39 protein-coding genes and 1 tRNA gene are annotated in these 46745 nt (G+C 56.4%); 21 read left to right on the plus strand and 19 right to left on the minus strand.

Annotated elements, in window-relative coordinates; all coding sequences use genetic code 11:
* Nucleotides 1-213 precede the first annotated feature (213 nt).
* Nucleotides 214-537 (minus strand): DUF167 domain-containing protein, encoded by a 324-nt coding sequence (locus QZN75_RS00590; protein WP_292423376.1) that lies wholly within the window; start codon nt 535-537, stop codon nt 214-216.
* A gap of 304 nt (nt 538-841) precedes the next feature.
* Nucleotides 842-2107: a dihydroorotase gene (gene pyrC, locus QZN75_RS00595; protein ID WP_292423379.1), complete on the minus strand. Its 1266-nt coding sequence runs from the start codon at nt 2105-2107 to the stop codon at nt 842-844.
* A 182-nt stretch (nt 2108-2289) separates the two neighbouring features.
* Here pyrC and QZN75_RS00600 point away from each other — a divergent pair, with 182 nt between their 5' ends.
* Together QZN75_RS00600 and QZN75_RS00605 are read left to right on the plus strand one after the other, a co-directional pair.
* The gene (locus QZN75_RS00600; RefSeq protein WP_292423382.1) at nt 2290-3036 is read left to right on the plus strand and encodes a hypothetical protein; all 747 of its coding nucleotides are present in this window, start codon (nt 2290-2292) and stop codon (nt 3034-3036) included.
* An 80-nt stretch (nt 3037-3116) separates the two neighbouring features.
* Nucleotides 3117-3362 carry a YwbE family protein gene (locus QZN75_RS00605; protein ID WP_292423385.1) on the plus strand — a complete coding sequence of 82 codons (246 nt, stop codon included), beginning with the start codon at nt 3117-3119 and terminating at the stop codon, nt 3360-3362.
* A 32-nt stretch (nt 3363-3394) separates the two neighbouring features.
* On the opposite strand, the gene QZN75_RS00610 is transcribed toward QZN75_RS00605, so the two are convergent.
* Both QZN75_RS00610 and QZN75_RS00615 read right to left on the minus strand, forming a co-directional pair.
* Nucleotides 3395-3649: a hypothetical protein gene (locus QZN75_RS00610; RefSeq protein WP_292423390.1), complete on the minus strand. Its 255-nt coding sequence runs from the start codon at nt 3647-3649 to the stop codon at nt 3395-3397.
* A gap of 97 nt (nt 3650-3746) precedes the next feature.
* Nucleotides 3747-3829, minus strand: a tRNA-Leu gene (locus tag QZN75_RS00615).
* 274 nt (nt 3830-4103) lie between these two features.
* On the opposite strand from QZN75_RS00615, the gene QZN75_RS00620 reads away from it, so the two are divergent.
* The 7 genes from QZN75_RS00620 (at nt 4104) to QZN75_RS00650 (ending at nt 12469) form a co-directional block, all read left to right on the plus strand.
* Nucleotides 4104-5054, plus strand: coding sequence for an asparagine synthase C-terminal domain-containing protein (locus QZN75_RS00620; protein ID WP_292423393.1), 951 nt, complete (start codon nt 4104-4106; stop codon nt 5052-5054).
* Nucleotides 5044-5313, plus strand: coding sequence for an Asp-tRNA(Asn)/Glu-tRNA(Gln) amidotransferase subunit GatC (gatC, locus tag QZN75_RS00625; RefSeq protein WP_292423396.1), 270 nt, complete (start codon nt 5044-5046; stop codon nt 5311-5313). The genes QZN75_RS00620 and gatC overlap by 11 nt, the downstream gene beginning before the upstream one ends.
* The gene (gatA, locus tag QZN75_RS00630) at nt 5313-6617 is read left to right on the plus strand and encodes an Asp-tRNA(Asn)/Glu-tRNA(Gln) amidotransferase subunit GatA (RefSeq protein ID WP_292423399.1); all 1305 of its coding nucleotides are present in this window, start codon (nt 5313-5315) and stop codon (nt 6615-6617) included. Before gatC ends, gatA begins: the two co-directional genes overlap by 1 nt.
* Complete coding sequence (gene gatB / locus QZN75_RS00635) at nt 6614-8062, plus strand: Asp-tRNA(Asn)/Glu-tRNA(Gln) amidotransferase subunit GatB (protein ID WP_292423402.1); 1449 nt, start codon at nt 6614-6616, stop codon at nt 8060-8062. Before gatA ends, gatB begins: the two co-directional genes overlap by 4 nt.
* Before the next feature lie 6 nt (nt 8063-8068).
* Nucleotides 8069-10897 (plus strand): DNA topoisomerase I, encoded by a 2829-nt coding sequence (locus tag QZN75_RS00640; protein ID WP_292423405.1) that lies wholly within the window; start codon nt 8069-8071, stop codon nt 10895-10897.
* Between the two features lie 90 nt (nt 10898-10987).
* Entirely contained in the window at nt 10988-11674 is a 687-nt protein-coding gene (locus tag QZN75_RS00645; protein ID WP_292423406.1) for a phosphoglycerol geranylgeranyltransferase, read from the plus strand.
* Between the two features lie 9 nt (nt 11675-11683).
* Entirely contained in the window at nt 11684-12469 is a 786-nt protein-coding gene (locus QZN75_RS00650) for an RNA methyltransferase (protein ID WP_292423409.1), read from the plus strand.
* Between the two features lie 117 nt (nt 12470-12586).
* On the opposite strand, the gene QZN75_RS00655 is transcribed toward QZN75_RS00650, so the two are convergent.
* Nucleotides 12587-12898, minus strand: coding sequence for a M13-type metalloendopeptidase (locus QZN75_RS00655; RefSeq protein ID WP_292423412.1), 312 nt, complete (start codon nt 12896-12898; stop codon nt 12587-12589).
* Between the two features lie 125 nt (nt 12899-13023).
* Here QZN75_RS00655 and QZN75_RS00660 point away from each other — a divergent pair, with 125 nt between their 5' ends.
* Nucleotides 13024-14871 (plus strand): threonine--tRNA ligase, encoded by a 1848-nt coding sequence (locus tag QZN75_RS00660; protein ID WP_292423415.1) that lies wholly within the window; start codon nt 13024-13026, stop codon nt 14869-14871.
* Nucleotides 14872-15072: 201 nt separating this feature from the next.
* Here QZN75_RS00660 and QZN75_RS00665 read toward each other — a convergent pair whose 3' ends face one another.
* The 4 genes from QZN75_RS00665 to purB form a co-directional block, all read right to left on the minus strand.
* Nucleotides 15073-15408 (minus strand): HAMP domain-containing sensor histidine kinase, encoded by a 336-nt coding sequence (locus QZN75_RS00665; RefSeq protein WP_292423419.1) that lies wholly within the window; start codon nt 15406-15408, stop codon nt 15073-15075.
* Nucleotides 15409-15535: 127 nt separating this feature from the next.
* Nucleotides 15536-15901 carry a response regulator gene (locus QZN75_RS00670; RefSeq protein WP_292423423.1) on the minus strand — a complete coding sequence of 122 codons (366 nt, stop codon included), beginning with the start codon at nt 15899-15901 and terminating at the stop codon, nt 15536-15538.
* The gene (locus tag QZN75_RS00675) at nt 15891-17693 is read right to left on the minus strand and encodes a PAS domain-containing sensor histidine kinase (protein ID WP_292423426.1); all 1803 of its coding nucleotides are present in this window, start codon (nt 17691-17693) and stop codon (nt 15891-15893) included. The genes QZN75_RS00670 and QZN75_RS00675 overlap by 11 nt, the downstream gene beginning before the upstream one ends.
* A gap of 80 nt (nt 17694-17773) precedes the next feature.
* Nucleotides 17774-19114, minus strand: a complete 1341-nt coding sequence (gene purB, locus QZN75_RS00680; RefSeq protein ID WP_292423431.1) for an adenylosuccinate lyase — start codon at nt 19112-19114, stop codon at nt 17774-17776.
* A 111-nt stretch (nt 19115-19225) separates the two neighbouring features.
* Between purB and QZN75_RS00685 the strand changes: the two genes are divergently transcribed.
* The 5 genes from QZN75_RS00685 (at nt 19226) to QZN75_RS00705 (ending at nt 24859) form a co-directional block, all read left to right on the plus strand.
* On the plus strand, nt 19226-21232 hold the full coding sequence (locus QZN75_RS00685; RefSeq protein WP_292423434.1) for an ATP-dependent DNA helicase: 2007 nt from the start codon (nt 19226-19228) through the stop codon (nt 21230-21232).
* Complete coding sequence (locus tag QZN75_RS00690; RefSeq protein WP_292423436.1) at nt 21223-21672, plus strand: MGMT family protein; 450 nt, start codon at nt 21223-21225, stop codon at nt 21670-21672. The genes QZN75_RS00685 and QZN75_RS00690 overlap by 10 nt, the downstream gene beginning before the upstream one ends.
* 85 nt (nt 21673-21757) lie before the next feature.
* A complete protein-coding gene (locus tag QZN75_RS00695; RefSeq protein ID WP_292423440.1) occupies nt 21758-22375 on the plus strand; it encodes a molybdenum cofactor guanylyltransferase in 618 nt (205 codons plus the stop codon).
* Nucleotides 22376-22529: 154 nt separating this feature from the next.
* A complete protein-coding gene (locus QZN75_RS00700) occupies nt 22530-23381 on the plus strand; it encodes a PAS domain-containing protein (protein WP_292423442.1) in 852 nt (283 codons plus the stop codon).
* A 2-nt stretch (nt 23382-23383) separates the two neighbouring features.
* Nucleotides 23384-24859 carry a PAS domain S-box protein gene (locus QZN75_RS00705; RefSeq protein WP_292423445.1) on the plus strand — a complete coding sequence of 492 codons (1476 nt, stop codon included), beginning with the start codon at nt 23384-23386 and terminating at the stop codon, nt 24857-24859.
* Nucleotides 24860-24960: 101 nt separating this feature from the next.
* Here the strand turns inward: QZN75_RS00705 and QZN75_RS00710 are convergent, their stop codons facing one another.
* On the minus strand, nt 24961-25725 hold the full coding sequence (locus QZN75_RS00710) for a dihydroorotate dehydrogenase electron transfer subunit (protein WP_292423447.1): 765 nt from the start codon (nt 25723-25725) through the stop codon (nt 24961-24963).
* Complete coding sequence (locus QZN75_RS00715) at nt 25718-26605, minus strand: dihydroorotate dehydrogenase (protein WP_292423449.1); 888 nt, start codon at nt 26603-26605, stop codon at nt 25718-25720. The genes QZN75_RS00710 and QZN75_RS00715 overlap by 8 nt, the downstream gene beginning before the upstream one ends.
* A 104-nt stretch (nt 26606-26709) precedes the next feature.
* Here QZN75_RS00715 and QZN75_RS00720 point away from each other — a divergent pair, with 104 nt between their 5' ends.
* The 3 genes from QZN75_RS00720 to QZN75_RS00730 all read left to right on the plus strand — a co-directional run bounded on the left by QZN75_RS00720 (nt 26710) and on the right by QZN75_RS00730 (nt 31701).
* Nucleotides 26710-27588, plus strand: a complete 879-nt coding sequence (locus QZN75_RS00720; protein ID WP_366652779.1) for a lactate dehydrogenase — start codon at nt 26710-26712, stop codon at nt 27586-27588.
* Nucleotides 27589-27591: 3 nt separating this feature from the next.
* Nucleotides 27592-30057 (plus strand): DNA-directed DNA polymerase, encoded by a 2466-nt coding sequence (locus QZN75_RS00725; protein ID WP_292423454.1) that lies wholly within the window; start codon nt 27592-27594, stop codon nt 30055-30057.
* 297 nt (nt 30058-30354) lie between these two features.
* Nucleotides 30355-31701: a PAS domain-containing protein gene (locus QZN75_RS00730; protein WP_292423457.1), complete on the plus strand. Its 1347-nt coding sequence runs from the start codon at nt 30355-30357 to the stop codon at nt 31699-31701.
* A gap of 227 nt (nt 31702-31928) precedes the next feature.
* On the opposite strand, the gene uvrB is transcribed toward QZN75_RS00730, so the two are convergent.
* Complete coding sequence (uvrB, locus tag QZN75_RS00735) at nt 31929-33875, minus strand: excinuclease ABC subunit UvrB (protein WP_292423460.1); 1947 nt, start codon at nt 33873-33875, stop codon at nt 31929-31931.
* A gap of 63 nt (nt 33876-33938) precedes the next feature.
* Complete coding sequence (gene rbcL, locus QZN75_RS00740) at nt 33939-35231, minus strand: type III ribulose-bisphosphate carboxylase (protein WP_292423462.1); 1293 nt, start codon at nt 35229-35231, stop codon at nt 33939-33941.
* A gap of 312 nt (nt 35232-35543) precedes the next feature.
* Between rbcL and QZN75_RS00745 the strand changes: the two genes are divergently transcribed.
* The gene (locus QZN75_RS00745) at nt 35544-36269 is read left to right on the plus strand and encodes a metal-dependent transcriptional regulator (protein ID WP_292423464.1); all 726 of its coding nucleotides are present in this window, start codon (nt 35544-35546) and stop codon (nt 36267-36269) included.
* The gene (feoB, locus tag QZN75_RS00750; RefSeq protein ID WP_292423467.1) at nt 36266-38257 is read left to right on the plus strand and encodes a ferrous iron transport protein B; all 1992 of its coding nucleotides are present in this window, start codon (nt 36266-36268) and stop codon (nt 38255-38257) included. Before QZN75_RS00745 ends, feoB begins: the two co-directional genes overlap by 4 nt.
* A gap of 169 nt (nt 38258-38426) precedes the next feature.
* On the opposite strand, the gene QZN75_RS00755 is transcribed toward feoB, so the two are convergent.
* Nucleotides 38427-40244: a hypothetical protein gene (locus QZN75_RS00755; protein ID WP_292423470.1), complete on the minus strand. Its 1818-nt coding sequence runs from the start codon at nt 40242-40244 to the stop codon at nt 38427-38429.
* Between the two features lie 266 nt (nt 40245-40510).
* Between QZN75_RS00755 and queC the strand changes: the two genes are divergently transcribed.
* Nucleotides 40511-41164, plus strand: coding sequence for a 7-cyano-7-deazaguanine synthase QueC (gene queC / locus QZN75_RS00760; protein WP_292423473.1), 654 nt, complete (start codon nt 40511-40513; stop codon nt 41162-41164).
* Between the two features lie 70 nt (nt 41165-41234).
* On the opposite strand, the gene QZN75_RS00765 is transcribed toward queC, so the two are convergent.
* The 5 genes from QZN75_RS00765 to recQ all read right to left on the minus strand — a co-directional run bounded on the left by QZN75_RS00765 (nt 41235) and on the right by recQ (nt 46454).
* On the minus strand, nt 41235-41624 hold the full coding sequence (locus QZN75_RS00765; protein ID WP_292423476.1) for an FxLYD domain-containing protein: 390 nt from the start codon (nt 41622-41624) through the stop codon (nt 41235-41237).
* A gap of 42 nt (nt 41625-41666) precedes the next feature.
* Complete coding sequence (locus tag QZN75_RS00770; protein ID WP_292423479.1) at nt 41667-42455, minus strand: family 1 encapsulin nanocompartment shell protein; 789 nt, start codon at nt 42453-42455, stop codon at nt 41667-41669.
* Between the two features lie 2 nt (nt 42456-42457).
* Entirely contained in the window at nt 42458-42832 is a 375-nt protein-coding gene (locus QZN75_RS00775) for a ferritin family protein (RefSeq protein WP_292423483.1), read from the minus strand.
* Between the two features lie 100 nt (nt 42833-42932).
* Nucleotides 42933-44489: an excinuclease ABC subunit UvrC gene (gene uvrC, locus QZN75_RS00780; protein ID WP_292423486.1), complete on the minus strand. Its 1557-nt coding sequence runs from the start codon at nt 44487-44489 to the stop codon at nt 42933-42935.
* Nucleotides 44490-44552: 63 nt separating this feature from the next.
* A complete protein-coding gene (gene recQ, locus QZN75_RS00785) occupies nt 44553-46454 on the minus strand; it encodes a DNA helicase RecQ (protein ID WP_292423489.1) in 1902 nt (633 codons plus the stop codon).
* Nucleotides 46455-46745 lie beyond the last annotated feature (291 nt).

Genomic DNA, 46745 nt, shown 5'->3' on the forward strand with positions numbered 1-46745 from the left:
TGAATAAGGTACTTGGTAGTATCCGGTGAATACACGTAAACGCACCCCCATGTATCATGCGATGGATGAATTGCCTGATCATAGGTATAAAATATATATAACGTGTGGAATTACTTAAAGTGTAGGTTCGTGCTCAGGCCTTTTTTCACACGGTTCAAAAAAACAGTGCCCGTTTAACCATGTACTGTTAATAATCTGACGGGATCTCCCGGATTATTCTTTTTCTCTACCCGCACAGATCTGCCCGGCAAGCTGCGCTCTGGTGACACCGGCGATCCGTACCTTCTTCTGAGACGAGGTGAGCCCGGACACAATAGAAACTGCGGAGGCCGGCACCCCGATCGTGGTGCTGATAAGCCCGATCACCGCTTTGTTTGCCTTCCCGTCAACCGCAGGAGCCGTGACCCGGCAGCCAATTGCCTTTCTCCATTCGTTGTAGCCCGCAGGAAAGAGTGCTGATTTTGCACCGGGAGAGACCTCGATGACAATCAGTGTACCGTTACGGTCATCGAAAAGTGCATCTGTCATCGTTGACATGGAGCATCCTCACGAGAAAGGAAATGTCGCCCGGCTTAAACACACACGGATCACCAGTGGCTGCTGCCGTCCTTCACCGGTGGATAAAACCCTCGGCCGGGCGATGCCTGTCGCGCACCCGGGTTGTCCCATGGATCACGTCCAGACACTTGTCAATCGATCACCCGGGGACCTATGGGTGCGCTATATCGGCACCCTCTTTCATCTGTTCTCCGGGTTCTTTATCGTTTCGTGGCCAAAACCCCATCCGAAGCCCACCGTGTCCTTTGCACAGTCAGGTACAACTTGCCCGGCAAAAATCCGCTCACGTATCCGTGGGAGTGTAGCCCCGGCCGGCAAACCAGACCGGCTCTCTGCGACAGAACTCTCCATGATCATATACCACGGTCCCGCCCCGGATCACGGTCCGGGGAAAGACCGCCCGGTGCCCTTCAAATGGTGTCCAGCCGCACCTGCTATGCAGAAGTTCCGGCTCCACAGTCACCGCAGCATGAGGGTACAGTGCAAAATCTGCCCGGTCACCGGGTGCAAAACCTGCCGGTGGAATGCCGATGAGCGCGGCAGGTGCGGTTGCGGTCTTCCGGATCAGGTCAGGCAGGGTGATCCGCCGGTCGAGCACCTCAGCCATGAGAAGGGGCACCATAGTTTCCACGCCCGGGACCCCGGAAGGTGCCTTTTCGAAGGGGTGCGATTTTTCAGCCTTCGTGTGGGGGGCGTGATCTGAGGCAATCATATCAATCCGGTTCCAGTGTGCCCAGAGGTCCTTTCGCTCCCTCTCGCTCCTGACCGGGGGGTTAACCTTGAACCGCGTGTCGGCGGCCCCGGTTTTTTCCCGGGAGAGGAAGAGGTGATGAGGTGTCACTTCTACAGTTCCCCGTGCGGCATCGATCGCTGTGGCCGTGCTCATGTGGCAGAAATGGATCCGGCAGCCGCCCGGATTACTGGCCTGCACCGCGATCACTGCCTCCCGCTCGCGTTCAGGTGAGCGCAGGGCATCGTGGGTGGCAAGATCAATATCCTGTCCCGGAGCAACGCCTTCTGCATGGATCGTGGCCAGTCCTCCGAGAGCCCGGATACGACCAAGCGCACGGGAGAGTTCCAGGGTGCCCAGTGCCTCGCCGTAGCTTGAAGGTGCAAAAAAGGTCTCGCCAAAAGCCATCGCCCCTGCCGCCCACATCGCCTCAAACGGGGTATCCGGGGTGACTCCGCTGTTTATTGCAAAACTGCAGAACGAGTGTGCCTGTGCCTCGCGGACCCGGGCCAAAAACGCTTCTGGTGTCGTCAGCGGCGGGACCGTGTTTGGCTGGTCGACGACAACGGTCACCCCCCCGGCAAGGGCGCTCATGCTTCCGGTTGTCCAGTCCTCCTTTGCCGACTGGCTCCCGCCCCGCATGTGGACATGGACATCGACAGCCGCCGGCAGGACAAAAAGGCCTGTGCAGTCGATCACCCGGTCGGCTGCTGTCCCGGCGCCGGTGTGAACGACCCGGCCATCCCGGATCGTAATATCCGCTCTGCGGCCTTTGGGAAGCTGGACGTTTGCGAGCACGAGAGCGGGACGGCGTTCCATGCAGATATGATCGGCACCGGACCATATAGTCGTGCTGTTTTTCACAGGAAACCGTCAGGACGCTCTCGGGGAATACAATGTTTTTTCTGTTGCGTCCCGGAATAGTATGATATCGTGCCGGAGAAGCCGGGCCTGTCTTATACCGGCACTCCTGCGGTGGATCCGGCACCACGGGGGAGATCATGGATAAGATCATTAAAATCACGCTGGGGCTCTTCATCCTTATTCTGGTACTTTTTGTTGCCGTTGTCTCGTATACGTCATATATCGATACAACATACAGGAACTCGCTCACCGGCACCTATGCATACAGCTGCACCATTACGACCGATACCGTCCTTTCAAACGTCACGCTTTTTTTGCCGGTGCCTGCAGACCTGAACGGGAACTCACCGGTGGTTGCACAGATCAGCGGCAAGCATGTCTCCGGGGTTCCCGGCGACTGGACGGTCACACTGTATGATACCGGCAAGGCAACGCTCCTGAAAGTCTCTGCCCCGACAATCGGGCAGCCTGCCGTCAACGGGAGCGCACGGACGACCGCCATCACACTTGTCGTGAACGCATCGTCGCATACGCTGATCGACACGCGCTCGCCCGTTGAGAATGCGGCCGTGTTCCGCCCGGTTCAGGGAATCCATACGGTGGCATGTCCTGCCAGCGATACAAAAACCGGAGGTAATCCGGAGTGCTTTGAGTATCTCACCAGTACCTATGCCAATTATACAGCCGCACCTTCGGCAAGTGTAAGCATCAGCGCCAGTCTGGAGGCGACAAATTCCTGGACGATCTTTACACCGGAGTCCAATGCATATGAAAACCGGATCACCGTGCTGACGATGCATGGGGAAAATCATGGGTGGTTGACCACTCTCGGCTGGATCGAGTCCGGTATCGGTGCGTACGATGCACCAACGACAAGCTCATAATTTTTTACCTGCATTTTAAAAACGACATCATTACCGGGATATTCCGGTCTCCCATATCTGAACATATTCTGCACATTCCCATGGAAAACCGACCTGACCCGATAACCAGTGGAAAATGCCGTGACGCAATCTATCCTGGCTGCACAGTCGATATAATCCTCAAGGCCGACCAGCGGAGCGGAAAACTCACACGGGGAATCGTGCAGGAGATCCTGACAAATTCCTCGTTTCACCCGCACGGCATCAAGGTCCGGCTCAGGGACGGGTGTGTGGGACGGGTTGCAGGGATTATCGGTCAGGATTCTCTTGGAACTCCCAAACGCTGAATACCACCATATCTAAAAAAGCATTACCGGTTTTATTTCCAGTCCCGGGTGATGATGGTACACCCCTCTTCTTTCCGTTGCGCGATCTGTTCTTTAAGGGTTGCGAGCATATCAGGGGTGATCAGATCTCCGGTCATCACATACAGCGACTTCTTTTTGGTTTCAGGATCGGTTTCATAGGTCACGATGAAATCTTCGTGATTGGCCAGAGCGGAAACTACCATCTCCGGAAGGGTGTCGGTCAGGGATTTCTTTGTTCGTAATCTGTGTTTTTTCACCAGAGTCATACAGGAGTGTATCCTGCTATGAGCCAATAAGGACTTTCCCGGTTGGGCGCCAACCCGGGGCCGGACACAGGATGTACATACAAGAAAACAGGACTTATGCGAGGGATGGGAGTCGAACCCATGAATCCCTGCGGAACTGGATCTTAAGTCCAGCCGAGTTGGCCACTTTCGTACCCTCGCGCTCTATAGTATTTCGTCTGTACGATAAAAAGAATCGTGACCGGGGGAGTGCCGGTCGGCAGAAGCCCATGGCACGATACTCCGTCCAGAATATGCATTTTTCCCGCGGATTCTCACCGGTTCCCCAGTACTCCTGAACCCTGCCTCCACCCGGATCTGGTGCTACCTCATTGCCACGCATTATATGCATATCCGGTACCATACACTATCCGGCGAGTGCATAACCTTGTTTCAGTCTACAGGCTGGGTCGAGCTTAACGGTAACAGGCTCTCCATGGCTGATGTTGAGAAGATCGTACAGGCAGATCCGGAAAAGATCCGCACCTTCGGTGGCGAGTTTGCACTCTCGTTTGATACCTGCCATGCACGCGACCATTTCGGCATTATCCCGGGCCCGGGTCCGAAAGGTACGCTTGTCTGCAACGGGCAGGTGCGGTTTTCGATCGATCCCGATCCTGCACCCTGCACACTGGACGAAGCGATTGTAACGGCAGTCCGCCTCAGGAGCGATGAGGGCGTGACTGCGTTCTCGGGAGGGGTGGATTCAAGCCTCGTTGCCGCACTCGCGCAGCGGGAATGCGTGGCAGTCGGCCGTGAAGGATCTCACGATCTTGCACAGGCCCGGCATGCAGCAGAGCTGCTTGGTCTTTCCTGCACCGAAGTGGAGATAACCACAGATGAGATTGCAGACGCGCTCCCCGAGGTTATTTCCGCGATCCCGAAAAAAGACCCGGTCAACACCAGCATCGCAGTCACCCAGTACTTCATCGCCCGGTGGGCGGGGACGCACGGGTACCGGCGCATCATCACCGGACAGGGAGCTGATGAACTCTTCGGCGGCTACGCCCGGTACCTCTCCTCTCCCACGCTCGAAGAGGATCTCGCCCGTGATGTTCTTGGGCTTGAGGCACAGGCAGAACGGGACCAGGCAGTTGCCGCCCTTCACGGCACGTACCTCTCCATGCCTTACCTTGATATCCGGGTTGTGCGCGCTGCACGCGCGATCCCGGCTCATGAGAAGGTGCACGACGGGCAGCGGAAGATCCCGCTCCGGGAGGTTGCAGAGCGCCATATCCCGCCAGAACTGGCAGGATATGGCAAAAAGGCCATGCAGTACGGGAGCGGGGTCTGGGGAGTATTGAAGAAGCTTGCCCGTAAAAATGGTTATAAAACGTCCGTGCAAGATTACATAGACCACATCGGACGGGTGGAACATGGTCACTGAAAAAGACGTGGAACATATCGGTGAACTTGCCGATATCGGCATCGATACCTCCGAACTGGCCATTTTTACCGGCCAGTTCAACGCCATTGTGGAATATTTTGACGTGCTTGACCGGGTGCATGGCGATGACGCGGTCGCCCGGGATCTCTATAACGTGATGCGGGAAGACGTGGTCGAACCCTCCCTTTCGCAGGATGAAGCGACACGAAATGCCGGTGCACAGGAAGACGGTTTTATCAAGGCACCCCGGGTGATGTAGTGGCCGTGCACACGATCAACTTCGAGCCCGACGACCGGTACAACGCCTTCTTAAAAGTCTGCGCAAAGCCTTCCCACAGCGAGGGAAAACTTGCTGGGATCGCGGTTGCGGTCAAGGACAATATCTCGACACAGGGGATCGAGACCACCTGCGCCTCGAAGATCCTCAAAGGATACGTCCCGCCGTACGATGCGCACGCGGTCGGCCTCATAAAGAACGCCGGTGCCGCAATCGCCGGCAAGACAAACATGGACGAGTTCGGGATGGGGACGAGTACCGAGAACTCGGCGTTCGGCCCCACGCTCAACCCCTGCGACACGGGCCGTGTGCCCGGCGGATCCTCCGGGGGCAGCGCGGCGGCGGTAGCGGCAGGCATGGTACGGATGGCCCTTGGTACCGATACCGGCGGCTCGATCCGGTGTCCTGCCGCATTCAGCGGGATCGTGGGGTTCAAGCCCACGTACGGCCGGGTCTCCCGGTATGGCCTGATCGCGTACGCGAACTCGCTGGAAACGATCGGGCCGATGGCAACAAATGTTTCTGATGTCTCGCTCCTCATGTCGGTGATCTCCGGCAATGACCGGAAGGATACCACCTCGTATGACAAGCCCTACGCCCACACCCCGTCCGCTGACATAAAGGGGCTCCGGATCGGTATTCCCGAGGAATATTTCGGAAAAGGTGTCGACCCCGATGTTGGAACCGTCGTACGGCGTGCAATCGCCCGGCTCGAAGAACTCGGTGCCGTCACCGTCCCGTGCAGTATTCCTTCGATGGAATACGCCCTTGCCGCCTACTACGTAATCTGCACGAGCGAGGCCAGTTCCAACCTCGCACGGTTCGATGGCGTGCGGTACGGCCCTGCCGCAGACACCAAAAAATCGTGGCATGCGGCATACCAGGACGTGCGAAAGCAGGGGTTCGGCCCCGAGGTCAGGCGCCGGATCATGCTCGGGACGTTTGCCCTCTCATCGGGCTACTACGGCAAGTACTACGCAAAGGCGCAGGTCGCCCGGGAGAATGTAAGAAAGGACTTCACCCGGCTCTTCTCCGATGTGGATGTGCTCTGCGGCCCGACGATGCCCACGATTGCGTTTAAATTCGGTGAGAAAAGCGACCCGCTCTCCATGTATCTCTCCGATATTCTCACGGTGCCGGTCAACCTTGCCGGTATCCCGGCGATCTCAGTTCCCTGCGGGAAGGTGCAGGGTATGCCGGTCGGTCTCCAGGTCATGGGCAGGCCGTTTGAGGACGAGCGCGTCATCGATGTTGCGTATGCCTACGAGCAGGCGGTGAAGCCATGATCGACGCCGATGTCGTTGTAGGTCTCGAAGTCCACTGCCAGCTCGACACAAAGAGCAAGCTCTTCTGCGGCTGTTCGACCGATTACCGGAATGACGGCCCTAACACCCACGTCTGCCCGGTCTGCCTCGGTCTTCCCGGCACGATGCCAGTACTCAACAGGAGGGCAATCGAGTACGCAATGCGGGTAGCAAAAGCCCTCAACTGTACGGTTATTCCCGAGTCCGAGTTTTCGCGGAAGAACTACTTTTATCCCGACCTCGACAAGGCCTACCAGGTCACGCAGTACGACAAGCCGCTTGCCCTGGGGGGATATGTGGGGATCGAGGGGGACGACGGGAAGGAGCGGAGGATCCAGCTCACCCGCATCCACGTCGAGGAAGACCCGGGCCGGCTCGTGCATATGGGTAACGCCGAACGCGGCCGGTACTCTCTCGTGGACTACAACCGTGCGGGCATCCCGCTTATCGAAATTGTATCAGAACCGGAGATGCGCTCGCCAAAAGAGGCGCGCAAGTTCTTAAACAAACTGCGGGCCACGCTCGAATACCTCGGCGTTTTTGATCCCGAAAAAGAAGGCTCGCTCCGTGTCGATGCAAACATCTCGCTCCGGGGCAGCGAGCGGGTCGAGATCAAAAACATCACCTCATACAAAGGGGTTGAGAGGGCGCTTACGTTCGAGGTGACCCGGCAGAAGAACCAGCTCCGGCGCGGCCTTAAAGTCGATCGCGAGACCCGGCACTACCTTGAGGCCCGGGGGATCACCCAGTCGGCACGGTCAAAGGAACAGGAGAACGACTATCGGTACTTCCCGGAGCCGGATCTCCGCCCGCTCCGCGTCCAGTCCTGGGTAAAAGACGTCAAGCTCCCCGAGCTCCCCGATGCCCGGCGCGAGCGCTTCGTGCAGCAGTACGGGTGTTCCTTAAACCACGCCCGCACCCTCACCGGCGAACTTAAGATGGCAAACTTTTTTGAGGCTGTCGTTGCAGGGGACGGGAACGGGCTCTGTAAACTCGCGGCAACCTGGATTGCCGATACACTTGCCGGCGAACTCAACTACCGAAGCATGGGTATTGATGCGCTGGACGCAAAAAGGTTCACCGGCCTGCTGGTGCTCTTAAAAGCAGGGACGATCACCGACAAGAGCGGTATCGAGGTCATGCGGGTAATGCTCGATGAGCGACTCAAGGGTGAGACGGTCGAGACACCTGAAGCGATTGTTTCCCGCTTAAACCTTGCAAAAACCACGGGCGACGATGCGGCGCTTCTGGGTGCCGTCCACGATGTCATCACAGAGAACCCGAAAGCCGTCGAAGATTACAAGGCCGGAAAGAACGGGGCCTTGAACTTCCTTGTCGGCCAGACCATGAAAAAGACGAGGGGCCGCGCCGATCCGGGCGAGCTCAACCGGCTGATGGTTGAGGCCCTTAAGAGTGCGGAGCAGTGACCTGACGTGCACCTGATCGTTGCAGAAAAGAACATCTCGGCCCGCAGGATCGCCCAGATCCTTGCCGGGGGACAAAAAGTCGTCGAGAAGAAGGATGCCGGGGTCTCGACCTACAGTTTCGGCGACACGACAACCGTGGGGCTACGCGGCCACGTTGTCGAAGTCGACTTCGAGCCCGGCTACGAGAACTGGCGCAGTGAAAAGTACACCCCCCGCAGCCTGATCGATGCAAAGACCATCAAGGTGCCAACCGAGAAAAGGATCGTCGCGCTCCTCCAGAAACTGGCCCGTCACGCAGAGCGTGTCACCATTGCAACCGATTTTGATACCGAGGGGGAGCTAATCGGAAAAGAGGCGTACGAACTGATCCGGGCCGTCAACCGGAACGTGAAGGTCGACCGGGCCCGGTTCTCTGCGATCACCCCGCAGGAAATAAAAAGCGCGTTTGCGAATACGACCGATCTTGACTTCGCGCTTGCCTCAGCAGGCGAGGCACGGCAGTCCATCGACCTGATGTGGGGCGCGTCGCTGACCCGGTTCATCTCGCTTGCCGCACGCCGGGGGGGAAATAACATCCTCTCGGTCGGCCGGGTGCAGAGTCCCACGCTCTCCATGATCGTCGACCGGGAAAAGGAGATCGAGAAATTTGTCCCGGAGAAGTACTGGCAGCTCGGCCTTATGACCGAGAAGGCCGGGGAGCAGATCGAGGCCCGGCACACGAACGGCCGGTTCAAGGACCAGAAAACCGCAGAACTCGCCCGCGACCGGACAAAAGAACCGCTGGTCGTGACTGAGATCAGGGAAGGGACCAAGCAGGACCGGTCCCCCTCGCCATTCGATACGACAACCTATATCGTTGCCGCCGCCCGGCTCGGTTTTTCCGCGGCAAATGCAATGCGGATCGCCGAAGAATTATACATGAACGGGTACATCTCATACCCGAGGACCGATAACACGGTCTATCCGGCATCACTTGACTTAAACGGCGTGCTTGCGACTATCCGGAATTCACCATTTAAAAAAGATGTGGAGTGGACGATCGCCCACCGGCGCCCGGAGCCGACCCGGGGCAAGAAGTCCACCACCGACCACCCGCCAATCCACCCGACCGGGGTTGCCACCCGGGATGGGATCGGGGACGATGCATTCCGGATCTACGAACTCGTGCTCCGCCGGTTCCTTGCGACCCTGGCTCCGGACGCGCTCTGGCAGACCTTAAAAGTTAATTTCGATGCCGGCGGCGAGCCCTACACCACGACCGGAGGGTATCTGATCGAACCGGGCTGGCATGAGGTCTACCCCTTCTCCGAGGCAAAGGAGACGATCCTCCCGGCGTTTGCTGCAGGTGAGAAACTGCCGATCCGCAAGGTTTCCCTCGATGAAAAGGAGACGATGCCCCCGGCCCGGTACACGCAGAGCAAGCTTATCCAGAGAATGGAGGAACTCAGTCTCGGGACAAAGAGCACGCGGCACGAGGTGATTGCGAAACTCGTCTCCCGCAAGTATGTGGAAGGAAACCCGCTGCGCCCGACCCTTGTGGGCCGTGTCGTGACCGAAGCGCTCGAACACCATGCCGATGCGATCACCAAACCCGACATGACCCAGACGATCGAGTCGCACATGCAGCAGATAAAGGAGAGCAAGAGCACCAGCGACGACGTCGTAAAAGAGTCCCGCAGCATGCTGCACGCGGCATTCGACCAGCTCGAGGCAAACGAACAGGTGATAGGGGACGACATCCGGAACCGGACCGCAGAAGAGCTCAACCTCGGCAAATGCCCGGTCTGCGGCGGGACGCTCGCGATCAAGCACCTGCGGGGCTCGACCCAGTTCATCGGGTGCTCCCGGTACCCCGAGTGCACGTTCAACATCGGCCTCCCGGTCACCATGTGGGGCTGGGCAGTACGCACCGATGACATCTGCGAGAAGCACCACCTCCATTTCGTACGCCTCGTGAGAAAAGGCGCCCGTCCCTGGGATATCGGGTGTCCGCTCTGCCATCACATCAGTTCCAATACAGAATCACTCACCGAGATCCCCTCTATGAATGAGGCTCTCCTGGAAAAAGCCCGGTCCCGGCACATCTACACCGTTGCCGAGATCGCCCGCAGCGAGCCTGAACGCCTTTCTAAAACCCTTGAACTGGCACCGGAGGCAGCGCAGAAACTTAAAACCGAGGCAGAAGGCGTGCTCGAAAAACTGCGCCGGCGCTCCGAGTGCCGCAAGTTCATGCGAAACCACTTGATCCCAAGAAAAGGGCGCAGTTATTCAAAGATCATGACGGCCTTGAAAGAGTCCGGGGTGTCAGATCTTGCCGACCTCGCAAAGGCAGACCCGGGCACCCTCCAGAAAGCCGGTATCGGCGAGAACGAGGCACACGACCTCCTGACCGAAGCCCGGATCACCTACAACGGGCAGCTCTTAAAGGTGATGGGCATTCCAGCGGTAAGCCTCAAGAAGTACATCGCGGCAGGGATTATCAGCCCGGATGAATTTGTTTCAACCACGCCTGAAAACCTGAGCAAGAAGACCGGCATGAGTACCGGTACCGTGAACCGGCACGTGGCGCTTGTCTGCGAATACCTGCACCGGCCCGTGCCCGTAAAGGTCCCCCGTGTTCGGAGTGAGAAAGGGCGAAAGGAACTGCTTTCGGTGAAGGGCCTGACCGAGACCGTGGCAGAGAAATTTGCCGGTGCCGGGGTCATCAACGGGGACAACCTGCTCGCTGCGGATATACAGCAGCTCAGTGCCACCACCGGGATTGACGCAGACAAGATCCGGACTTACCAGACCCTCTTACAAAAGAAACGCGAAAACGCGATCATCAGGATCTGATCTCCTTTTTTTGTGAACTCATAATGTCCCGCGGCGGGGACATAGCACCGTTTTATTGAGATAAACAACACATGTACTTCTGATACTGACATGAAGTGGAAAGACTGGGTGCATGTGACCAAACTCGACCCTGACAAGCAGCTCAAAGCCGGTGACATCGATGCGATCGCCACGAGCGGGACCGACGCACTGATGCTCTCGGGCACGCTGAACGTGACCAAAGAGAACCTGCTTTCCCTCCAGAAGCAGCTCGCCGCGTACGACCTGCCGCTCGTGATGGAACCCGCCGGTCCCGAGGCAGTGCTCCTCGATGGGATCGATTATGTCTTTGTGCCCAGCGTGATGAACACGACCGACGTGCAGTGGATCGTCGGGAAGCACCGTTACTGGGTGCAGCAGCAGAACGGCCGTATCCCGTGGGATGCAGTCGTTCCCGAGGCATACATCGTACTCAACCCCAACTCATCGGTGGGCCGGGTTACAAAGGCGATCTGTGACCTCAAACCTTCCGAGGTGGCGGCGTATACCTCCGTCGCGGACCACTACTTCCATTTCCCGATCGTCTATATCGAATACTCCGGGACGTACGGCGATCCCGCGGTCGTGAAAGCGGCCTCCGAAGCGCTTGACCAGTCGATCCTGTACTATGGCGGCGGGATCAATTCGGCTGAGAAAGCCGCTCTTATGGGGAAATACGCGGATACGATCGTGGTCGGGAACGCAGTCTATGACCAGGGCGCCGCCGTCCTCAAGGCAACCGTGGACGCGGTCCAGTAACCTTTTTTTATGCCTGAAATTGACATCGTGCTCGTGGCCCCTCTCTATGAGGGAAATGTGGGGTTTGCCGCCCGGGCGATGAAAAATTTCGGGTTTACCCGGATGGTGCTCATCGATCCCTGTAAACTCGGGAACGAGGCGAAAGCCCGCGCCTCCCATGCGCAGGATGTCCTGGAGAATGCGGAGGTCTGCACTATCGAGGATGTGTTTGCCCGGAGCAGTATCGTGGTCGCGACGACCGGGCAGGTTAGTAAATCAGTTTGCACCCCGATGAGGATGCCCTTCTATTCCCCCCATGAACTCCGGGAGCGGATCGGCACTGCGGAGGGGAGGGTCTCGATCCTCTTCGGGCGCGAGAACTGGGGGCTCAATAACGACGAGGTGAAGAAGAGCGACATAATCTGCACAATCCCGACTGCGGACGATTACCCGATCATGAACCTCTCCCATGCGGTCGGTATTGTCTGCTACGAGCTCACGAACCTCCCGAGCAAGGAGTACCGGCTCGCCTCGCCCTACGAGATGGGATACCTGTACCGGCATATCGACCGGTTCCTTGATGAGGTGCACCACCCGGCGTTCAAGCGCGAGAATACGATGATCATGATCCGCCGCATTCTCGGGCGGGCCGGCCTTACGACCCGGGAGGCAAGCACCGTGCACGGCCTCCTGCGCCGGACCGAGTGGCACATCGATCCCGATGCGCTCGACAGGGAAAAAGAGGCCCAGCGGCGGCACAAGAACCAGCACGCTGAGGGGGAGGCCGACCGGGTTCCGAATACAGGTAAGGAATAGATCACTTTTTTTTGTTGCCTACCGGGTTTCTCCTGTGACCGGCACAGATAGTGATATAATTACCGTAAAAATATGATAATTTCAGGCTGGCGACGTTTTCCGGTGTAACAAAAAAAGTTACCAGATGATTTGCTTCTCGCTGACATTCCGGTACAAAGCGTCACCGGGCTGGATCTCCGGGAATGCGTCGTAGAATTCCGGAATATTGAACAGGGCGCCGTCCACCCGGTATCTGGCCGTGGTATGGGGATCAGTATATACCTGGTTGCGTAACGCCTCCTCCCGGTAATTTGCCCGCCACATTTGTGCAGCCACGAAGAAGAACTGCCGGTCCGCAGTATAATTGGATACTTCGTAACCTGATGACTGGTTTTCTGTATCCTTCCATGCATGATAGGCAGGCGTCAGGCCACCCTCTCCAGGTATCACGAGAATAAGAAATAATGTAATTCTCTCAGGGATGCCCGGAACCAACCAGGTGTCGGGGGCAATGAGGGTATATACATTAAGAACCCATTTTATACGAATAATCGTTCCGGACTGGAGATGAAGCAATGCGACTTCTTCTGATACATTCAGATTACATCGAATACGAAGCAAAAAAGAAAACAAAGATGGCCGAGGAGGGAGGCGTCCTCGCGGATCGCGAAGAAGACGCGCTCACCGTATTCTCTGCGGTAGAGTCCGTTGACCAGGAAGATATTGAAGGCGTGATCGCCCAGGCCATTGATGAAATAAAGAAGACTGCGGGCCAGGTTCATACGGAAAAGATCGTCATCTACCCGTATGCACACCTCTCAAGCGATCTCGCACCCGCCAATGTCGCGGTGCCGGCCTTAAACGCGATAAAAGATGGCCTTACCGCAGAAGGGTTTGCCGTCAAACGTGCGCCGTTTGGCTGGTACAAGTCTTTCAAAATCTCGTGCAAGGGCCACCCGCTCTCCGAGCTCTCAAAGACGATTGTGCCCGGCGGCGAAGAAGGAGAAGCCATCTCTATAAAGAAGGGCAAGAAAGAGGTCACCCACGACTGGTTTGTCCTCACTCCTGACGGGAAGTCCCACGACTACCACGAATATCTCGACAACACGCCGTTTGGCTGCCTCGTGAAAAAGGAGCTCGGTGTCGCAGAGCCGACCGGCGGCGAACCGGCCCATGTCGGCCTGATGCGCGCTAAGGAGCTCGTCGATTACGAACCGGCAAGCGATGTCGGCTGCCTGCGCTGGATGCCCAAGGGCAAGCTCGTCCGCGATCTGCTGGCCGATTACGTCCTTACCATCCTGCTCCCCTACGGTGCGACCCCGGTCGAGACCCCGGTGATGTACGACCTTGGCGACAAGGCAATCTGCGAGCACGCGGCCAAATTCGGCGAGCGGCAGTACCGGTTCAAGAGCAACAACCGGGACATGATGCTCAGATTTGCTGCATGCTTTGGCATGTTCTCGATCATGCGGGACATGCACATCTCGAAAAACACCCTCCCCTTAAAGATGTACGAGCTCTCCACCTACTCCTTCCGGCACGAACAGAAAGGTGAAGTGATCGGGTTAAAGCGCCTGCGCTGTTTTACGATGCCCGACATGCACACGCTCTGTACTGATATGCCCGAGGCAATGAAGTGCTTCGAGGAGCAGCTTGCCATCGGCTGGCAGACCGGCCGGGACTTTGAAACAAAACTCGTCGCTGCATTCCGGTGCACAAAGAAGTTCTACGATGAGAACGAGGCATGGGTCAAAAAGATCGTGAAAGAATCTGACTGCCCGATGCTTCTCGAGATCCTCTCCGAGCGTATCCACTACTGGGAAGCCAAGATCGACCTTGCGGCGATCGACGGCCAGAACCGCCCGATCGAGAACCCGACCGTCCAGATCGATGTCGAGAGTTCGACCCGCTTTGATATCAAATACTTCAAGGATGACGGAACCCCGGTTCACCCGCCCATCCTTCACTGCTCCCCAACCGGAAGTGTCGAGCGCGTGATCTGTGCGATCCTCGAAAACATCTCGACCCAGAAAGTCCCGGCCCTGCCGACCTGGCTCTCACCGACACAGGTGCGTGTCGTACCGGTTGCCGAGCGCCACACCGCGTATGCACAGGAAGTCTGCGACGCCCTTAATGCACAGAGCATCCGCTGCGACATCGATGACCGCGAGGAAAGTGTCGGAAAGAAAGTCCGTGAAGCCGGAATGGACTGGGTTCCGTACGTGATCGTGGTCGGCGATGACGAAGTCGCATCGAAGAAGCTGACCGTGACCGTCCGGAAGAAATCGCAGCCCAACAAGCCATTCAAGGAGCAGATGACCGTGGATTCCCTTGCTGCTGCCGTAAAGAAAGAGATTGCTGAGAAGCCGTTCTGTCCACTCTATACCCCGCGCAAACTCTCCTTAAAAGCGCGGTATATCTAAACCTTTTTTCTTTCTTTTTTTCGGAATGTCTGTTTTGAGGTTACCGACCGTTTGAACGGATATCAGGATAAGGTCAGGATCAGAGGGATCGTATCGGTCCCCCCGCAATCACGGAAATAAAGACATAAATTATCAGTATCATGGAAAACCGGGGCTCTCTTTGCGCCGGGGCGCACTCCTTCATGAAAAGAGTGCCCATGACTACTCCGCCGGTGCAATTCTCCACTTCCCCGGAGGAATGACTCCCTCGAACCGCGAGCCCACCCCGGGTATCCCGGTCTCTTTTATAGTAATGCCAGTGATGGCAAGAATGTCCCGGACCAAAAGCAGGCCAAGGCCGGATGACGTTGTGGGACCGGGCGAGGTGGTAAGACCGCGTTCGAAGATCAATTTCTTCTTGTCCTGCGGAATTCCTATCCCGTCGTCCTCAGAGATAAGCATGCACCCGGTCTTTACAGGTTCGCGGTGTATCCGCGGTATGACGGGCATGTACCCCGGCGAGTTGTCGCAGAGGTTGTACAGCACTTTGGCAAACATCGGGTCGGCAAAAATGGCAAAACCCGGCGCCGGCCCGGCATCGTGGCGTACCTGGAAAAAACCCTGATAAACACGCGCAGGTAATTATTCACAAAAAAGGTCGCCATGTTCCCGGTGTCCGGGAAAATTATGCAAGAAATTGTTGGAGGGTGGTTTTGAGTTCGTCGAAGGTGACCGGTTTCTGGAGAATTCCCAGTTTCGGGTCATGAAGTTCTGCCATTCTCTCGGCACCAACGGGTGAGGCGGTAAAGAGGATCACGGGGATCTCCCGCTGGTTGTATTCCGTTCGCAGCCTGTCCAGGAACTCCCAACCTGAAAGGGGCGACATCATGATGTCAAGGAGGATCAGGGCCGGCGGCTCTATTCTGACATAGGTTAGGGCGTCGAGTCCGTTAGGGATCAGTACAGGATCGTATCCCAGTTTTTTCAGCAGGATATCCATAAGGTCGAGGATAGGCTGATCGTCCTCGACTACCACAATCTTAGGTTTCATGGCGATCACCTTGATCTAGTCGTTTTTTTGGTATATGGATGGTAAACGTACTCCCGATATTCAAGATACTGTCCACGCTGATGTACCCCCCGTGAATCTGGACATACTTCTTTCCAATTGCAAGCGACAGCCCGGGCTCCCCGGTGCTGTGCCCGAGGGAACCGGCGCTCCCGTCGTTTTCGGGTTTGAAAATCTTATCGAGCTGGGCCTCGGTGATACCTATCCCGTTGTCCTGTATTGCAAGCCGGTGAAACGGGAGGGCAGACGAGCCCCGGTACGTGATCCAGATCTTCTTTGGCGGTTTGGAATAGGTCACGCCGTTTGCGACCAGCGCATTGATAACATAGGAGAGTTTCTGGCGGTCGGCCTCAAAGGTGAGGTTAGGTGGGATATCAATTACAATCTCTGCCTTGATGGCATACCCCCCGCTCGCGATGACGGCATTGACCATCCCCAGCACGGAAAAAACAGAATAGTCAAGACTGATTACCTCCCCCTCCACCACCGAGACTTCGAGCATCTGGTTGATAATCTGGCGCTCCTGGTCGACACTTTTTGTGCACCGGTCGAGGATCTGCCGGGTCTCGTCAGTTACTCCGAAAGAGTGTGGATCATGAAGAAGCAGGTTGAGGTACCCCATGATCGGCTGGAGCGGCGTCCTGAGCTCGTGGGCAACGGCACGCATCATTTCGCGCCGCCGTTCTTTGGTCTGCTCAACCTGCTCGCGGTATTCTTCCCATTCGGTGTTGTCGATAATGTTGATGAGCCCGGCCGGCTTGTTGTTCCGGGTGATAGGAGTAAAGTAGAGAACCGCCCGCCGGATCTCACCGCTCTTTGTGGCAAACCGGAACTCCGCCCGGTCCGGTACCGGCGTTGCTGCGTTCCAGCGGCCGGCAAAAGTCATGAACCTTTCCCTGTCCTGATCAAGAACACTGTCGGCAAGGTCCCTGCCTGTGCATTCGGCCGGTTCGTACCCGGAGAAGGAGGAGAATGCCGGGTTGGCAAATTGGATTCTCGTGTGTTCTGTGATCACCATGCCGGTGGGAGAGTTCTCGGTCACCTGCCGGTACTGGGTTAAGCTGTCGGCAGCTACCTGCCGGGCGAGTTTCTCGGCATTGATATCGATGACCGCACAGCTGACCACGGTGTCGTCGATCCGGCTCCAGGAGAGGTTGACCCAGTGAGGCTCCTTTGTTTTTGTGGCAAAGCAGGTCTCGAAATTCCTGATGTCCTCCCCTGATCCCACGCGCTCAAAGAACTGGCGCTGAAAGTCGCGGGAGAAGAAGAGATCCGAAAAGGTCATCTGTCCGAGCTCTTCGGTTGTATGTCCGAGCATCTCTGCAACCTGCTGGTTGGCAAGCTGGATCGTAAAACTATTCTTGTCAAAAAGGATGACTCCCATAAGCGAGTTCTCAAAGATGCTGCGGTAACGGGCTTCTGAGATCCGGATCTTGTTGGTGAAGTACGCGACTGCGAGCGCGACGCAGATAAAGAGGACTGCTTGGCCGGTGGCCGACAGGAGGGCGAACATGTCCGGAAAGAGCGAGAAGTACACAAGACATTCATACACGATTCCGCACAGGCCGGCGAGAATGATCCCGCGTCGGGGATAGAAATAGGCCGCATACAGGATAGGGAAGTATAAGAGCTGGGAATAGAGTGTGCCAATATTCCGGGAGAGAGCGATCGCCGTAATCAGGATGGAGGAGAGCGTAAACGACGCAATAACTGTGAAGCGGACAATATCGGTGTGAGAGAACCGGTGTTCCCTGAGGGTGATCTGCCGCTCCATTACAAATGTCAATTAACGTTGGTAACGTATAAATCTGTCATTATTGTTCCTGCACATTGCATAGAATAAAATACGGGAGATCACCGTACAAGGGGCTGGAGCTTTTCAATCACCCGGTTGACCTGCGCGACCGAAGTGCCGATATAGGCATCAGGTGCGAGGAGGGTAACGAGATCATCCCGCGAACAGAACCGGATCACTTCCGGGTCTGCCCCGAGCACATCAACAAGCGACCGGCTTTCGGCAAGCGCCTGCATGCTTGCCATCCGCACGCGTTCGTGGGCGTCCTGCCGGTTCATGCCGCGCCGGGTGAGTTCGATCATCACGGATTCTGCCATATTGATCCCGTGGAGGAACGCGAGGTTGCGCCGGATCGCTGCACGGTTGATCACCAGCTTGTCGAGTACTGTCGTCATGAGCCGGAGACAGTGATCGGTAAGGATGGATGCTTCGGGAAAGATCACCCTTTCACAGGAAGAGTTGGTGAGGTCCCGTTCGTCCCAGAGAGTATTGTTGAGGAGCGCCGGCTCGACGGAGGAACGGATAATCCGCGCAAGGCCGCAGACCTGCTCGGATTTTATAGGATTCCTCTTGTGGGGCATCGTGGACGAGCCCACCTGTGTTGCGCCAAATGCCTCTTCCACCTCGCCAATCTCGGTGCGCTGGAGCGAACGGATCTCGACACCAATCTTGTCGAGCGTTGTTGCGACATTGGCAAGAAACATGAAGTATTCCGCGTACCGGTCCCGTGCGATCACCTGGTTTGAGACATCCACGGAAGAGAGATGGAGCTGCTGCATCATCGTCCTCTGAACATCCATCCCCTTTGGCCCGATCGCTGCCTGCGTCCCCACCGCGCCGGTCATCTGCCCGACGGTAACCCGGGGGCGCAGCTGTTCCAGCCGTTCGATATGCCTTCCTACCTCGCTTGCCCAGATGGCAAACCTGAGGCCGTACGTTGTCGGCACACCCTGCTGCCCGTGGGTCCTCCCGACGGCCACAAGGGTCGTTGTCTCCGTGGCCCTCTGAATCAGCACCCCAAGGAGTCTACGCAGTTTTGCATCGATAAGGTCCAGTGCCTGCGCCAGCTGGAGGCCGGTCGCCGTGTCGAGGATATCGTTTGAGGTGGCACCGTAGTGCACCCACCGCCCGGACTCACCGCAGACCTCGGAGATCGCTTTCACGATTGCCATCATGTCGTGGCTGATCTCTGCTTCGATCTCCTTTGCACGGGCAAGGGATGCCTTCTGCGCGTTCTGTGCGATCTCCCCGGCCGCAGCCTCGGGGATCAGGCCATGTGCTGCCTCTGCCTGCGCCAGCGCGACTTCCGCGGCAACAACACAGGAGAACCGGTTCTCCTCGCTCCAGACTGCTCGCATTTCCGGTGTGCCGTACCGGTACTCGATGGGGTGGACTGCCATACGAACAGATGGGTTGTGCGGGAATATTAGCATTGAGCCTGTTCACGTGCAAAATCATGCGTGTCCTATCCGACGCCCATAAAACCCTCCAGCGCCAATCATATGCCAGCAATGGACAGTTTCGATCCCTTCTTCCCGTACGCGGAATACCGCCCCCACCAGCGCGAGATGCTCGCATTTGCCGCAGAGGTTGCCCGTGAGGGCGGGATTGGCATGATCGATGCGCCGACCGGAAGCGGGAAATCGAGTGTGGTCGCGTCCCTTCTTGCCGAACGCAAAAACCGGAAAATTGTAATCGCCGTCCGCACAGTCAGCCAGCTCACCACCTTTATACGGGAACTTGCGCTTGTCAAAAAGAAGCAGCCAACGTTAAAGACCGTGTATCTCGTCGGGAAAAAGAGCATGTGTCCTCTGGGTGGAGAAGGGGACGTGTACCGGCGCTGCGAGGGGGTCAAGACCTTCTCGTCCGCACTCATGCGCGAACGGGCGGAGAAAGGGGCCCTTGTCCCGATAAAAGATCCGTTCATTGTCCAGCAGATACGGAGGATGGACCGCGAGCACCCGATCATCTGCCCGTATTTTATCGCGAGCCGGATGTTCGTGCCCGGGGACACCGGCGGCCTCAAAATGGTACCTTCGATGACGGTGCGCTCGAAATCAGAGCGGGTGCTCACCGATCCTGTCCGGCCGCAGGAACTGGCCGGTTTTGCCGGTGATATCTGCCCGTACGAGCTGATGATGCACGCGGCAAAGAATGCTGATGTGATCATCTTAAATTATTACCACCTTTTCGACCGCGAGATCCGGGAGCAGCTCTACGCGAACCTCAATGTCGAGTCCCAGGATATAATGCTCCTGATTGACGAGGCCCACAACTGCGGGGATACTATCCAGTCGATCGAGAGTGTCGGACTCGCGGAAAAGGATCTTGAACAGGCAATCCGCGAGCTCTCGGGCATGAAACGCCACCACAAGGGAGCAGAGGCCGTTCAGCACGTCCTTCCACGGCTCACCGAGTTTATCCGGGGCCTCGCCAACTCGACAGAACCCGAGGACTGGTTCGATCCCGGAATCTTTGACCGTATGGTCGTCCGCGGCTCGCTCTGGAAGGACATGGACGATATTGTCGATGAACTCATGGGTCTTGCCGAGACGATCCGGGACAGGAACCAGAAGGCCGGGGAGTTCCGCGAGACGGCGATCGAGCGTCTGACCGTTTTTCTGTACCGGCTCTCGCAGTCCTCTAATAACCCTGCATACCTTACGGTTTACAAAAAGACCGAGGAGGGGATCATCCTTGAGGTGCGAAACATCGACCCGTCCGCCCCGCTCACCGAGATCTGCTCCGCGCATGCCTGCTGCATCATGATCTCGGGCACGCTCTCACCGGTCGAAAGTTACCGGCGCCTCTATTTCAACAATGCAAAGGTGTCCACCCTTGCGCTGCCCAATTCGTTCCCAAAGGAGAACCGGCTCATTTGTTGCGCAATCGATATCACCACTGCTTATTCCCTCCGGCAGAACAAGGAGAACACGGACCGGATCGTGCGGTATATCACCGCATTTGCGGCGCTCAAAAAGAACCGGGCGATCTACTTTCCCAGTTACCAGATCCTCGAATCCTACGCTTCGCTTGCTGCCGGGACAATCAGCCGGCGCAAGATCTACATCGAGCCCCGCGATACTGCAGGGGCCGGCGCTGCGCTCAACGAGTTTCTCTCGCTTCCCTCGCAGGGCGAATCCGGTATTATGTTTGCGGTGTGCGGCGGCAAATGGAGCGAAGGACTGGACTACCGGGGCGAGATGCTCTCCGGGGCGATGGTGATCGGTCTCCCGCTTGCCCCCTTTAACCGGGTACGAAAGATGGTCATCGAGTACTTCCGGCACAAGTACGGCGAGGAGGGGGAGTTCCTCTGCTACACGCTGCCGGCGATAAACCGGGCGCTCCAGGCGATTGGGCGTGTGCTGCGCACCCCGGAGGATCGCGGGGTGCTGGTGCTCGGCGAGCGCAGGTTCCTTGAAAAACGCGTGAAATCGGCGCTACCTGTCTGGATACAGGAAGAGATGATCGAGTGCGACAGCGCACAGTTCCGCGAGGTGATCGCGAAATGGAAGTGACCGGGGGATCGTGCCGGCTCGGACTCTGGCATGTCCATGTCTGGTGGAGCGGGCATACGATTCATCGGGTTCGTTTCGCGTCCACGGGTATCCCCGGCCCGGTCCCGGCGCCGATCCTGAAATACTGCGCCGGCCAAGCTGTGGATCTGACGGGGCTCGCGACCATCGCCTGCGAAGGAGATGCTATCTCCGCCCGGATCTACCGGGCCGTCCGGGAGGTGCCGTATGGCAGCACCGCAACGTACGGGCAGATCGCAGCACTGGTGGGCACCTCGCCGCTTGCGGTGGGGCGTGCGATGGCACATAACCCGACACCGCTTGTCGTGCCCTGTCACCGGATCGTGGCAGCGAAGGGTATCGGCGGTTTCTCTCCGGCACTCGAGATCAAGGAACTGCTTCTCGCGCTGGAACAGAAAGGCAAAAAACGGGCGGAGCAGTGAACAGGCTGTGCGATCATCTGCCGGAATCTTTCGGTATCTCTAATTGCCATCCGAAAAAATACTCTAATGGTTCCGGAGTACCCTGATGCGATCTGCGATAATACTTGCGGGGGGCGAGGCACGACGGGCAAACGGCCAGGAAAAATATTTCTTTACCTACGAGGGAAAGACGTTCATCGAACGGCTGGTCGGATCGCTCTCGGGTGTTGTGGATGAGATCGTTATTGTCGCCCGCGACCCGGTGCAGTGCACCCGTTTCCGGGAGATCGGCGGCATTACCTGCATTAACGACATCCGGCAGGGTCTCGGTCCTATCGGTGGGCTTCATGCCGGTTCCCTTGCTGTTAAGGGGGAACTTGTCTTTGTATCGGCCTGCGATATGCCCTGCATCGATGCCGCAGTGGTCTCATACCTCTTCGAGGCCATTGGCCAGCACGAAGCTGCCATCCCGCAGTGGAATGAGTGGATGCTTGAACCCCTCCATGCGGTTTACCGGCGGACAGCCCTCCTAGCTTATCTCGAAAGTCACACCTCTCTCTCGCTGCGTGCCATGATCCAGTCAATGGACACCCGGTACATCCCGGTTGATGAACTGCGGGCGTTCGATCCGGATCTCAGAACGTTCACGAATATCAACAAGCTCGAAGAACTGGAGCATATCAATCGCTCTTCATCAGAAGAGCCCGGGCAACCAATCCCGTAAGTGCCCCGCAGGAACCGGGTGATCTCCTGCCAAATCTCCCGTTCATTTCCCGAATCCCTTCCTCTAACATTATATGTATTAAGATCCACAGTAGAGTAACGAACGTGTAGTGGCAGGTGCGTCTTGTCCCTGTCACTTGGGAGCATGCAAGTACATGGGACTGATCTCATGCGATAAGAGGGAAATGCTACGGTTCTTTATTGTGGCCATAGCATCGATCAGTGCGATCCTCGGCACCATCTTCTCCCTCACCCATGGTATCTCGTCAGTCTTCCAGTTCCTCTATATCCTCCCCATCATCTGTGTCATCTATTTCTATCCAAGGCGTGCCGTCCTCTTCGCGCTTGCCATCAGTATTATCTATATCTGTCTTGTGTACGTGCTCGGAGCGTTCGATCCCATCCTTGTTGCCATCTCCACCGCATGGTTTGCCATTTTTATCACCCTTGCTGTGGTAACGTCTTCCTACGCGAACGGGCTCCTGGAAGAAAAAGCGCGGATCCGGTATATCATAGAGAATACCCGGGATGGTATCTTCTGTTTTGACCCCGGCACCCAGCGTATTCTGGGGGTCAACCAGAAATGTGCTCAGTGGCTTTTGTATTCCCGGGAAGATCTGGATGGCGGACCGGTCAGTACCGTGTGGACGGATGCGGATGCCCAACAGCGGTTCAGGGAAGAGGTAAAGGTAAGAAAAACTGGCGTGATGTTCGAATCCCTTTTCCGGCAGAAAAGTGGTGGCACACTGCGCTGCATCATTTCCCCCCTCTACGTGACAAAGGATACAGTGCTCTGCTCGGTCGCCAACGTTGCGGATGCAAAGGTTGCTGATGAGGAGATCCGCCAGACGCTCGAAGATCTTGAACGGCAGGTGCGGGAACGCACCGTGTATCTCGAACAGGTAAATGATGAACTGCGGGCCGAGATTATAGAGCGTCGCAGTCTTGAACGTACCCTCCTGTCCGGAGAAGTCAGGGCAATTCCGGGTTCAAAGGGGGAGAACTAACCATGATCATTGACATCTCTCCGGCAAAAAAGCAGCAGATATACTGGACGGCTACGATTCTCATTGCGATCATCATCACCTTATTATCGACGATCTACTCCCTCTCCCACGGCATATACGAAGTTTTCCCGTTCTTCTATATCCTCCCCATAATCTGTGTGGTCTATTTCTACCCGAACCGGGGGGTGCTCTTCTCCCTTGGGATCAGCACGGTGTACATCCTGCTCGTTTACTTTTACAGCGGTTTTGGCCCGAATGCCGTGGCGATCTCGACCGCGTGGTTTGTGGTGTTCATTACCATTGGGGTTGTCACTTCCTCGTTTGCCATGGGACTGCGCGAGGAAGAGCGGAAATACCGGGGTATCTTTGAGAATTCACAGGCCGGTATCTTCACATTCGATCTGGACAGCAAGAAGATCACCGAGATCAACAGGAAATGTGCGCAGATGATCAGGTATGAAAGTGAGGAACTGACCGGTGCGGATCTGTCGTGCATCATAGCCGATGCAGAAAACCGTGACCGGTTTGTCCGGCAGATTCGGGAAGGCAGGGAGACCGGAGACATTGAATTGCTCTTTACCACCCGCGACAAAACGATACGCCAGTTCCTGGTCTCTGCATCGGTAATCCTTGAGAATGTCGTGATCTGCTCTGCGATCGATATTACTTCCCGCAAAATGGCAGAACAGGTGATCGAGAGGGCACGGGACGACCTTGAGCGCCGGGTGAACGAACGGACCCGGGAACTTCTACACGCAAATGAGGAACTCACGGCCGAGATCGAGGAACGCAAACGTTTCGAGGCAGCGATACATCTGGCCAACAAGAAACTCAATGTGCTCACCAGTCTCACCAACCACGACATCCTCAATCAGATTACCGCAGTGGTGATGTACCTCGCGCTCATCCGGGAAGCGGAGACCGACCCGGCCGTCATCGAGTATCTCGGAAAAATCGAGGAAGTCACCCAAATGATCCAGAAGCAGATTCAGTTCACGCGTGATTTCCAGGACATCGGGGAGACCCGGCCCCGCTGGCACAACATCGGCGCGACGATCACAGGGGAAATTGTCGGGATCGATCTCAAAGATGTGGCGCTTGACCTGTGTGTTGACGATCTTGAGATCTTTGCAGATGCAGGCCTTCCGAAGGTATTTGCTAACCTGATTAAAAATGCGCTTATCCACGGGGAGCTCGTAACTGTGATCCGGTTCTTTTATAATGAAACCGAAAACGATCTCGTACTCTCATGCGAAGACAATGGGGTCGGTATCCCCGAGGGTGCAAAGGAGCGGATATTCCAGCGTGAATATTCCCGCAATACCGAATATGGGCTGTTTTTGATCGTGGAGATCCTTGGTATTACCGGACTTTCCATCAAGGAGACCGGCACGCAAGGGAGTGGGGCAAGGTTTGACATTCATGTCCCCAAAGGAAGTTACCGGTTTGCCCCCAAGACCGAGAGACCGGCCTCCTGACACTGATGCACCGGTACTATCCCTGATTGTTTATGCGAAAATCGCCACAGGACCCGGGAGTTCCCAAAAGAGGCCTGTTCTTTCCGTGGGAATAGTGCCGGTCAGATATTCTTCTTCCTGCCGCTTGCGTCCCGCAGGTAGTGCCCGAACTCACTTTTTTTGAGTTGATCCCCGGAAAAGATTGGCCCGTCCCGGCAGACCCGCAGGCCGTCCGGGTCGATACAGCAGGAACCGCAGATCCCCACCCCGCATTTCATGTACCGGTGGAGGGAGAATTCTGTTCTCGCCGTAAATCCCAGACCCTCAATTTTTGCAAGCACTGCTCGCATCATCGGTTCCGGCCCGCAGACTGCGATCCGGTCGTAGGTGGCAAGGTTAAGGTCGTTCATAAGGTCAGTCACGAACCCGTGTTGTCCCAGCGTTCCGTCGTCGGTTGCGATCAGGACATCGGTGTTTTCGTCCAGCTGGTCGATAAAGAGAAGTTCTTTCTCGGTCCGTGCGCCCAGAAGCATCGTCATTACGCAATCTGAACAGGCGAGCGGGAGGAGTGGGGCCGCCCCAACACCCCCGGCGATGGCCAGCATTTTCTCGCCTTTGGTAAACCCGTTCCCGAACGGCCCCCGGATGCCCAAAGATTTACCCGCCACAAGATTGAACATGGCCCCGGTCGCGTCGCCGACCTTCTGGACGGTGATGCCGTTTGCCGAGGAAAGTGCCATGGGTACTTCGTCCACGCCCGGCACCCAGACCATGACAAACTGCCCGGGTTCAAAGGGGAACTCACGGTCAAAGAAGAATGTCTTTACCGAGGGCGTCTCGTTTTTGATCTCTGCGATGGAAACCTGCACTGGTAACTGGTCACTCATGGGCGCACCCCACGATCTCTTCGGGTGCGATGCCTTTTTTTGCGTACAGCTCGCTCTTTATGGTCTCAAAGATCCCGATATCCCGTTGAACCGCACTGCCAATTTCGACGGCCCGGGCGCCGGCCATCATCATCTCGATCACATTGTCGGCAGTCGAGACTCCCCCGCACCCGATGATGGGGATGGTGCAGGCCTCGTAGAGTTCGTAAACGCAGCGGACAGCGACCGGGAAGATCGCGTCTCCCGAGAGCCCACCGTACCGGTTGCCGAGCACGGGGCGCCTGAGTGCCGTCGATATGCGCATGGCTTTTACCGTGTTGATGGCGACGATTGCAGTCGCCCCGCCACGTTCCGCCGCCTTTCCGATCGTGGTAATATCGATCACGTTCGGGGTAAGTTTCACCCATGTCGGCATCCCGAGCGCACTCACCGCGCGGGTGCACGCCTCCACGAGCGCGGGATCGATACCGATCGCCGACCCATAGCCTTCCGCATGGGGACAGGAAAGGTTGAGCTCAAAACCTGCGGCTTTCCCCTCAAACCACCCGGCGACTTCGGCAAATTCCTTCGGGTTCCCCCCGAAAATGCTGACGATCACCGGTTTATTGCCGAGCGGTTGTAGTTCCTCGGTAAAATCCCTGGACGGGTTCGGGAGCCCCATAGCATTTAAGATCCCGTTGTCGAGGATAGCAACACAGGGGCCGGCATGTCCGTTCTTTGGCTGTGGGCCGATCGATTTGGTCACCACGCCACCTGCGCCACGGGCAAGCATCCGTGAAAGGGACGCCCCCGTTGTCCCGAGAACCCCGGCGGCAAGAATGAGGTGGTTGTCGAGTGCCACGCCACCGACCGCCACCGGGCCCGTCCTGAGTACGACCATCCATCACAAGATGGACGTGATGTATTATAAAGGGCATCTTTTTTTAGAGGACTGGCTTTTACCCAGTCGGCAGTCACTTAAATTCAGGAGATTCATACCTAATATTGGACAAGAGAATGGCGCGGCTTGCGGTGGTGGGTGTCGGGAGAATCGGCGGGGAGGTTGCCTACCTTGCTGCCGCGCTGGGACTCGTGGACGAGCTTGTCTTGTATGATCGCACCAGCATTCTCCTCAAGGCTCAGGTGCTCGATATCCGGCATACCGGCCTCCCGATCGATATCATGACAGATACCTCCGCCATCCGGGACGCTGATATCTGCGTCTTTGCGGCCGGCAGGCCCCGGACACCTGCCGTGAAGACCCGGGCAGACCTGCTTGCCGAAAACCTTCCCGTGATCCGGCAGTGCGCCCGGCTGTTCGATGGGTTTTCCGGCATTCTTGTCACGGTGACAAACCCTATGGACGTGAACAATTTTCTCCTGCACCACCTCACCGGCATTCCCCGGGAGCGGTGCATCGGGTTTGGCGGCCAACTGGACAGTGCGCGATTTACCCTTGCTCTCCGCAGGCAGAATATGGAGGGCCCGGCCGTTGTCCTTGGCGAGCACGGGGAGTACCAGGTACCGGTCTTTTCCCGGCTCCAAAAAACGGTTGCCAATGAGCGGCGCGATGAGATCACGAGAGAACTCCGGGGTACAAGTATGGAAGTGATCAAGGGCAAGGGCGGGACGGTCTTTGGCCCGGCATACCACATCGCTTCCCTCATCCGGATGCTGCTTGCCGATACACAGGATACGGTTCCCTGCTCCGCGGTGCTTGACGGCGAGTATGGTATTTCCGGGTGCTCGCTTGGCGTACCGGTCAGGGTCGGGCGTTCCGGTATCCACGGGATCGTGCAATGGGATCTTGATGCATGGGAAGCGGCAGGAATGGATCAGGCCGGGACATTTGTCCGGGATCTCTGCCGCACGGTGGTGCCGTAGATCATGCCTGCACAGGTCATGAGATCCTCAGAAACCCTGACCGTCCCCAGCACCCATGAGGAGTCCGGTGTACTGACCATTGCGATCAACCAGGTGGAGTACAGCAACAGTCCCGACGGGCCAATTATCCATATCTTCGGGCGGGACACGGGGGGTTCGGCGCACCGGATTGATGTGACCGGCTTTCTGCCGTACTTCTACGTGCCCGAAGAGCAGATCGGCCAGACGCACCCTCCACAGGTAACGGTCGAGCCCGACACGACATACCGATCGATCCGGGGCGAGAAACTCAAACGGCTGTATACCGTCCGTCCGGGTGATGTGCGGGAGGTGAGGGAGCGGTACCGGCATTTCGAGGCCGATATCCCCTTTACGACCAGGTTTATGATCGACTGCGGGCTCACCGGGGCCGTATCAACCGCGGAAACGACCGTGGATTACCACGCACTCGTGCCCACCGAGGTTGACGCGCCGGCCCGGGTCTGCATGATCGATATCGAGTGCGAGGACGAGCGGGGATTCCCGGATACCCAGCGGGATGCAATCATCTGCATCACCTGCCATGACTCGTTTGACGATGATTACACTACCTTTTTGTTCGGGGGTAAGGCGATGCCTGCCGAGATCTCGGAAAAGGAAACAGCCGGCGGTCTGAAGAATGGCTGTTTCCGGAAAGGCACTCATACGATCTGCACGTATGCCAACGAAGTTTCCATGCTCAAAGCGTTCGCTGCGTATATTGCCGAGCGCGATCCCGATATCCTTTCGGGCTGGAACTTTGTCGAATTCGATATGCCCTATATTACCGGGAGGATGGAGAAACTTGGTCTCTCGCCGGTCATGCTTGCCCGCCTGCCCGGGATGACCGAGAGAAACGCGCTCCGAGGTCGGGCGCTCTTTGATCTGCTCACCGGCTACAAGAAGATGCATTCGACCCAGAAGGAATCCTACCGGCTCGATGCGATTGCCCAGGAGGAGGTCGGGGAGAGCAAGGTGAGGTACACCGGCACTGTCTCTGATCTCTGGAAGAAGGAACCGGCGCTTCTTGTCGAATACAACTACAAAGATGTCGAGCTTTGCGTTGCGATCAACAAAAAGGATAACATCGTCGGTTTTTACCGGGAGATCGCCCGCTACGTCGGCTGTCCTCTGGATAAGACCCTGAACTCCTCAAGCGTGATCGATGTCTATATCTTAAGAAAGGCACACGGGAAATACGTCCTGCCCTCAAAAGGCTTTGCAAATGCTGAGGAGTTCGAAGGCGCGACGGTCTTTGAGCCGAGCAGAGGTGTGCGGGAAAACGTGGTGGTGCTCGACTTAAAATCGCTCTACCCTATGGCGATGATGACGATCAACGCCTCGCCCGAGACAAAAGACCCCGACGGCGAACTTTTGGCCCCGAACGGCATCCGGTTCAAAAAACAGCCTGATGGGCTGACGCGGAGTATTCTCTCGGAACTTTTAAAGGAGCGGGACGCGAGAAAAAACCTCCGAAATACCTTCCCTTACGGCTCACCGCAGTACCTTCTCTACGATATGCAGCAGAATGTACTCAAGGTGATCATGAACACCTACTACGGGGTCTCGGGTTATACCCGGTTCCGGCTCTTCGACCGGGAGATCGGCGCTGCAGTCACCTCGGTGGGCCGGGCGATCATCGAGCACACCCGGCGCGTCATCGAACAGCAGGGCTATAAGGTGATCTACGGCGATACAGATTCCTGCATGGTGCAGATCCCGCCGCTCGACCGGGAAAAAACCATTGAAACTGCACGGATGCTCGAAAAAAAGCTCAACGAGAGTTACTCGGCATTTGCCAAACGGGAGCTCAACGCTGACACCCACTACTTCTCGATCAAGTTCGAGAAGATCTATGCACGGTTCTTCCAGGCCGGAAAGAAGAAGCGGTACGCAGGACGACTTGTCTGGAAGGAAGGAAAAGATGCGGACCAGATCGATATTGTCGGTTTCGAGATCCGGCGCAGCGACACGCCGCAGATCACAAAAACCGTCCAGTCAAAAGTGATGGAGATGATCCTCGACGGTGCGGAATATGCGGACATCAAGACTTACCTTGGCGGTATCATTACAAAGTACCGGGCCGGGAAGTTCACTCTTGACGAGGCCGGCATACCCGGCGGGATCGGCAAATCCCTTAACGATTACGAGACCGATGATGCTCAGGTCAGGGGTGCCCGGTACGCCAACCAGTACCTGCACACGGAGTTTGGCAAGGGCAGCAAGCCAAAGCGCGTCTACATAAAAGCCGTGACCGGGAAGTATCCCAAGACCGATGTGCTCTGCTTCGAGTATGCGGATCAGGTGCCAAAGGAATTCATCCCCGACTGGGAACTGATGCTTGAAAAGACCATCGAGCAGCCGATCTCCCGGATCATTGAGGCACTCGGCTGGACATGGAAGGATGTCGATCCCTCGCACACGACGCTTGCCCAGTGGGGTTTCGGGTAAGGCCGTAATCGCGTACGACCGGTTCCGTATCCGGCATCTCTTTTCGTGGCATGCTAACTGATCCCTGTGAACCGGTGAAATGCCCGGTATCTCCTGGTAATGGGACAAATATCCAAAAACACGGTAGTTTATCAACCCCTGTTCAAATGCTGCTTTCATTATTTGTCTTTGGCTCTTCGTAAACCAAAAATTATTAATGCGCATTTGTGCAATGTGGAACCATAGACGGGGAAGGAACGAGGAGAGCACCCATAAGGCTTTTCTTACGTATGGGTTCATTCCCGACGGTGTGAGTCGATGACAGGATCTATATCTCCCATTGGGGAACGCGAAGAAAGTTTTGTGGATTCCTGGTTTTTTATTATCGTCACCACAACTATCCTTGCGCTCCTCGTAAACATCCTTGCGCTCCATTACGGTACCTCGGCTGTCGCTACAAACCTTCTCTATATACCAATCGTGATCGCGGCGTACTGGTATCCCCGCTGGGGAGTCTGGTATGCCGCCGTGGTTGCTGTCTTCTACATTGGGATAATCGCTGTTATCACGGGCGGATCTCTGGGAGAACTTGCTGCCGCGTTTATCACCTGCCTTGTCGTGATAGGTGTTGCCGCCGTGGTCGCACGCCTTGCCATCCATATGCGCAGGAACGAAGTGAAATACCGGGGCATCTTTAACCACTCTGAAGCCGGGATAGGCGTCGTGAACAGTTCCGATCACATGATAAAGGAAGTAAACCGGCGGTTCGCGGACACACTTGGTTATGATCCTGCAGAGATTGTAGCCATACCCTTCACCCGGATCTGGTCCGACCCGGTCGACCGGGATAGTTTTTTCCAGATTCTTTCCGATCAGGGAAATGTAGAAAATCTTGAGACCCGGTTTATGACAAAGATCGGGACATCCCGGTGGGTTCTGCTCTCTGCCGGTATGCTCCCGGACAACCAGTTTGTCTGTACCATTGTGGATATCACAGCCAGAAAGCAGGCAGAGGAGGCGCTCATCATAAAAGATCATGCGATCAGTTCCTCTATCAATGCGATTGCCATCATGGACCTTGACTTTGCGATCTCCTACGTGAATCACTCACTTTTAACAATGATGAAATACAACGACGCACAGGAATTCTTTCATAAAATTCTGTGGGAATATGTTGCGTCCAAAGATGGGATTGACACGATAAAGGATGAACTCCACAGGAAAGGAAGCTTTTTTGGGGAGATCCTCCTTTATAAAGCCAACCAGACACCGTTTTTTGTCCTGCTCTGGATCAACCTCGTGAAAAATGAAAAAGACAATCCCGTCTGCATCATGGCCTCATTTATTGATATTACTGACAGGAAGCAGATGGAGGCGGTAAAGAGATCGGCACTCGAACAGATCGAAAAAAATATCGAGCAGTTTGCCATCCTCGGAGACCATATCAGGAATCCTCTTGCCGTGATCGTGGGGCTTTCGAGCCTTGCCCCTGGGGATATCACCGATAAGATTATCCTTCAGGCCCGGGAGATCGACCGGATTGTTACCCAACTTGATCAGGGATGGATCGAATCAGAGAAAGTGCGGGAGTTTATCAAGCGTTACTACATGGTCGGTGTCCCGGACAATGGTGAGATCGGGGTTGCCAAGGATATGGCCAAATAGCCGGGTTATCTTTTTTAAAAACAGATCTTTCTATACATCATGGGACACTCTTCCGGTATCAGGCTTTCAGGCACACTGCCCAGAATCTTCGGAGACTGATGCAATGGCCCCTCATATGAAGTGCGATCCTGCAAGCAGTTTTTATGTGATGGTATCGTGGGTGTCTGTGAGATAAATCCGTCGATCTGGTGATTTTTGGGACGTTACGATGAATTCCTTAATCGTGCTCAAGGGTGTGTCCCCCCGTGTTTAAGCCGCTCATTGAGTTTTTTTACTTGTTCGCGGAGCGCGATCGCCCGCTCGAAGTCAAGGTTGTCTGCCGCATCCCGCATCTGTTTTTCGAGTTCGATGACAACGTTTGGGATCTCAGCCTTGGGAACATATTTTGTATTCTTGATCTCGACCTCTTTCTCTTTTACCGGCTTTATGATCGTCTGCGGGATGATGTGGTGTTTTTCGTTGTACGCGATCTGCATCTCGCGCCGGCGCTTTGTCTCGGAGATCGCGGTCTTCATCGAATCGGTCATTGAGTCTGCATAGAGTACGACTTTCGCGTTCACATTCCGTGCGGCCCGGCCAATGATCTGGATCAGGCTTCGTGCGTCCCGGAGGAACCCTTCCTTGTCCGCGTCGAGGATGCCGATGAACCCAACCTCCGGGATGTCGAGACCCTCCCGCAAAAGGTTGATCCCGACCAGCACGTCAAATTTGCCCAGCCTGAGCTCCCGTATGATCTCGGTGCGTTCGAGCGTCTGGATCTCCGAGTGGAGATACCGGGTGCGGATGCCCCGGTCGGCAAGGTACTCGGAGAGTTCTTCGGCAAGTTTTTTGGTAAGCGTGGTCACGAGCACCCGGTCGCCGCGTGCGATGGTCTTTTTTGTTTCAGTTATCACGTCGAGCGTCTGTCCCTCGATTGGCCGGACTTCGATTGCCGGGTCGACAAGGCCGGTCGGCCGGATGATCTGCTCTACGAGCTGCGTGGAGTGCTTTAATTCGTAGGGTCCGGGTGTCGCCGAGACAAAGATTACCTGACGCATGTACTGCTCGAACTCGTGGAATTTCAGGGGACGGTTGTCGAGCGCGGAGGGAAGCCGGAACCCGTAATTCACCAGCGTCTCCTTCCGCGACCGGTCACCGTTGTACATCCCGTGCAGCTGCGGGATCGTCTGGTGGCTCTCATCAATGATAATCAGGAGATCTTCCGGGAAATAATCGAGCAGGCAGTACGGCTTCTCACCGGCTTTCCTCCCGTCGAAATGTCGTGAATAGTTCTCAATCCCCTTACAGGAGCCGGTTTCCTGGATCATTTCGAGGTCAAAGTTTGTCCGTTGCCGGAGCCGGTGCGACTCGATGAGTCCCAGCGTGGGGAGCACCTCTTCGAGTTCCTCCCGGATGGATACGATTGCGGCTTTCTGCGCACTCTCCGGGGTGACAAAGTGGCGTGCAGGGTAGACATAGAAATACTTCATCTCCTCTTTTTTTGCCCCGGTATTCTTGTCAACCTCCCGGATACGTTCGATCTCGTCGCCGAAGAGTTCGATCCGGATAATATCGTTATAGTACCCCGGCACGATATCGATGGTGTCACCCTTGACCCGGAACCGGCCCGGGGAGAGATCGATGTCGTTTCGCTCGAACTGGATGTCCAGGAGCCGGCTCATGATCTCGTTTCGGGTGATCTTCTGGCCGACCGACATGTCGAAGCCGAGGTTCCGGAAGTTTTCCGGGTTCCCGAGGCCGAAGATGCAGGAGACCGATGCGACCACGATCACGTCGCGCCGGCACGAGAGCGAAGCGGTGGCGGAGAGCCGGAGCATCTCGATTTTGGGATTGATTGCGGAGTCCTTCTCGATATACTGGTCTTTTGCCGGGATGTAGGATTCGGGTTGGTAGTAATCGTAATACGAGACAAAGTACTCGACCCGGTTTTTCGGGAAAAAGTCACAGAACTCCTGGTAGAGTTGTGCGGCAAGCGTCTTGTTATGGGCGATGACAAGGGTTGGCTTGTTTGCCGCCGCAATCACGTTTGCCATTGTGAATGTCTTGCCGGAGCCGGTAACGCCAAGGAGCGTCTGGCACCGGGTGTTGTCCGCCAGTCCGTCATTGAGTTTTGCTATCGCCTCCGGTTGCGATCCGGCCGGGGGAAAGGTGGAGACGAGCTGGAATTCTGTCACGGTGCTTAAGTGTTTTTGCCGGGATATAAAAAGGAATTGGGATGCGGCATGAAGGTAATCCCGTCACTTCGGTTTATAGTAACCCCACTTCTCGAGAGCTTCCCTGAGTTCCGCTGCTTTCTTTGCCTTCTCGTCAAGTGTTACGCCCTCCTGCCATGCCTCGATTGCCTGCATGGTTGCCCGTGCCCCGGCCCGGGTACCCTTCGGGTGGCCGTGGATGCCACCTGAAACCAGCAGTATGAGATCCTTACCGTAGATGTCAAGCACATCGGGAACGAGACCCGGGTGCAGTCCGCCAGACGAGACCGGAAACGCAGTCTTGATGGAACCCCAGTCCTGATCGAGGCACTGGTGAGGCACTTCCGCGATTTTTCTCTTGCGCAGCAGGTCGGCAAGGAGGATCGATTCGGTCTTTGTGCCGGTCAGTTTGCCGACAGCAGTCCCGGTGTGGATCTGAGATACGCCGATAAGACGCATGAGCTTCGCGAGGAAATACATCGTCATGCCGTGCTTTTTGTTTCGGTCAAAGGTCGCATGGAACGCCCGGTGAGCGTGGATTGCGAGGCCCAGATCCGAACAGTAGTCCCGCATCGTCATGACGCTCGCGTTTCCTGCGACCACCACATCGATCATCGCATAGTTCCAGCCGTACTTCGCGAGCAGGTCGGCACGCTTCTTCATGGTCTCCACATCGGCGGAAATATTCAGGAATGCCGATTTCTTTTCGCCGGTCTCCTGCTCGGCCTTGTCCCGGAGTTTTGTCATATATTTTACCCGGTCATCGAACTGGTTGAAGGATGTCGATGTGAGGTTCTCGTCGTCTTTCACGAAATCAAACCCGCCCATCCATGTCTCATACCCGACCTCCGCATGCTCTTTTGCGGAGAAACCGATCTTGGGCTTGGGCACCGCGCCGGTGAGCGGCCTGTCGTAGACCTTCATCATCTTCCGGATCCCGTCCATCCCGAAATGCGGCCCTTTGAACCCCCGGAGATAGGCTGACGGGAGCGTGGCATCGAGGAGACGCAGGTTTTTGAGCGCCTTCATCCCGAAGATATTCCCCGCGATCCCGCTCATCAGCTGCACGGCGTTGCCCTCCTCCCAGAGTGCGAGAGGATAGGCGATCTTAACAAAGTTTTTGTCTAATTCAAACGCGGTGGCCTCCAGTTTTTTCATCCTCGGCGGCATTGTAAAAAGCGTCGTCCAGGTACCGGTTGAACTCTCAGATGCGATCCGGCCGGCCGCCTCTTCCTTTGTGATCCCTGCAGCCGGTTCAAAATAATAGAGACAGATAAGGTCGTCTTTTGCCGGCTCGTAATTCGTATCGACAAACTCGGTGTACCAGTCAATTGCCATAGCTCTTCCCGTACCTATCAATGCGTGCATGATTCAAAAATCTTCAGATAGGAAACGGAAAGAAACTCTCATGCGGTTTACCCCCCGGATGTGACGACCCGGTCATCGGGCAATCTTTTTTTATGAGCTCCCAGAGCAAATGCAATAGTGTCGACAAGTTCCTGCAGGGGATGGATCTCATGATCGTTAAAAAAAATACGGTTCGCCCGGGTGGAATCGCATGGCGCCGATACAGATAATGTATGGTGTGAGATAGCATGCTTTAGGTCAACCGAAATCATTTTTATTTAGGGTATCCTAATTATTGATCAGATGGCACAGGAACAAGTCGAAGAATACCTCGAAGCGATATACGATATTGCAGGTACTGAAGGCGCCGCAAAAACCACGACAATTGCAAAATGCCTCAAGGTTGCTCCGGCGAGTGTAACCGAGGCGCTCCAGAACCTTGCCGAGAAAAATCTTGTGAACTACGAACCGTACCGGGGCGCAAGCCTGACCGGGGACGGAAAGAAGATCGCAGAGACGATCAAACGAAAGCACCGTCTCCTTGAAGTGTTCCTTGCCGATGTCCTGCATATCAACCGGGCCAAGGTGCACGATGAGGCGTGCCGGATGGAGCATACGATCTCGGAAGACACCGAGAACGCGCTCTGCCGGATGCTCAATGCCCCGGCGCGCTGTCCCCATGGGAGCCCTATTTCACCCTGTGCCAAGGGGATCGGGAGCTGCAGCGAGTGCGATGCGGTAACCGGTTCTGTCATCCCATACCCGGAAGGAATCAGGACCGATGCAATTATTCCCATTACCGATCTTGGTGCACAGGAAAAAGGAACGATTGCATTTATCCGGGGGGACTGCAAGGTCGTCCAGCGGCTTTCTGATCTCGGCCTTACGCTCGGGACTTCTGTATCGGTCACGCGCAAGGCCCCCATGAACGGACCGGTCGAAGTGTTCGTGCGCAGGACAAAACTGGCAATCGATCACGCTATTGCGGAAAATATTTTTGTGAATGCAATTAAGGGTGGGGCACCGTGAGCGGGTGTGGGGGATGCAGGGAGTGCGACCCCAAAAAGGAAAGCACCATAAAAAATGTGGATTACACCATTGCCCTTGCCGGTAATGCAAATGTCGGCAAGAGCGTAACCTTCAACCAGTTAACCGGCGTCGACCAGATTATCGGGAACTGGCCGGGCAAAACGGTCGAGCGTGCCGAGGGTCTCCTCCAGTACAAGGGTAAACGGATTCGCGTGATCGACCTGCCGGGGATCTACTCGTTTTCCACATACTCGATGGAGGAACTGGTATCAAGGGAGTACATCGCGCTCGAGCACCCGGATGCGGTCGTAAATGTTATCGATGCATCCGCACTGGAACGCAACCTTTTTTTTACCATCCAGTTAATGGAGCTTGCTCCGCCGCTGCTCGTCTCGGTCAACCAGATCGATCTTGCCGAAAAAAAAGGGATCAGCATCGATACAAAAAAACTTTCCGCGCTGCTTGGCGTCCCGGTCATCCCGACGGTGGCCATCCGGGGAAAGGGCATTTCCAATCTCACCGAAGCGATCCTCGATCTCGTGCACGATCGCCCGGTCCCGCCGGTCCTTACGTACGGCAGAGAGATCGAAGAGCGCATTGGCAATATTGTTTCCCGGATGGGATCGGTAACTACCCCGTACCCGGTCCGCTGGATTGCAATAAAACTGCTGGAGCGCGATCCCGAGGTTACCCGCATCGTCGGTTTACAGGATCCATCCATCATCGCTGCTGCCGGAAAACTTTCCGAAGAGATTGAGGCGCTGCACGGTGAAACGGTCTGCGTGGTGATGAGCGCGGAACGGTACCAGATCGCAGACCGGATCGCCGCAGAGGTCATTACCTTCAGGACACCGGACGACGGCTCGATTAAAAAAAGCCTGACCGACCGGATCGACAGCCTCGCGCTGCACCCGTTTTTCGGGTACCTCATGGTTATTGCCGTCATCGGCGGCCTCCTTGTCTGGACGTTTCTGATCGGCGCACAGATATCCGCCCTCATTGCGAATTTCTTCTCGCAGTTCGGGCAGTACGAACCGGTGATCAGCGGTTCGCTTGCAAGCGTTCTCTGGAACGGGGCCTATACCGGGGTTGTCGCAGGGCTCACGCTGGTTATTCCCTATGTCCTGCCGTTTTATCTGATCCTTGCCGTCATCGAGGACTCAGGATACCTCACAAGGATTGCGGTGATGCTGGACCGGGGCATGCACAAACTGGGGTTGCACGGCAAGGCGATCATCCCGATTATCCTCGGGTACGGGTGCAACGTGCCGGCCTGCTACTCGTGCCGTATCATGGAGTCGCCTAAACAGAAACTCCTTGCCGCGTTTCTCGTGACCCTCGTCCCCTGCACGGCGCGGACGGTCGTGATCCTTGGGCTTGTCGCCGCGTTTGTCAATATCTGGTGGGCGCTTGCGCTCTATGCATTTGACATTCTCTTAATCATCGTTGCCGGTCGTCTTGCGTTCCGGGTGATGCCCGGCGAATCGGTGGGTCTGATCATGGAGATGCCGGACTACCATGTCCCCTCACTCTCCGTGGTGCTCAAGCAGACTTGGGCACGCACAAAGTCGCTCGTATGGCTTGTCTTCCCTGCATATATCATCGGAAGCGCCCTTATCCAGGCTGTGTACTGGGCCGGCTGGCTGACGCCGGTGAACACGGCGCTCGCGCCGGTGACAACCCTCTGGCTGGGGCTCCCGGCCATCGTCGGCATCACACTCATCTTCGGGATCGTGAGAAAAGAGATGACGATCCTGACCCTTGCCGTGCTTCTGGGGACAACAAACTTTGCCGCGGTCCTCACGCCGGTCCAGCTCATTGTCCTTGCACTGGTCACCATGATCTACATACCCTGCATATCCGTTATCCTTGCACTTGCGTCGGAATTCGGCTGGAAAAAATCGCTTGCGATCACGCTCGTGGAAGTTGTTGCAGCGACCGTGATCGGGGGAATCGCGTTCCGGGTGCTCAGCCTGTTTATGGGCTAAATGCACAGCCTGACGACACTTTTTATTCCGCAGTTCCTAAAAAAGGAGACTGGTAGTAGGGTTTCCGGGTGCCGAAAAACCGGCTCGCTTTTTTGGAGGACTCCTCAAGGCATTGCCTAAAACAGGACCGGATGTCAGACAGTCGGATCCGGGCGATAACCGGAAAACTTCATGTAATAATGGTAGTAACCGGCACGTAAGGCGCTTTTCCTGTCTTTGGATCGACAAGAATTGCAATTGTTCCGCTTGGGGTACGCTTGGTGACCTGCGTGACCATTGTACCGTTATTATAGACTTCAACGGTCAGGCTGTCCCCGGAATAATCCAGTTTCCGGAACGAGGTCTGCACGAGATCATTGCTGTTCTTGATGGGGTACAGCTGCTCCCCGGTCCCCCGCACTTCTTTAAGTTCACCCGGGTTCCCGTAGGTTCCTACAAAGGTTCCGTTATACGTCACCTTCACCCATACCCCTTCGGCAGGGATCACCATTTCGGAGACCGATGTAGTCGGCAGGGGGGTGAGTGTGGGGGAAATCGTTACGGGGAGGTCAGGCTGCTGGCTGTTTCCCCCCGGATGTAAGAGGATGATTGCAGTTCCCCCAAGCACCACCAGAATCACGAAGATAATCGCATACATCCATACGGGTTTTTTCCTAGGGCCAAGAGGGGGTGTTCTGGCAGCGTCCTTTCCTGCCTGAAGGGGGTGCACCGGGGTTTCCGGTGCGGGACCGGACGATGCATCAGGAATAACCGGAAAAACAACCGTATCCGGCAATCCTGCCCGTACGCTGCTCTCATCCCGGGGGGGTGCTGGCGTATCCGGCAGGTCGGAGCCCGGGGCTGAGGGTTCAGGAAGCATCCCCTCAGATACCTCATCTGCCGGCCCCCGGGGCATCATGCCGGCATTTTCTTTAGGCAGGAATATTTCCCGAGGCCCCTGCTCCAGTGCGTAATCCGGGGGCACCGGGGGTTCCGGCAGCATAATGGTAACCGGGATCTCAGCATCTTTTTTTGGTTCTGCGGCACCGGTATCTGGTAGGAGTGCTGCCACCGTTTCTTCGGGCGCCGGTGCTGCATGATCCTTGCCGCCTTTCTTTGAAGATTGAGGTGTGGCTGATTCCGGATCAGCCCCGGTCGATTCGGATCCTCCCGCGGCAGAGCGTCTTGCCGGGGCTGCCCCTTTCTTCGATCGTCTGCGTTTCTTTGGCTTTCCTGCATCCTGAACGACCGCTGCGGGACCGTCCTGTTCAGGAACAAACGGCGGGCTCCGGACTTCCTCATGTTCAACCGGTTGTTCTGGTCTCGCCTCCTGCATCAGATCGACCGGTTTGGATACCATGGCCGGGGGGATATCCTCATCAGCTGCGGGGACCTGCTGCACAGGTTCCGGCACAGGGGGAGTAGTAGATTGCCGGGTTTCCGCGGTCTGTGCTTTTCCCCCGGTGTCAGGTGTCTCCCATGAGGTACTCTGCATAGCGGAGAGCAGTTTCTCTGATGGCCGATGATTCTTCTGGGTTACCTGCGAATGGGGCTGTGGCACCTCGGGAGCTTCAAAGCGGCGGACCGTGGGATGCATGTCTTGGGATTTTACTGAAACCTGTTGCTTTCCGGCTGGCACAGGCTCCTGCCGGATGGACACTATATTTTCAATCAGTTTTTTTACCCAGGTATCGCATTCAGGGCTCCGGTCTTCATAGGGTTGCTGGGAAAAGATCAGATCAAGGGTTTTTGAGTCTTCAAGGCCGATCGGGTCGATAACTGTAAGGGTGATGAACGGCTCGCGTGCCGGGGTGGTTCCCCCTTTTACGGACAGGATGGTGGCAAACGGGATCACCGGCTGCTGCTCGCTGGTATGGCCGCTGTCGACAAGGGCAAGGCGCTGGCTGGTAAGAATAACATCATACTCACTATCGTCGATCAGCACCCGATCCGTTGTCAGGATAATGGATTCACCGCTTTTCAGGTACGGGCCAGCCATCGTGAGCATTCTCCGGATCCATTTTCGTTGTCTGTAGTGATATGCTTTTTAGGTGTGCTTCATTTTCAGGGCACTCCTTTCATTCTCCAGACCCGCAAGAGGGCCCTCCCCGGCAGCAGATATAATCGCTGGCACCGTCATCAGGAGTTTCCCGGATTTCCCGATCCATTCTCCAGATGCCCTGTCCGGCTCCCGACATCCTCCCCGGGAGAATAATCCGGAGTTCCTTTGATATAGGAACCTGAAGATACCGTTAACCGGGCGATGATACCTGTATGAAAGCGGTGCTCATTTTTTCCGGGGGGATGGACAGTACCACCCTCCTCTACGATCTGATCCACGAGGGATATGAGGTTAGTGCGATCACGTTCGATTACCGCCAGAAACACCATAAAGAGATCCGGTGTGCAGAAAAGACCTGCAAAAAACTCCAGGTTCCCCACAAAATTATCGATGTTTCGGTCTTGAACGACCTTGCCCCGTCAAGCCTGACCCGGGCACAGTGGGACGTGTCCGAGGGCAATTATGCAGAAGAGACGATGAAGCAGACGGTCGTCCCGAACCGGAACATGGTTTTCTTAAGCCTTGCGGCATCGTATGCCATCGGCATCGGGGCAAAGGATCTCTTTTATGCGGCCCATGCCGGGGATCACGCGATCTATCCGGACTGCCGGCCGGCGTTTGTAAGCGCTATGACAACTGCCCTGCATCTCTGCGACTGGAACGATGTGACCCTCCATGCACCCTACCTGATGATCAGTAAGGGAGATATTGTCAAAAAGGGACTGGCCCTTAACGTGGATTACGTGGATACGTGGTCATGCTACAAGGGAGAAGACCTCCCTTGCGGAAAGTGCGGCGCCTGTACCGAACGGCGCGAGGCATTCGGACTGGCGGGTGTCGCTGACCNNCTGGAAGAACGGGAATAATATTCGGCGATTTTTTCCTGAAATTAACCCCGTACCAAAAAACTACCGGGATTTTTCCCGGCCAGTCCCCCTATTTTAAAAATGCGGGTTCGACCCGGTAATCCTGCGTGCATTCGCCGTCAAGGATCGTTTCATAGGACCGGGTCTCTCCCGGTGCAACCTGGCCGATATAGACCAGCCGTGAATCCCGGATCGTGTTTGTCTTACTGTTTACAAGGTTGAAATTCAGCCGCACGTCCGGGATCGTTGTATTTCCTGCGTTGTACACATACCCGTCAAGGTGCGAATAACACCCGTATCCCGGCGACCATGAATCCGCGTACTCGTAATGGGTATGGAGTTCACCGGAGGAAGTGTCTTTTGCGACCGTATCGCTCAGGCACCCTGCCCCGGCCACAAACGCGGCGACCATAATGAGGACAAGAATACCCGGTCCAATCCTGGAAATTCCCCTCTGCATAATTCAGTACCTCATAAGCGTTACAAAAGAAAAAAGTGAGTGTTACTTCAGCACGAGAATCGACTCAGGTGCACGGACCACGAGGGCCAGGCTCTCGTAGATCTGGAATTCGAGCAGGTCCCCGACCGGGCCGTTGTACCCGACTGCAAGGTCCTGTCCGATCGCGATGGAAGCGTACTGGCTGCCCGAGGCGATCAGCACCCCTCCCTTCTTGAGCGCCGGAGCCTTGACAACACCGTCGCCCACGATCGAAGAGATGTGCTCAAGTTCGGTCCCGTCGCCCTGCGGGTATCGCCTGAGGAGCAGGTTGTACTGGGCCGGTGCAAGGGCAAGGCTGTAGGGGCCGTGGAAACCGGTGCTATCGAGCTTGGTGACCGCAGCAATGATCTGGTCTGCAGCGACGCCGACCTTGTCCCACTTCGTGAGTGTCAGGGAGCCGGCTCCTTCTGCGTTGAGCAGGCCCGGGGTTCCCGTAAGCCCGTTGAAGATAATCCGGTCTTCCTTTGCCGCCGCATCCATCGCTGCACAGGCAACCGGTGCCGTGTCGAGGATGAGGTGGTCGCGTTCGTAGGCCGCAAGGTCGCGCTTGCCTATGGAAAACTCTGTCCTTATCAGGGAGAGCGGGAGGGAGATGCTCGCGCTGATCCCGTCTTCAAGTGCATAGTCCCCGAGGGGGAGTGACTTTAATCCGAATCCGTACGGCCCCTCGACTGCAAGCAGCCGCCTTCCTGAAAGCTGGCTCTTTGCAGCCTGGACTGCCACATCGTCGATCAGTTTCCAGGTCTCTGTACCGATGGGTGCATCTTCGCGTCCGAGATATGCATTTACCATAATTACGCCTCCTTTGAAGTTTTGAGTGCTCCGATGGTCGATTCCTCTTTTGCTGCGGGTGCAGCAGCGCCTGCTGCCCCCAGTTTTCCTGCCATGGTGTCCACTTCGAGCGTTCCCTTCTTATAGAATTCATCCTCGTCGCCGGTCAGAATGGAAAGGAGCCTTAAGAGTTCCCCGACATGCACGCGCTCTTCATCGGCGATATCGGTCAGGACTGCCTTTGCAAGCTCGTTGTCGGTTGCATCCGCGTGGGCCATGTACCCATGGATGGCTTCAAGTTCCCCGGCAACGTCGAGCCGGACAACCCGGATAAGTTCCTCTTTGGTCAGCTTGCGGTCCGGGACCATACCACTGAACGGGTTGAAAAAGTCTGGCATTACTATCACCTGATATGTATGTCAGTGTAGTATATCGCCCGGTTTAAATACTTTTGACTTCGGGCAGATTCTTCACCCTGCATTGCATGAGGCAGGTGGATCAGGTGAGTATCTTCTTTTTCCTGAGCAGCCGGTTGTAGGTAATCGCGAACCGGTGTGCTTCGTCCCGGATCTCTTCGATGTACCGGAGTGCGATGCTTTTCCTGTCGAGCCGGAGCGGGAGCACGTTTCCGGGCACATAAATCTCTTCCTCCCTTTTCGCAATCGCGATGACCGGTTGTCCGGTGATACCAAGAGCGGCAAGTGCCTCCTGTGCAGCCGAGAGCTGCCCCCGGCCCCCGTCAATGATCACCAGATCCGGGAACGGGGCGTGCTCATCGGTGAGCCGTTTATACCTCCGTTTCACCACTTCCGCAATCGATGCAAAGTCGTCAATTCCTTCCACGGTTTTGATCTTAAACCGCCGGTAGTTGTTCTTGTCCGGTTTCCCGTCCCGGAACTGTACCATCGATCCGACCATTGCAATGCCTGAAAGGTGAGAGATATCGAAACACTCGATCACCGCCGGGGGGCTTACCATATTGAGCGCAGTCCCGAGTTCGGCCCCTTTGAGTGTGTCCCGGAAGAACGCGATCTCGAGGTTCTTTTGTGCGAGGTCCAGCAGTTGCCGCTTCTCCCCCCGCTGCGGGACAATAATATCGACCTGCTTTCCCTTTTTCACCGAGAGGAACTCTGTGAGCGCAGAATCTATTTCATGGCCAAGGATCAGTTCTTTCGGGGGTTCGCGCTCCGAGTAGTACTGGACGAGGAACTCCTCGAAGAAATCCTCCCCTCCTGCATCGAACGTGAACTCCTGCTTGTTTGAAAGCGACCCGCGCTCGACGTTGAAAGCGGTCAGGTAGACCTTCCCGTCTGTCACCTGGTACGCGATCACGTCCTGGTCGTATTCCCGCCGGCGCTCCACGTGCTGCCGGTCGGCAAGGTGCCCGATGGCCGCAATCTCGTTTCTGAGCACGAGCGCCCGTTCGAAATCCTCTGCCGCCGAGCGTGCCGCCATCTCCTGTTTGAGTTCATCGAGCAGCTCGCGGGACTTCCCTTTGAGGAGCAGGGTGGCTTTCTTCACGTTCTCATCGTACACTTCCGGGCTCACGGTGCCGGTACAGGGGGCGCTGCAGGACTGCATGTGGCGCCGGAGGCAGGGGCGCTTCGGGATTTTTTTGCAGGTCCGCAGGTGGAAGACCTTCTTTGCCACCCTGAGCACGTAGTCGCGCTCCGCGGCCGAGACAAACGGTCCGAAGAACGTCCCGTCGCCGGTCGTTTTCCGGGCGATCACGAGGCGCGGGAACTCTTCCCTTGTCAGCTCGATCCACGCGTAGCGTTTCGCGTCTTTTAAGTTGATATTGTATTTCGGCTGGTGCTTTTTGATGAGGGTATTTTCGAGGAGGAACGCCTCAGTCTCGGTATCCGTGACGACGACATCGACCGAAGCGATATGGGCGATAAGGCTCCGGGTCTTGGGGTCGTGATCTTTTTTTGTGAAATAACTCGATACCCGTTTTTTGAGGTTCTTTGCCTTCCCGACATAGATGATCGTCTCTCGCTCGTCTGAATAGAGATAGCAGCCGGGGTTTTCGGGAAGGTTTGCGGTATCGATCATGGATCTCAAAAAGAGTATCAGGGTGCAGGCTCATTAAGCGTTGGGGATGGGGTAATGCGGGGTTCAATCGGCCGGTTCGCTGCAGTACGCCCTGATCGCGTCAAGGAAGATCGGGCCATACTTCGCCTGCTTGACACTGCCTACCCCGGGGATCGTCGCGAAATGCGCCCTGTCGCAGGGGCGGGTGCGGGCCATCTCCCTGAGGCTCCGGTCCGCGAACACGACATACGGGGGCACCCCGCTCTCCCGGGCAACCGAAGTCCTGACTGCTTTAAGCCGCTGGAAAAGCTCCGCCTCTGCTTCACGGGCATCACTGTCGATTATTTCCCCGGCATCCGGTGATGCAGACGGGGATACCGGTGCTGCGTCCCGTACGGATGCCGGGAGCCGGACCCGGCAGGTCCCGGCAAGTAGCCCGCTGCTCTTCGCACCGAGAGCAATGACCGGGTATTTGTCACCGGTTCGTGCGAGATACCCCTGCCGGACCAGATCGTTGATCCAGACCCGGTATTCTTCCTTTGAGTGCTGCTTCCCGGTTGCATATAAGGGCAGCCGGTCGAAATGGTATGCTTCGATTTTCGCCGACTTTTTTCCCCGCAGGACATCGCAGATAAGTTCGATCCCGAAGTGGGATGGCAGCTGCTGTACGCACGCGGCGATCAGGCGCGCCGGTTCCGTGCCGTCGATGGATGCCGCAGGGTGTTCGCAGTTGTCGCACGATCCGCAGTTCCCTGCTTCTGGGGTTTCGCCAAAATACGAGAGCAGAAAGGCGCGCCGGCAGCCGGTCGTCTCGCAGTACCCGGTCATGTCCTGAAGTTTTTTGAGCGCGATCCGGATCGAACGTTCACCGCCCTCGTCATGTTCGAGCATGGACCGGACACGGGCGTAATCCCCCCTGCTGTAAAAGAGGAGGCATTCGGCAGGCTTCCCGTCCCTCCCGGCCCGCCCGGTCTCCTGGTAATAGGACTCGACTGTTTTCGGCAGGTCGTAGTGGATCACGAAGCGGACGTCCGGCTTGTCGATCCCCATCCCGAACGCGACCGTTGCACAGACGATCTGCGCCGTGTTTTTGAGGAACGCGTCCTGCACGTCCACCCTCACCGGCCGGGGAAGCCCGGCATGGTAGGCGAGCGCCCTGAACCCCTTTTTCCGGAGTTCGTATGCGATCTCCTCGGTCTCTTTCTTGCTCATGCAGTAGACAATCCCTGCTTCGTTTTTATGCCGGCAGAGAAAGTCGGCGAGCATGACCAGTGGGTTCTTCTTTGGGATCACCCGGTATGTCAGGTTCTCCCGGTTGAAACTGCCCACGAACTCCCGGACCTGCACGAGGCCAAGCTGCTGGCAGATGTCTTTCCTTACTTCCGGGATCGCGGTTGCGGTGAGGGCGATCACGGGAGCGGAGGGAAACAGTTTCCGGAACCGGGCGAGCTCCCGGTACTCGGGCCGGAAGTTGTGCCCCCATTCCGAGATGCAGTGCGCCTCGTCGATTGCGATAAGCCGGACCGGAGCGGTGGCAAGGGTGTCGAGAAACCCGGCCTGCATGCATTTTTCCGGCGAGACAAACAGGATGTGAAGCCTGCCCGTCTTCATCTCCGCCTCGATCCCGGTTCGTTCCCGGTAATCGAGCGTGCTGTTGAAGGCGGCAGCCGGGATCCCCCGGGTGTTGAGGTCGTCCACCTGGTCTTTCATGAGCGCGATGAGCGGCGAAATGACGACCGTGAGGCCGCCAAGATACAGGGCCGGCAGCTGGTAGCAGAGCGACTTGCCGCCGCCGGTNNAGCAGAGCGACTTCCCGCCCCCGGTGGCCATGATCGCGAGAGTGTCGTGTCCGCTCAGGACCGATGCGATGATCGCCTCCTGGTGCGGCAGGAATGCAGGATAGCCCCAGTATTTATTGAGCAGGCTGACGGGTGTCTGGTGCTGTTTGGAACATTGTTGCTGTGTGGCAGTCTGGGGTGTATCCATGGAGTTCCTCGCTAATAATGCATGCGACGATGTGTGAGGAGACATGCACCGGAACTGCATATGAATACCCGGGTGCGGGGGGTGAAAATAAACAAAGGGACATACCGGGAAGTTGCAGGGAGCACTCTAGCCGGTTTTAGAAAGGATGCGACCCGTGCAGGGTCCGGGTTTTTTCATGAAATCCGTAAATGTATGGGCGACCTCTTTTAGGTGATCGGCCGGTCCAATAATTTTTTCTGCGGAACAGGAAAGGGGGATGGAGGGCCGGCACGATCAAGGGAGGGGGTACCC

It is taken from the genome of Methanoregula sp. (genome assembly GCF_003170075.1).
In the GTDB taxonomy this organism is placed as follows: domain Archaea; phylum Halobacteriota; class Methanomicrobia; order Methanomicrobiales; family Methanospirillaceae; genus Methanoregula.

Excerpts from the sequence above, each read along its gene's own strand:
- QZN75_RS00725 (WP_292423454.1), top strand. The coding sequence starts at position 27,592 with ATGCCTGCACAGGTCATGAGATCCTCAGAAACCCTGACCGTCCCCAGC.
- QZN75_RS00590 (WP_292423376.1), bottom strand. The coding sequence starts at position 537 with ATGTCAACGATGACAGATGCACTTTTCGATGACCGTAACGGTACACTG.
- QZN75_RS00675 (WP_292423426.1), bottom strand. The coding sequence starts at position 17,693 with ATGGAGCGGCAGATCACCCTCAGGGAACACCGGTTCTCTCACACCGAT.
- uvrC (WP_292423486.1), bottom strand. The coding sequence starts at position 44,489 with ATGATCGATACCGCAAACCTTCCCGAAAACCCCGGCTGCTATCTCTAT.
- QZN75_RS00685 (WP_292423434.1), top strand. The coding sequence starts at position 19,226 with ATGGACAGTTTCGATCCCTTCTTCCCGTACGCGGAATACCGCCCCCAC.
- QZN75_RS00620 (WP_292423393.1), top strand. The coding sequence starts at position 4,104 with ATGGCTGATGTTGAGAAGATCGTACAGGCAGATCCGGAAAAGATCCGC.
- QZN75_RS00715 (WP_292423449.1), bottom strand. The coding sequence starts at position 26,605 with ATGGTCGTACTCAGGACGGGCCCGGTGGCGGTCGGTGGCGTGGCACTC.
- QZN75_RS00660 (WP_292423415.1), top strand. The coding sequence starts at position 13,024 with ATGCGACTTCTTCTGATACATTCAGATTACATCGAATACGAAGCAAAA.
- rbcL (WP_292423462.1), bottom strand. The coding sequence starts at position 35,231 with ATGGCAATTGACTGGTACACCGAGTTTGTCGATACGAATTACGAGCCG.
- QZN75_RS00670 (WP_292423423.1), bottom strand. The coding sequence starts at position 15,901 with ATGAAACCTAAGATTGTGGTAGTCGAGGACGATCAGCCTATCCTCGAC.
- pyrC (WP_292423379.1), bottom strand. The coding sequence starts at position 2,107 with ATGGAACGCCGTCCCGCTCTCGTGCTCGCAAACGTCCAGCTTCCCAAA.
- gatB (WP_292423402.1), top strand. The coding sequence starts at position 6,614 with ATGATCGACGCCGATGTCGTTGTAGGTCTCGAAGTCCACTGCCAGCTC.
- QZN75_RS00730 (WP_292423457.1), top strand. The coding sequence starts at position 30,355 with ATGACAGGATCTATATCTCCCATTGGGGAACGCGAAGAAAGTTTTGTG.
- QZN75_RS00745 (WP_292423464.1), top strand. The coding sequence starts at position 35,544 with ATGGCACAGGAACAAGTCGAAGAATACCTCGAAGCGATATACGATATT.
- QZN75_RS00710 (WP_292423447.1), bottom strand. The coding sequence starts at position 25,725 with ATGAGTGACCAGTTACCAGTGCAGGTTTCCATCGCAGAGATCAAAAAC.
- QZN75_RS00770 (WP_292423479.1), bottom strand. The coding sequence starts at position 42,455 with ATGGTAAATGCATATCTCGGACGCGAAGATGCACCCATCGGTACAGAG.
- QZN75_RS00700 (WP_292423442.1), top strand. The coding sequence starts at position 22,530 with ATGGGACTGATCTCATGCGATAAGAGGGAAATGCTACGGTTCTTTATT.
- QZN75_RS00645 (WP_292423406.1), top strand. The coding sequence starts at position 10,988 with ATGAAGTGGAAAGACTGGGTGCATGTGACCAAACTCGACCCTGACAAG.
- QZN75_RS00600 (WP_292423382.1), top strand. The coding sequence starts at position 2,290 with ATGGATAAGATCATTAAAATCACGCTGGGGCTCTTCATCCTTATTCTG.
- QZN75_RS00665 (WP_292423419.1), bottom strand. The coding sequence starts at position 15,408 with ATGTTTGCCAAAGTGCTGTACAACCTCTGCGACAACTCGCCGGGGTAC.
- QZN75_RS00610 (WP_292423390.1), bottom strand. The coding sequence starts at position 3,649 with ATGACTCTGGTGAAAAAACACAGATTACGAACAAAGAAATCCCTGACC.
- QZN75_RS00690 (WP_292423436.1), top strand. The coding sequence starts at position 21,223 with ATGGAAGTGACCGGGGGATCGTGCCGGCTCGGACTCTGGCATGTCCAT.
- QZN75_RS00650 (WP_292423409.1), top strand. The coding sequence starts at position 11,684 with ATGCCTGAAATTGACATCGTGCTCGTGGCCCCTCTCTATGAGGGAAAT.
- QZN75_RS00765 (WP_292423476.1), bottom strand. The coding sequence starts at position 41,624 with ATGCAGAGGGGAATTTCCAGGATTGGACCGGGTATTCTTGTCCTCATT.
- QZN75_RS00695 (WP_292423440.1), top strand. The coding sequence starts at position 21,758 with ATGCGATCTGCGATAATACTTGCGGGGGGCGAGGCACGACGGGCAAAC.
- QZN75_RS00775 (WP_292423483.1), bottom strand. The coding sequence starts at position 42,832 with ATGCCAGACTTTTTCAACCCGTTCAGTGGTATGGTCCCGGACCGCAAG.
- gatC (WP_292423396.1), top strand. The coding sequence starts at position 5,044 with ATGGTCACTGAAAAAGACGTGGAACATATCGGTGAACTTGCCGATATC.
- purB (WP_292423431.1), bottom strand. The coding sequence starts at position 19,114 with ATGGCAGTCCACCCCATCGAGTACCGGTACGGCACACCGGAAATGCGA.
- QZN75_RS00755 (WP_292423470.1), bottom strand. The coding sequence starts at position 40,244 with ATGCTCACGATGGCTGGCCCGTACCTGAAAAGCGGTGAATCCATTATC.
- QZN75_RS00705 (WP_292423445.1), top strand. The coding sequence starts at position 23,384 with ATGATCATTGACATCTCTCCGGCAAAAAAGCAGCAGATATACTGGACG.
- QZN75_RS00605 (WP_292423385.1), top strand. The coding sequence starts at position 3,117 with ATGGAAAACCGACCTGACCCGATAACCAGTGGAAAATGCCGTGACGCA.